The 55,178-nt window shown below is 67.6% G+C and carries 61 protein-coding genes (1 of these 61 running past the window's edge); 30 read left to right on the forward strand and 31 right to left on the reverse strand.

What is annotated here, in order from left to right:
- Positions 1-285: 285 nt before the first annotated feature.
- On the reverse strand, positions 286-705 hold the full coding sequence (locus tag NA8_RS20120) for a DUF5318 domain-containing protein (RefSeq protein WP_040871200.1): 420 nt from the start codon (positions 703-705) through the stop codon (positions 286-288).
- A gap of 113 nt (positions 706-818) precedes the next feature.
- On the opposite strand from NA8_RS20120, the gene NA8_RS34415 reads away from it, so the two are divergent.
- The 4 genes from NA8_RS34415 to NA8_RS20140 all read left to right on the forward strand — a co-directional run bounded on the left by NA8_RS34415 (position 819) and on the right by NA8_RS20140 (position 4,472).
- Positions 819-1,907, forward strand: coding sequence for a DUF1707 SHOCT-like domain-containing protein (locus tag NA8_RS34415; protein ID WP_063051922.1), 1,089 nt, complete (start codon positions 819-821; stop codon positions 1,905-1,907).
- A gap of 3 nt (positions 1,908-1,910) precedes the next feature.
- Positions 1,911-2,708 carry a DUF1707 SHOCT-like domain-containing protein gene (locus NA8_RS20130; RefSeq protein WP_063051923.1) on the forward strand — a complete coding sequence of 266 codons (798 nt, stop codon included), beginning with the start codon at positions 1,911-1,913 and terminating at the stop codon, positions 2,706-2,708.
- 113 nt (positions 2,709-2,821) lie between these two features.
- Positions 2,822-3,379 (forward strand): PadR family transcriptional regulator, encoded by a 558-nt coding sequence (locus NA8_RS20135; protein WP_063051924.1) that lies wholly within the window; start codon positions 2,822-2,824, stop codon positions 3,377-3,379.
- A complete protein-coding gene (locus NA8_RS20140) occupies positions 3,372-4,472 on the forward strand; it encodes an inositol-3-phosphate synthase (RefSeq protein WP_063051925.1) in 1,101 nt (366 codons plus the stop codon). Before NA8_RS20135 ends, NA8_RS20140 begins: the two co-directional genes overlap by 8 nt.
- Before the next feature lie 68 nt (positions 4,473-4,540).
- On the opposite strand, the gene NA8_RS20145 is transcribed toward NA8_RS20140, so the two are convergent.
- The 6 genes from NA8_RS20145 to NA8_RS20170 form a co-directional block, all read right to left on the reverse strand.
- Entirely contained in the window at positions 4,541-4,966 is a 426-nt protein-coding gene (locus NA8_RS20145) for a GyrI-like domain-containing protein (RefSeq protein WP_063051926.1), read from the reverse strand.
- 9 nt (positions 4,967-4,975) lie between these two features.
- Positions 4,976-5,434 (reverse strand): GyrI-like domain-containing protein, encoded by a 459-nt coding sequence (locus NA8_RS20150; RefSeq protein ID WP_063051927.1) that lies wholly within the window; start codon positions 5,432-5,434, stop codon positions 4,976-4,978.
- A gap of 250 nt (positions 5,435-5,684) precedes the next feature.
- On the reverse strand, positions 5,685-7,961 hold the full coding sequence (locus NA8_RS20155; RefSeq protein ID WP_084466943.1) for a transglycosylase domain-containing protein: 2,277 nt from the start codon (positions 7,959-7,961) through the stop codon (positions 5,685-5,687).
- A gap of 127 nt (positions 7,962-8,088) precedes the next feature.
- Entirely contained in the window at positions 8,089-8,982 is an 894-nt protein-coding gene (locus NA8_RS20160; RefSeq protein WP_174550110.1) for a carbohydrate ABC transporter permease, read from the reverse strand.
- Positions 8,982-10,010 (reverse strand): carbohydrate ABC transporter permease, encoded by a 1,029-nt coding sequence (locus NA8_RS20165; protein WP_084466944.1) that lies wholly within the window; start codon positions 10,008-10,010, stop codon positions 8,982-8,984. The genes NA8_RS20160 and NA8_RS20165 overlap by 1 nt, the downstream gene beginning before the upstream one ends.
- A gap of 44 nt (positions 10,011-10,054) precedes the next feature.
- Entirely contained in the window at positions 10,055-11,356 is a 1,302-nt protein-coding gene (locus NA8_RS20170; protein WP_063052007.1) for an ABC transporter substrate-binding protein, read from the reverse strand.
- Between the two features lie 453 nt (positions 11,357-11,809).
- Here NA8_RS20170 and NA8_RS20175 point away from each other — a divergent pair, with 453 nt between their 5' ends.
- From NA8_RS20175 to NA8_RS20190, 4 genes are all read left to right on the forward strand, one after another.
- A complete protein-coding gene (locus tag NA8_RS20175) occupies positions 11,810-12,262 on the forward strand; it encodes a hypothetical protein (RefSeq protein ID WP_157106798.1) in 453 nt (150 codons plus the stop codon).
- On the forward strand, positions 12,252-12,614 hold the full coding sequence (locus tag NA8_RS20180) for a hypothetical protein (protein WP_157106799.1): 363 nt from the start codon (positions 12,252-12,254) through the stop codon (positions 12,612-12,614). The genes NA8_RS20175 and NA8_RS20180 overlap by 11 nt, the downstream gene beginning before the upstream one ends.
- A gap of 89 nt (positions 12,615-12,703) precedes the next feature.
- On the forward strand, positions 12,704-13,549 hold the full coding sequence (locus tag NA8_RS20185) for a DUF2786 domain-containing protein (protein ID WP_245663919.1): 846 nt from the start codon (positions 12,704-12,706) through the stop codon (positions 13,547-13,549).
- Between the two features lie 103 nt (positions 13,550-13,652).
- Positions 13,653-14,165 carry a TIGR04338 family metallohydrolase gene (locus tag NA8_RS20190; protein ID WP_063051930.1) on the forward strand — a complete coding sequence of 171 codons (513 nt, stop codon included), beginning with the start codon at positions 13,653-13,655 and terminating at the stop codon, positions 14,163-14,165.
- Between the two features lie 53 nt (positions 14,166-14,218).
- Here the strand turns inward: NA8_RS20190 and NA8_RS20195 are convergent, their stop codons facing one another.
- A complete protein-coding gene (locus tag NA8_RS20195) occupies positions 14,219-15,202 on the reverse strand; it encodes an o-succinylbenzoate synthase (RefSeq protein WP_063051931.1) in 984 nt (327 codons plus the stop codon).
- Between the two features lie 105 nt (positions 15,203-15,307).
- Between NA8_RS20195 and NA8_RS20200 the strand changes: the two genes are divergently transcribed.
- The gene (locus tag NA8_RS20200) at positions 15,308-15,718 is read left to right on the forward strand and encodes a hypothetical protein (protein WP_063051932.1); all 411 of its coding nucleotides are present in this window, start codon (positions 15,308-15,310) and stop codon (positions 15,716-15,718) included.
- Positions 15,719-15,829: 111 nt separating this feature from the next.
- Here the strand turns inward: NA8_RS20200 and NA8_RS20205 are convergent, their stop codons facing one another.
- Genes NA8_RS20205 through NA8_RS20220 form a run of 4 tightly spaced genes read right to left on the reverse strand, consistent with a single transcriptional unit; the run spans position 15,830 to position 18,285 of the window.
- Positions 15,830-16,087, reverse strand: coding sequence for a hypothetical protein (locus tag NA8_RS20205; protein WP_063051933.1), 258 nt, complete (start codon positions 16,085-16,087; stop codon positions 15,830-15,832).
- 15 nt (positions 16,088-16,102) lie between these two features.
- Complete coding sequence (locus tag NA8_RS20210; protein ID WP_063051934.1) at positions 16,103-17,617, reverse strand: hypothetical protein; 1,515 nt, start codon at positions 17,615-17,617, stop codon at positions 16,103-16,105.
- Positions 17,614-17,922: a WXG100 family type VII secretion target gene (locus NA8_RS20215; protein WP_063051935.1), complete on the reverse strand. Its 309-nt coding sequence runs from the start codon at positions 17,920-17,922 to the stop codon at positions 17,614-17,616. The genes NA8_RS20210 and NA8_RS20215 overlap by 4 nt, the downstream gene beginning before the upstream one ends.
- 33 nt (positions 17,923-17,955) lie before the next feature.
- Complete coding sequence (locus NA8_RS20220; protein WP_063051936.1) at positions 17,956-18,285, reverse strand: WXG100 family type VII secretion target; 330 nt, start codon at positions 18,283-18,285, stop codon at positions 17,956-17,958.
- Between the two features lie 137 nt (positions 18,286-18,422).
- On the opposite strand from NA8_RS20220, the gene NA8_RS33880 reads away from it, so the two are divergent.
- Positions 18,423-18,593, forward strand: a complete 171-nt coding sequence (locus NA8_RS33880; protein ID WP_157106800.1) for a hypothetical protein — start codon at positions 18,423-18,425, stop codon at positions 18,591-18,593.
- Positions 18,594-18,637: 44 nt separating this feature from the next.
- Entirely contained in the window at positions 18,638-18,976 is a 339-nt protein-coding gene (locus tag NA8_RS20225) for a hypothetical protein (protein WP_063051937.1), read from the forward strand.
- A gap of 108 nt (positions 18,977-19,084) precedes the next feature.
- On the opposite strand, the gene NA8_RS20230 is transcribed toward NA8_RS20225, so the two are convergent.
- Positions 19,085-20,254: a thiolase family protein gene (locus tag NA8_RS20230; RefSeq protein WP_063051938.1), complete on the reverse strand. Its 1,170-nt coding sequence runs from the start codon at positions 20,252-20,254 to the stop codon at positions 19,085-19,087.
- A gap of 99 nt (positions 20,255-20,353) precedes the next feature.
- On the opposite strand from NA8_RS20230, the gene NA8_RS20235 reads away from it, so the two are divergent.
- Together NA8_RS20235 and NA8_RS33885 are read left to right on the forward strand one after the other, a co-directional pair.
- Positions 20,354-20,884 carry a winged helix-turn-helix transcriptional regulator gene (locus NA8_RS20235; protein ID WP_174550111.1) on the forward strand — a complete coding sequence of 177 codons (531 nt, stop codon included), beginning with the start codon at positions 20,354-20,356 and terminating at the stop codon, positions 20,882-20,884.
- A 23-nt stretch (positions 20,885-20,907) separates the two neighbouring features.
- A complete protein-coding gene (locus tag NA8_RS33885; RefSeq protein ID WP_157106801.1) occupies positions 20,908-21,054 on the forward strand; it encodes a hypothetical protein in 147 nt (48 codons plus the stop codon).
- An 8-nt stretch (positions 21,055-21,062) separates the two neighbouring features.
- On the opposite strand, the gene NA8_RS20240 is transcribed toward NA8_RS33885, so the two are convergent.
- From NA8_RS20240 to NA8_RS20250, 3 genes are all read right to left on the reverse strand, one after another.
- Positions 21,063-22,145 (reverse strand): ABC transporter ATP-binding protein, encoded by a 1,083-nt coding sequence (locus NA8_RS20240; RefSeq protein WP_063052010.1) that lies wholly within the window; start codon positions 22,143-22,145, stop codon positions 21,063-21,065.
- Positions 22,146-22,236: 91 nt separating this feature from the next.
- Positions 22,237-23,223: a phosphotriesterase family protein gene (locus NA8_RS20245; RefSeq protein ID WP_063051939.1), complete on the reverse strand. Its 987-nt coding sequence runs from the start codon at positions 23,221-23,223 to the stop codon at positions 22,237-22,239.
- 128 nt (positions 23,224-23,351) lie between these two features.
- Positions 23,352-24,611, reverse strand: a complete 1,260-nt coding sequence (locus NA8_RS20250) for a PucR family transcriptional regulator (protein WP_169810532.1) — start codon at positions 24,609-24,611, stop codon at positions 23,352-23,354.
- Between the two features lie 153 nt (positions 24,612-24,764).
- On the opposite strand from NA8_RS20250, the gene NA8_RS20255 reads away from it, so the two are divergent.
- From NA8_RS20255 to NA8_RS20280, 6 genes are all read left to right on the forward strand, one after another.
- Complete coding sequence (locus NA8_RS20255) at positions 24,765-25,559, forward strand: LLM class F420-dependent oxidoreductase (protein WP_063051941.1); 795 nt, start codon at positions 24,765-24,767, stop codon at positions 25,557-25,559.
- Positions 25,560-25,709: 150 nt separating this feature from the next.
- A complete protein-coding gene (locus tag NA8_RS20260; RefSeq protein WP_063051942.1) occupies positions 25,710-27,506 on the forward strand; it encodes an ABC transporter substrate-binding protein/permease in 1,797 nt (598 codons plus the stop codon).
- Positions 27,507-28,232, forward strand: a complete 726-nt coding sequence (locus NA8_RS20265; RefSeq protein ID WP_063051943.1) for an amino acid ABC transporter ATP-binding protein — start codon at positions 27,507-27,509, stop codon at positions 28,230-28,232.
- A 108-nt stretch (positions 28,233-28,340) separates the two neighbouring features.
- Positions 28,341-28,637 (forward strand): hypothetical protein, encoded by a 297-nt coding sequence (locus NA8_RS20270; protein ID WP_063051944.1) that lies wholly within the window; start codon positions 28,341-28,343, stop codon positions 28,635-28,637.
- A 32-nt stretch (positions 28,638-28,669) separates the two neighbouring features.
- Positions 28,670-29,509, forward strand: coding sequence for an alpha/beta fold hydrolase (locus NA8_RS20275; protein WP_063051945.1), 840 nt, complete (start codon positions 28,670-28,672; stop codon positions 29,507-29,509).
- 97 nt (positions 29,510-29,606) lie between these two features.
- Positions 29,607-30,011: a nitroreductase family deazaflavin-dependent oxidoreductase gene (locus NA8_RS20280; protein ID WP_063051946.1), complete on the forward strand. Its 405-nt coding sequence runs from the start codon at positions 29,607-29,609 to the stop codon at positions 30,009-30,011.
- Between the two features lie 23 nt (positions 30,012-30,034).
- On the opposite strand, the gene NA8_RS20285 is transcribed toward NA8_RS20280, so the two are convergent.
- The 5 genes from NA8_RS20285 to NA8_RS20305 all read right to left on the reverse strand — a co-directional run bounded on the left by NA8_RS20285 (position 30,035) and on the right by NA8_RS20305 (position 35,646).
- Positions 30,035-30,277, reverse strand: coding sequence for a hypothetical protein (locus NA8_RS20285; protein WP_063051947.1), 243 nt, complete (start codon positions 30,275-30,277; stop codon positions 30,035-30,037).
- A 219-nt stretch (positions 30,278-30,496) separates the two neighbouring features.
- Entirely contained in the window at positions 30,497-31,753 is a 1,257-nt protein-coding gene (locus NA8_RS20290) for a CHAT domain-containing protein (RefSeq protein ID WP_063051948.1), read from the reverse strand.
- Positions 31,750-33,276 carry a tetratricopeptide repeat protein gene (locus NA8_RS20295; RefSeq protein ID WP_063051949.1) on the reverse strand — a complete coding sequence of 509 codons (1,527 nt, stop codon included), beginning with the start codon at positions 33,274-33,276 and terminating at the stop codon, positions 31,750-31,752. Before NA8_RS20295 ends, NA8_RS20290 begins: the two co-directional genes overlap by 4 nt.
- A 1-nt stretch (position 33,277) precedes the next feature.
- Positions 33,278-34,297, reverse strand: coding sequence for a hypothetical protein (locus tag NA8_RS20300; RefSeq protein ID WP_063051950.1), 1,020 nt, complete (start codon positions 34,295-34,297; stop codon positions 33,278-33,280).
- Positions 34,297-35,646, reverse strand: a complete 1,350-nt coding sequence (locus NA8_RS20305; RefSeq protein WP_063051951.1) for a hypothetical protein — start codon at positions 35,644-35,646, stop codon at positions 34,297-34,299. Before NA8_RS20305 ends, NA8_RS20300 begins: the two co-directional genes overlap by 1 nt.
- 190 nt (positions 35,647-35,836) lie before the next feature.
- Between NA8_RS20305 and NA8_RS20310 the strand changes: the two genes are divergently transcribed.
- The 4 genes from NA8_RS20310 (at position 35,837) to NA8_RS20325 (ending at position 39,002) form a co-directional block, all read left to right on the forward strand.
- The gene (locus NA8_RS20310) at positions 35,837-36,442 is read left to right on the forward strand and encodes a DUF8020 domain-containing protein (protein ID WP_063051952.1); all 606 of its coding nucleotides are present in this window, start codon (positions 35,837-35,839) and stop codon (positions 36,440-36,442) included.
- A gap of 236 nt (positions 36,443-36,678) precedes the next feature.
- Positions 36,679-37,410, forward strand: a complete 732-nt coding sequence (locus NA8_RS20315; protein WP_063051953.1) for an alpha/beta hydrolase — start codon at positions 36,679-36,681, stop codon at positions 37,408-37,410.
- A gap of 256 nt (positions 37,411-37,666) precedes the next feature.
- Positions 37,667-38,203 (forward strand): VOC family protein, encoded by a 537-nt coding sequence (locus NA8_RS20320; RefSeq protein WP_063051954.1) that lies wholly within the window; start codon positions 37,667-37,669, stop codon positions 38,201-38,203.
- Positions 38,196-39,002 carry a MerR family transcriptional regulator gene (locus NA8_RS20325; protein WP_157106803.1) on the forward strand — a complete coding sequence of 269 codons (807 nt, stop codon included), beginning with the start codon at positions 38,196-38,198 and terminating at the stop codon, positions 39,000-39,002. The genes NA8_RS20320 and NA8_RS20325 overlap by 8 nt, the downstream gene beginning before the upstream one ends.
- Before the next feature lie 43 nt (positions 39,003-39,045).
- Here the strand turns inward: NA8_RS20325 and NA8_RS20330 are convergent, their stop codons facing one another.
- Positions 39,046-39,543 (reverse strand): MarR family winged helix-turn-helix transcriptional regulator, encoded by a 498-nt coding sequence (locus NA8_RS20330; protein WP_063051956.1) that lies wholly within the window; start codon positions 39,541-39,543, stop codon positions 39,046-39,048.
- Between the two features lie 118 nt (positions 39,544-39,661).
- On the opposite strand from NA8_RS20330, the gene NA8_RS20335 reads away from it, so the two are divergent.
- The gene (locus NA8_RS20335; RefSeq protein WP_063051957.1) at positions 39,662-40,606 is read left to right on the forward strand and encodes an NADP-dependent oxidoreductase; all 945 of its coding nucleotides are present in this window, start codon (positions 39,662-39,664) and stop codon (positions 40,604-40,606) included.
- Between the two features lie 105 nt (positions 40,607-40,711).
- Here the strand turns inward: NA8_RS20335 and NA8_RS20340 are convergent, their stop codons facing one another.
- The 5 genes from NA8_RS20340 to NA8_RS20360 all read right to left on the reverse strand — a co-directional run bounded on the left by NA8_RS20340 (position 40,712) and on the right by NA8_RS20360 (position 44,396).
- Entirely contained in the window at positions 40,712-41,443 is a 732-nt protein-coding gene (locus NA8_RS20340) for a MerR family transcriptional regulator (protein ID WP_063052011.1), read from the reverse strand.
- 40 nt (positions 41,444-41,483) lie between these two features.
- Positions 41,484-42,863, reverse strand: a complete 1,380-nt coding sequence (locus NA8_RS20345) for a serine hydrolase domain-containing protein (RefSeq protein WP_063051958.1) — start codon at positions 42,861-42,863, stop codon at positions 41,484-41,486.
- A gap of 252 nt (positions 42,864-43,115) precedes the next feature.
- The gene (locus tag NA8_RS20350; protein ID WP_063051959.1) at positions 43,116-43,628 is read right to left on the reverse strand and encodes a hypothetical protein; all 513 of its coding nucleotides are present in this window, start codon (positions 43,626-43,628) and stop codon (positions 43,116-43,118) included.
- A gap of 98 nt (positions 43,629-43,726) precedes the next feature.
- The gene (locus NA8_RS20355) at positions 43,727-43,963 is read right to left on the reverse strand and encodes a hypothetical protein (protein ID WP_063051960.1); all 237 of its coding nucleotides are present in this window, start codon (positions 43,961-43,963) and stop codon (positions 43,727-43,729) included.
- A complete protein-coding gene (locus tag NA8_RS20360) occupies positions 43,953-44,396 on the reverse strand; it encodes a DNA-directed RNA polymerase subunit beta (protein WP_245663920.1) in 444 nt (147 codons plus the stop codon). The genes NA8_RS20355 and NA8_RS20360 overlap by 11 nt, the downstream gene beginning before the upstream one ends.
- Before the next feature lie 293 nt (positions 44,397-44,689).
- Here NA8_RS20360 and NA8_RS20365 point away from each other — a divergent pair, with 293 nt between their 5' ends.
- Both NA8_RS20365 and NA8_RS20370 read left to right on the forward strand, forming a co-directional pair.
- The gene (locus NA8_RS20365; RefSeq protein ID WP_084466946.1) at positions 44,690-45,580 is read left to right on the forward strand and encodes a helix-turn-helix domain-containing protein; all 891 of its coding nucleotides are present in this window, start codon (positions 44,690-44,692) and stop codon (positions 45,578-45,580) included.
- The gene (locus tag NA8_RS20370) at positions 45,570-45,776 is read left to right on the forward strand and encodes a DUF397 domain-containing protein (RefSeq protein WP_084466947.1); all 207 of its coding nucleotides are present in this window, start codon (positions 45,570-45,572) and stop codon (positions 45,774-45,776) included. Before NA8_RS20365 ends, NA8_RS20370 begins: the two co-directional genes overlap by 11 nt.
- Positions 45,777-45,957: 181 nt before the next feature.
- Here the strand turns inward: NA8_RS20370 and NA8_RS20375 are convergent, their stop codons facing one another.
- The gene (locus tag NA8_RS20375) at positions 45,958-47,004 is read right to left on the reverse strand and encodes a fused (3R)-hydroxyacyl-ACP dehydratase subunits HadA/HadB (protein WP_063051963.1); all 1,047 of its coding nucleotides are present in this window, start codon (positions 47,002-47,004) and stop codon (positions 45,958-45,960) included.
- Between the two features lie 421 nt (positions 47,005-47,425).
- Here NA8_RS20375 and NA8_RS20380 point away from each other — a divergent pair, with 421 nt between their 5' ends.
- From NA8_RS20380 to NA8_RS20390, 3 genes are all read left to right on the forward strand, one after another.
- Positions 47,426-47,953, forward strand: a complete 528-nt coding sequence (locus tag NA8_RS20380) for a lipoprotein LpqH (protein ID WP_063051964.1) — start codon at positions 47,426-47,428, stop codon at positions 47,951-47,953.
- Positions 47,954-48,051: 98 nt separating this feature from the next.
- On the forward strand, positions 48,052-48,852 hold the full coding sequence (locus NA8_RS20385) for a hypothetical protein (RefSeq protein ID WP_063051965.1): 801 nt from the start codon (positions 48,052-48,054) through the stop codon (positions 48,850-48,852).
- Positions 48,853-49,084: 232 nt separating this feature from the next.
- Positions 49,085-51,148 carry a PhoX family protein gene (locus tag NA8_RS20390; protein ID WP_063051966.1) on the forward strand — a complete coding sequence of 688 codons (2,064 nt, stop codon included), beginning with the start codon at positions 49,085-49,087 and terminating at the stop codon, positions 51,146-51,148.
- Between the two features lie 104 nt (positions 51,149-51,252).
- Here NA8_RS20390 and NA8_RS20395 read toward each other — a convergent pair whose 3' ends face one another.
- Together NA8_RS20395 and ggh are read right to left on the reverse strand one after the other, a co-directional pair.
- Positions 51,253-51,990 carry a glycoside hydrolase family 25 protein gene (locus NA8_RS20395; protein ID WP_063051967.1) on the reverse strand — a complete coding sequence of 246 codons (738 nt, stop codon included), beginning with the start codon at positions 51,988-51,990 and terminating at the stop codon, positions 51,253-51,255.
- Positions 51,991-52,064: 74 nt separating this feature from the next.
- On the reverse strand, positions 52,065-53,402 hold the full coding sequence (gene ggh / locus NA8_RS20400) for a glucosylglycerate hydrolase (RefSeq protein WP_063051968.1): 1,338 nt from the start codon (positions 53,400-53,402) through the stop codon (positions 52,065-52,067).
- Positions 53,403-53,630: 228 nt separating this feature from the next.
- On the opposite strand from ggh, the gene NA8_RS20405 reads away from it, so the two are divergent.
- Entirely contained in the window at positions 53,631-54,320 is a 690-nt protein-coding gene (locus NA8_RS20405) for an SDR family oxidoreductase (protein ID WP_063051969.1), read from the forward strand.
- Between the two features lie 97 nt (positions 54,321-54,417).
- Here NA8_RS20405 and leuS read toward each other — a convergent pair whose 3' ends face one another.
- On the reverse strand, positions 54,418-55,178 hold the end of the coding sequence (gene leuS, locus NA8_RS20410; RefSeq protein WP_063051970.1) for a leucine--tRNA ligase. The gene runs 2,086 nt beyond the window's last position; the window shows 761 of its 2,847 coding nt (coding positions 2,087-2,847); its start codon lies beyond the right edge, outside the window; it ends in the stop codon at positions 54,418-54,420.

A 55,178-nucleotide genomic window follows, 5' to 3' on the forward strand; every position in this document is an offset into this window, starting at 1 on the left:
CCGCGCGGCTCACCGGGGATGGGACGCCCCCCGGGCGGCGGGACCGGCCGGGCGCCGGGCGGCGGGCCGGGACGGGGATTCTGGTACGGATTGGGACTTGGACGTGAACTCTGTGGAGGACGGCCGCCATGTGGCTCATCGCCGTAGGGGGAAGTCTCGTAGGGCGAATTCACTGACAAGATCTCCATAACTCGTAGCGGTCCAAGTGGCTATCAGCGGTAGTCGTCACCGCGGCGGACGCATGCCGACTCCGCGAGTCACCCGACGGGCGAATGACCTGGCACTTCATTCGGCGGCGGTGCGCCGGTTCGCGCGTGTCCCGGTGCGGCGGCGTGGCGGCGCAGGCGTGGAACCGAGCACATAGGACTGCACCAGATGATTCCAGCTGCAGGTCCTGCATACCTCGACGACATGGACCGAGAACTCCTCGCGCGTCTCGGCGAGGCGCACGAGTTCCTCGGGTGTGCGAGCCGATCCGGCGACCGGCCCGAGGCCGTCGCCGAAGACCCAGGATACGAGGGTCAGTTGTTCCTTCCGGCAGATGGGGCATGTGACCTCACTCCCCCGACCGTGGAACTTCGCCGCACGTAGGAGATAGGGATTCGCATCACACACCTCGGCGACATCGACTCTGCCCGCATAGACGTCAGCCAGCAGCGACCGGCGCCGGAGGGCGTAGTCGACAACTTGCCGCTGAATTCGCACGAGAACCAGAGTAGCGGTGTTGGAATCGGGCCGCCCCGGGCTGTGCGGATTGACCGGCTCCGGCGGGTGCCGGATCCGGCGCGTCGCGTCGTTATCCGGATTACGATCCGTCTGTGTCCACCGCAGCATCCGGGCGCACGCGAGCGCGTGACCTCGACCGCGCCACCGCGTCCAGCCTGCTGGATGCCGCCTACGCCGAAGGCCAGCTCGGCGCCGACGAGTATCACGACCGAATCGCGCAGGCCGCGGCGGCGAAAACGCTCGGCGAACTGGCCGCGCTCACCGCCGATCTGCAAACCCCCGCCGCTGCGCGCGGGTTCACCGCGCAGCGCTCGTCGGCCACGCGAAAAATCTTGCGCCGCTCGGCATCCGGGGGAAGTTATCCCGATCACACCCGGGCGCGCGATGCCGATCGCGCCACTACTCGCGACCTGCTCGACTCCGCCCGCGCCGACGGCCAGCTGTCGGAAGAGGAGCACGACACCCTCACCGAACTCGCCGCGGAGGCGCGCACCCTGGGGGATCTGAAGGATCTGGTCTCGGACTTGCAGCGGTCCCGCGATACCGCCCCCGCGCCGCGGCCGCCGCGTTCGCGTCGCCGTCAGTGGTACGTGGGTGCGGTGACCGTGGCCGCGGTGCTGGCCGCCTGCGCCGGATACCTCGCGGTCGCCCGGGAGGCGGAACCGCGACCGGCGGCGCAAGCGCTGCCCGTGCTGGACCAGGGGGCGGTGCAGCCTCTGGTGATCCCTACGCCGAGCCCGCACACCACCGAGGGAATCGCCACATTCCTGCGCAACTACCAGCGGAAATTCGGCGACCTCCAAGTCGACGAGCTGTATATGCACGAGGATTACGCCACGCTCGTCCGTGCGGTGCCGGGCCAGCAGAACCGGAAGGTCGCCTACGACTACCGCGGTGGGTTCGCCCAGTCCGGGAAAATCGAGACGCGCAAGGCCGACACGCCGTCGGTGGATCTGGGCACGTTGAACGCGGACGCGATCGGCCGGGCGCTCGCCGACGCGGCCACGATCACCCGCGTGCCGGGCGGCGCTGTGTCGCATTTCATGGTGAGTGCGAAGGGCGACAGGGGGTCTGTCGAACCAACCATCACCGTTCATGTGAACAACCCGGTCAGGGAGAACGGCTACTTCACGCTGACCCCGGCGGGCGAGATCCGCCTCGTCCGGCCGTTCGAGGGATAGGCGATGGCGACCACCCGATACAGCGGCATCCGCGCCCGCGACACCGACCGCGCCGATGTCTGCGGCCTGCTCGATGCCGCGCTGGCCGATGGCCAGCTCACCGCGGGCGAGCACGCCGCGCGGACCGCCGAGGCGATGCGCGCCAGGTCCTTCGGCGAGCTCGACGCGTTGATCGGCGATCTGCAGATTCCGGGTGAACTCGCGAACGCCCCGGTGGTCCGCGTGGACCGTCGGCGTCCACGGCGCTGGTTGGCGCCGGTCTACACGATCGCTGCCGCTCTGGTCGCGGGTGCGATGGTGGGCGCGATCAGCCGGTGCGGCATCGATCTGCCTGGGTCGTCGGAGAAGGTTCCCGATATGACCACCGGTGCGGGCCTGGCCTACTTTCTCGCGGAGTACCGGGCCGAGTTCGGCGACCTGATCGCCGACGACGTCACGCTGTACCCGAAGTACGTCATCGTGGACCGGCAGCAGCCCGGCAACGAGTCGCAGACCGGCGACTACTACTACAACGGCGACTTCCGCACCTCGCGGACCGCCGAGCGCAAAACGGGGACGCCCACCTTCGACCTCGCCGCCGTCGACGTGCCCGCCATCGCCCGGCTGCTGGCCGGCGCGCGGCAGACGGTGCGGTGCGCGGACGGCGAGATCAGCCACGTCGGCTTGGCGTTCGACACTCCTGGCGCGGTCGAGCGCGGTCCCGTGGCGAATATCTACGTGAAGTGCAAAGGCGGCGCGTCCGGGTACGCGAAGGTCACCTTCGCGGGCGAGCCGATCGCGGTCTTCCCCGCCTCTCGCTGAACCATTGCAACGCCGGTACCTAGGCCACCTCTGTGCACAGATGTATCGCTCCGATATAGTGGAAAGTCGCATCCATCGGTTAGGTCTGTACAACAGTCAGGGGGTGAAGCCCGGTGCTCGAACTGGCAATCCTCGGGCTGCTCCTCGAATCGCCCATGCACGGCTACGAACTGCGCAAGCGGTTGACCGGCCTGCTCGGGGCGTTTCGTGCCTTCTCCTACGGATCCCTCTACCCGACGCTGCGCCGCATGCAGGCGGACGGGTTGATCGCCGAGGAGATCCCCGCGGGCGCGACGACTCGCCGTGCGCGACGGGTTTACCAACTGACTCCGGCCGGGCGGGAGCGGTTCAGCGAGTTGCTCGCCGACACCGGACCGCAGAACTACACCGACGACGGCTTCGGCGTTCATCTGGCCTTCTTCAGCCGCACCCCCGCGGAAGCGCGGATGCGGATCCTGGAGGGCAGGCGGCGTCAGGTCGAGGAGCGCCGAGAGGGGCTCCGGGAGGCGATCAAGAAGGCCAGCGGTTCGCTGGATCGCTACACCCGGCAGCTCCATCAACTCGGACTCGAATCAAGCGAGCGCGAAGTGCGCTGGCTCAACGAGTTGATTGCGGCGGAGCAATCGACGAAGGCGGCACCACAGAAAGAGGGAAATACCGGCCATGAGTGACATCGAGAAAGCTGACAACGCCACAGAGGTTCGCGTCGCCATCGTAGGTGTGGGAAACTGCGCCTCTTCGCTGGTCCAGGGCGTGCAGTACTACCGGGACGCGGACGAGTCCGCGACCGTTCCCGGTCTGATGCACGTGCGGTTCGGGCCCTACCACGTCCGCGACGTCAAGTTCGTCGCCGCGTTCGATGTGGACGCGAAGAAGGTCGGCTTCGACCTGGCCGAGGCCATCTTCGCCAGCGAGAACAACACCATCAAGATCTCCGACGTGCCGCCGAGCGACGTCGTCGTGCAGCGCGGCCCGACCCTCGACGGCATCGGCAAGTATTACGCGGAGACCATCGAGCTGTCCGAGGCCGAGCCGGTCGACGTGGTGCAGGTGCTGAAGGACAACAACGTCGACGTGCTGGTGTCCTACCTGCCGGTGGGTTCGGAGGAAGCCGACAAGTTCTACGCGCAGTGCGCGATCGACGCGGGTGTCGCGTTCGTCAACGCGCTGCCGGTGTTCATCGCCTCCGACCCGGTCTGGGCGGAGAAGTTCACGAAGGCCGGTGTCCCGATCGTCGGTGACGACATCAAGAGCCAGGTCGGCGCGACCATCACCCACCGCGTGATGGCCAAGCTGTTCGAGGATCGCGGCGTGCAGCTCGACCGCACCATGCAGCTCAACGTCGGCGGCAACATGGACTTCAAGAACATGCTCGAGCGTGAGCGCCTGGAGTCGAAGAAGATCTCCAAGACCCAGGCCGTGACCAGCAACCTCAAGAAGGAACTCGGCGCCAACGACGTGCACATCGGCCCGTCCGATCACGTGGGCTGGCTCGACGACCGCAAGTGGGCCTACGTACGCCTGGAGGGCCGCGCCTTCGGTGACGTGCCGCTGAACCTGGAGTACAAGCTCGAGGTGTGGGACTCGCCGAACTCCGCGGGCATCATCATCGACGCGGTGCGCGCGGCGAAGATCGCCAAGGATCGCGGCATCGGCGGACCGGTCATCCCGGCCTCGGCCTACCTGATGAAGTCCCCCCCGCAGCAGCTGGCCGACGACATCGCGCGCACCCAGCTGGAAGCTTTCATCATCGGCGCGGAGTAATTCGGCAGACCGACGCAAGCCGGCCGGAGGCAATGCCTCCGGCCGGCTGCGTTGGTACGACGTCCGCGCTAGTCCAGGGAGACGTAGACCTCCACCGACGCCGGTCCGGTGTAGCGCTCTACCTCGGCGGTGTGAGAACGGGTGATGGTTCCCGCGTTCTCGGCCTTCGCCACCTGCGCCCAGGCGGTGCGCAGCAGGTCGTAGGGCTTGTCGGCGACGACGAATTTGGCGTAGCGGCCTTGCGGGATGAGGGTGAGCACATCGCCGGGGTCCAACTCGTCCATCCCAGCGATCTCGTAGCCGAGCACCGCGACGGCGTGATCGTTCTGGCCGATGTAGGCGGCCACCCGGGGCACGGTCTTCTCCCGCGCCAGATACCGGTCCCACGTGAAGTTCACCAGGTCGAGGTCACGCGCGGTCACCTCGCGGCCGGCCAGCGGCACGGTCAGGCCGGCGACCATGCTCTGCGGCAAAGTGACGATCTCGAAGTCCACTGTCTGTTCCTACCCGTTGCCCTGCTCGTCTGCCAATGCCACGAAGACTTCCACCGTTCGTGCGTCCGGATAGTGTTCCCAGTCGCCGGTATAGGCGCGCAGGAGCCGCCCCGCGGCCTCCGCGTCCCAGACCGCTCGCCAGATGCTCACGATGGTGTCGCCGAGATTGTCGCCGCTGGCGATGAACCGGGCGAAGCGCCCGGCGGGCACCCGGGCGAGCACGTCGCCGGGCTGCAGGTCGGCCAAGCTGTGGCAGCGGTAGCCGACGATATGGGTCAGGTACGAATTGATCTCCGGCGCGTGGTCGACGTACGCCGTGGTGGGCGGTCCGGGCAGCTTGCGGGCCAGGTTTCGCTTCCACGCCTCTTCGACTTTCGCGCGGCGCGGCCCCTCGACCGCGAGCGCGGGGCTGCGAAGCACTGTTCCCGCTACCAGCGTCTCGGGTTGGTCAACGACATTGAAATCCACCGGCGTAGCCCCTATGTCTCGTCTGTCTTCAATTGGCGTCGCTCCCGGTGCCCTCCATGGTGCGCAGGCTACCGCCTCCGGGCCCGCCGCTCGCGCCGCGCTGTCGTCGCTCGAGCGCATATCCTTCCGCATCGTTTCCGCGGTTTCGGCGTCGGCCCGTTCCGACGCACTCGCTGTTCGCTCTCACTCTGGCAAACGATGCTGCCATGTCATGCGTTCCGCCGGGCCACGGAAGGTCACAGCATCATCGCTATCCAGGAACCGGAATGCTCAGGCCCGGGAAAATCTCCACCTCTCTGGGCGGTTGGGGGCTAGACGGGATGATCACGACGGGTTCGCGCTGCGGTGACTGCTGCGGGGGATTGAGGATGTCGTAGGGGCCGCCCGAGGGCGGCTTGCTCTGATTCGGCCGGTCCGGGGCCTGCGTCCCCGGGAACTGTTCGATGGGTGTGCCGTCGAGCGCGTCGTCCATCACCTGTTTCCAGATGTCGGCGGGCAGGCCGGAGCCGTAGATGTCGGCGCCGCGCGCGGTGCGGATCGGCTGGGACTGCTCGGTTCCGATCCATACCGCCGTGGACAGCGACGGGGTGAACCCGATCATCCACGCGTCCTTGTTCAGGTCGCTCGTACCGAGTTGCGTGGTTCCGGTTTTGGCGGCCGAGGGACGGTTGTTCTTCAGCGCGTGCCCATTGGAGTAGGCCGCGATCGGGAGCATGGCCTCGGTGGTGTTCTCCGCGATCCTGCGGGGGATGCTCTGCCGCCCCTCGGGCAGTTGTTCACCGACCTGCTGGTCCGGGCCGCGATCCAGGAGCACCCGCCCATCACCGGTCACCACGCGCTGGACGAAATAGGGCCGGTGATAGACGCCTGACGCGCCGATCGTGGCGTATGCCGAGGCCATGTCGATGGGCCGGACCGAATACTGCCCGAGGACGATCCCGTTCAGCGGTCGCCCGCCGTCCTCGGTGAGGGTCTTGCCCGGCACGCCCGGCAGTTCCTCCGGGATGCCCGCCGCGTGCGCCGCGTCCGCGATCGCCTGCGGGCCGTCGAACATCGTCATGGTCAACCGGTAGAAGCTGGTGTTCAGCGAGCGCTTCAGCGCCTCCGCCATGGTGCACTTGCCGCACGATTCGCCGTCCACGTTGGTGATCCGGGTACCGCGGTCGGTCACGGGGGAGCTGTCCAGCACGCGAGACAGCGGGATGCTCTGCTGCTGCGCGGCGATCGCCGCGAAGACCTTGAACGCCGACCCGGTCTGCAACGGCGCCTGGGCGAAATCGAAGCCGATACCGTCGTAGCCGCCGAAGTACGCGCGCACCGCGCCGGAGCGCGGGTCGATCGACACCACGGCGGCGCGCAGTTCCGGTGGCTGCGCACCGAGCCGGTCGCGCACCGCGCCCAGCACCGCCTGCTGCGCCCTGGTGTCGATGGTCGTGGTGATCTGCAACGCGCCCTTGTTCAAGTCGCGCTCACTGATGCCGGAGTCGCGTAGTTCGCGCACCACCTGATTGCGGATCAGGCCCTCGGGGCCGCGGGTCACGTTGTCGTCCGGGATCTGGGTGAGCGGGATGATCGGCGGAAAGATGGTCGCGTCGCGATCGCCCGGCGCCAGCGCGCCCATCTCCACCATGCCGTCGAGCACGTAGCGCCAGCGCGCTTTGAGGTCCGCGAGGTGGGTTTCCGGGTCCAGGATCGAGGGTGTCCGGATCAGCGCCGCGAGCACCGCGCCCTCCGCGAGGGTCAGCTGATCGACCTGTTTGCCGAAGTAGACCTTGGCCGCCGCGGCGATGCCGTAGGACCCCCGGCCGTAGTAGATGGTGTTGAGGTACGCGGCGAGGATGTCGTCTTTACTCCACTGCCGCGCCATCTTCGCCGCGATGATCAGCTCGCGCATCTTGCGGGTGACGGTGCGCTCGGAGCCGAGGAACGCGTTCTTGACGTACTGCTGGGTGATCGTGGAGCCGCCGCCCGCATTGTCCTTGCCGAGCAGGTTGTCCCGTGCGGCACGCAGGAAGCCGGAAGTCGAATAACCGGGATTGGTGTAGAAATTGCGGTCCTCCGCCGACAGCACCGCGTCGCGTACCGGCCGCGGCACCTCGGACAACGGGACCGGCGTCCGGTTTCCGTCCGGCGGAACGATTTTCGCGAGCACGGTGCCGCCGTCGGAGGCGAAGATGGTCGCGATCTGATTCGTCTGCACCGCATTCGGATCCGGGATCTCGGCGCTCCAGTATGCCAGGACGGACAGCAGCGCGGGCACCACGCCGAAGAGGATGAACAAGGCCAGCAGCAGGCGACGGATACGTTCGGCTCTGCTGCGCGGCGGCCGATTCGGCTCCGCCGGACGCGGGATGGGCGGCCGTGATTTCCGGCGGGCCTCGACGCGTTCGCGCCGGTTCCGTGCGTCCCGCTTCGCCGCATCCGCCCGCTGCGTCCAGCCCGCGATCGAGGCATACGGTGCGGTCGGGGGAGCCCCCTTGGCGCCGCGTCCACGTCCTCGCGGTTTGCGGAACGAGCTCACGATCATCTCCTCCCGGAGCGCCGGACGAACTCACCTGCACGAACGAACGGAAAAGAGCGTCGAAAGCCAGAGTTTACCGTGTTCTCTCACAAGCGGCTTTCCACTTTCCGGCCGTTGCACACAGCCGATCGACTCAGCTCTTCACGCCGCCCGCGGTCAGGCCGGAGATGATGCGGCGCTGGAAGAGCAGGACCATGACGACCAGCGGGATGGTGACGATGGTGCCTGCCGCCATGATCGCCGCGTACGGCTGAACCAGCGGGTTGTTGCCGGAGAAGCGGGCGATCGCGACGGTGACCGGTTCGGTCTTGTCGCTGGAAAGCAAACGCGCGAGCAGGTATTCGTTGACCGCGGCGATGAACGCGAGGATCGCGGTGGTGAACACGGCGGGAGCGGCCAAGGGCAGCATCACCAGCCGGAACGCCTGCAACTTGGTGGCGCCGTCGATCCGGGCGGCTTCTTCTAGTTCCCACGGCAGTTCGGCGAAGAAGGACGCGAGGATGTAGACCGTCATCGGCAGCACGAACGAGATGTTCGGGATGATCATCGCCTGGTACTCGCCGATCCAGCCGAGGTTGGTGAACAGCTGGAACAGCGGGGTCACCAGCACGACCACCGGGAACATCGAGGCGCTGAGGATCAGGCCGGACACCACGTACTTGCCGTGGAAGGTGAGCCGTGCCAGCGCGTACGCGGCGAGCACGCCGATCACCAGCGCGATCGCCGTCGTGATGGAGCCGATGACGATGCTGTTGACCAGCGCCTTGCCGAAATTGTTGCCGCGGCTGGTATCGAACGCGTTGCGGAAGTTCTCCAGCGTCACGTGCGTCGGCCACGGAGTGTTGTCGAAGGTGTAGTCGGGGTCGCGGAACGCGGTGACCGCCATCCAGTAGAACGGCGCGAGACCCCAGACCAGCACGATCAGCGCGCCGAGGTACAGGCGTACCGAACCGAGTCGTTTGGTCCACGGAACCGGCCGCGCGGCGGAGGTGTCGGTTGCCGGTTTTTGCGCCGTCTGCACGGACATCAGTGCGCCTCCCGCTGTTCTTCCTGGGTGCGAACCGCGTTCGCGCCGAGGATCTTCACCAGCACGAACGCCACGGCGAAGATCAAAAGGAAGGTGATCGTGGACAACGCGGCCGCGCTGTTGGGGCCTTGCCGGACCTGATCGACCACCAGGATCGACACCGTGCGGGTGGACGGGTTGCCCAGCGTCATGATCGCGGGCAGGTCGTACATCCGCAGGGCGTCCATGGTCCGGAAGAGCACCGCGACCAGCAGGGCGGGCTTCAGCAGGGGCAGGGTGATCTGGGTGAACCGCTGCCAGGCCGACGCGCCGTCGACGCGAGCCGCCTCGTACACGTCGGCCGGAATCACTTGCAGTCCGGCCAGCAGCAGCAGCGCCATGAACGGCGTGGTCTTCCAGACGTCGGCCGCGATCACCGCGAACCGGGCGGGCCACGCGTCGGAGGTCCACAGGATGTGCGTGCCGAGTACGCGGTTCACCACGCCGTCGTACTGGAACATGAACTCCCACAACCGCGCGGTGACGGCGGTCGGGATGGCCCACGGAATCAGCACGGCCGCCCGCAGCAGCGCCCTGCCACGGAAGGTCTTGCCCATCACCATGGCCATGCCGAGACCGAGCGTCGCTTCGAGCGCGACGGTGACGACCGTGAAGAACAGGGTGACCCCGATGGCCACCCAGAATTGCGAGCCGAGGTTGCCGGTCGGGCAGGCCACCGTCTCGCCGGTGGCGACCTGGCACTGCTGCAGCAGCCAGTGCGTGTAGTTCGCGAACCCGGCGTTGCCGCCTTCGACGAACATGCCGGTCGCCGGGTCGAGGCCGGGGTCCTTCTGGAAGGACATCCACAGCGCCCGGATCACGGGATACCCGATGACGACCGCGAGCGCGATCAGCACGGGCGTGACGAACACCCAGGCTTTCCCGGATCGTCGCAATTCCAGGGCCGTCCTGGCGGCGAAGCCGCGCCCGGCCGGAACGAACTCGTCGTCTTTCGGCACGCTAGTCGCCGTTCCCGAAGGATCCGACACCGTTTCTCTCCTGCGGGTTCGTCGGGTCCGTTGCGCTCAACCGCTCACGATCCGGCGGTTTCGATGCCCTTTTGCATGCCGGTGATCGCGTCGTCGACGGACTTGGTTCCGTTCAACGCAGCATAAGCGTTGTCCTGGATGGCTTTGCTCACCGCGGGATAAAAGGGTGTCACCGGGCGCGGCACCGCGCTGGAGATGGAGTCCTTGAGCGCGGGCAGGTACGGCATCTTCGCGATCAGCGCCGGGTCGTCGTACATGGACGCGCGCACCGAGGGCAGCGCGCCCGCGGCGACGATGTGCTGCGCGTCCTCGCTGATCAGGAAGCGCAGGAAGTCCAGCGCGGTGGCCTTGTTCTTGGAGTAGGCGCTGATCGCCGCGTTGTAGCCGCCGAGGGTGGAGGCGCCGACGCCGTTCTCTCCTGGCAGCGGGGCCACCGCGAACTTGTCCTTCACGGCGGAGGCCTCGCCGCCGACGTCACCGAAGGTGGACGGCCACGAGCGCAGGAACATCAACTTGCCCTGTGCGAAGGCGTTGCTGGACTCGGGCTCCTTGAAGGTGATGGCCTCTTTGGGGATGTCACCGTTGTTGTACGCGTCGACCAGGACCTTCAGTCCGGCGCGGGATTGCGCGCTGTTCACGGTGGGGGTCTTGCCGTCGGCGCCGACGAAGCTGCCGCCATAGGCGTTGATCACCTCGGCCGCGTTCACGGTCAGGCCCTCGTAGGGCGCGAACTGGCCCGCGTAGCAACCGATGTTCTGCTGGCGCGCGATGGGACACTGGGCGAGCAGTTCGTTCCAGGTCTTGGGCGGATTCGGCACCAGGTCCTTGCGGTAGAACAGCAGGCCGCCGTTGGTGTTGCGCGGCGCGGCGTAGAGCGTGTTGTTGTAGGTCGCGCTGGCGACCGGCGGGGAGAGCAGCGCGCTGGTGTCGATGGTGAAGGAGTCCTTCAGCGGCTGGATCCAGCCCTTGGCGGCGAACTCGGCGGTCCACGGCACGTCCAAGGCGACCACGTCGTAGTTGGACTGCTTGGACCGCATGTGCTCGACCAGGTCGTCGTACTGCTGAGAGGCGTCGTTCGACTGTTCCTTGAACGTCACCGGCTCGTCCGGGTGCGCGGCGTTCCAGCGCTCGATCAGCTGCTTGACCGCGCCGGTCTCGGTGGTGTCCTTGCCCTCGACATAGGTGATCGGACCGCGACCGGTGAGGTTCTGGCCGGTCGGGCTGCCGCCGCTGTCGCTGGAGCAGGCGCTGGTGAACGTCGCGGTCAGCAGCCCGACCGAGGCGACCGCCACCGCGGCTCGCGGCACCAGCGACGAACGTAGGGACGACACCTTCTTCACAGCCATCGCAAACACTCCAGGATCATTCGTGAGCGGCAGCACACCCTGCCGGTGCACAAGGCAAGATACATGGTGTCGATCCGGAGTGCGGGACAGTGGCGGTAGGAGCAGCTCGTGGGGCCTGTTCCCAGGATGCGCTCGGCGGTACACGCGGTGGCCACAAGGTGGTTCCGGTGAAGCTGGGGCAATTCGTAATATCCTCCGCCACTCGATAATTCGGTGGTAGTCTCGTGCTACCGACGGGGGGTTCGTACGTTCGGTACATTCCCGACAGGCGTTCGAGGTTGCACTAACTGTCTCTGTGAGTGTGTCCCACTTGGATCTCGGTGATCCGGCTCGCGGGTGGGCGGCCGTCGTTCGGAAGTGCTCTTCTCGCGGAGGGGTGCCTACACATGCAGGCAGGCACTTGCAGTTGATGGGAGTTGAGTTCGCCGCGTTATCGCGGGGGGAGGAATTCGCGTGTCTATCGGAATTCGCGTGGCGTTATCTGCTGTGTGTGCCGGAATCACTGTTCTGGACAACGACGCAAAAGTAGTCAGAACCTTCTCGATCACTACCGGGCCTGTGGGAGGCAAGCCGGGCACGTTGCTGTGCGGGAACAGGGACAGTGGATTCCGTCATATCAAGGATCGCCACATGGCCGAATGGGAGGGCCTGGCGGCGATCGAGCGACGCAACTGGCGCGATATCGCCGATATGGCGATCGAGAAGGTCGATATGGCGATCGAGAAGTCACTGTCCTCGCCGGACAAGTTCACGACGCAAGACGGCGGGAAGTTTTGCCATACAGGCCAGATCTACCTGGTCAACAAAGCGAGCGGTCGGATTGCACAGACCGTTCAACCTACGGTGATCGTTACTGGCAGTGGAAAGATCATTACGGCTGTTCCAGGAGGTCGGTGTGCACGCTGATCCGACATCAGCCGAGCTGACCGAATCGGTGGCCCGCGCCGCGCGCGGGTTGGGACTTAACGTGGCGACCGATGAGAAGGGCGGGCTCAGGATCACGGCCCGGGGGGAGGTCGAGCTGGCGCCGCCGGTCGCGATCGAGTTCAGCGAAGACGCGATCAGCGACTATTACGCGCGGATCGCGTCGAGGGTTCCGGATGACGAACCCGACCATACGCCCCTGAGCTGGTGGTACATGCTGATGTCCACTCACCTGTACGAGGCGCTGTATGAGATGGATCGACTCGGTGTCCATTGCGACATCGTGATCGGGCCCAGCGGGCTCACCGCGGTAGCGAGCGATCGAACGAGGTAGTTCTCGTTGGGCGGTTATCCGGGCTTCGCTCGTGCCGAAGCCGCCTGCGGTCGGACTTCGACCGGCTTCGCCCACTAGGCTGGGGCGCGATGACTTCGCCGAACGCGGTTCCCGATCGGATGCTCACCCGCATCGGTGGACTGCTGCGCAAGGCCGAGGCCACCGACAACGAGCACGAGGCCGAAGCATTCCTCGCCGCGGCTCAGCGCCTGGCCACGAAGTCGTCCATCGACCTCGCTGTGGCGCGGGCGCACATCGCGGGACGCGAGCGCAGGCCCACGCCGGTGCAGCGGGTCATCCCGATCGGTGAGCCGGGCAAGCGCGGGTTGCGGACCTATGTCCAGTTGTTCGTCGCGATCGCGGCGGCGAACGACGTGCGCTGCGATGTCGCCCGTACGTCGACGCAGGTCTACGCGTACGGATTCGACTCCGACATCGATACCTGCGAGGCGCTCTACGCCAGCCTGCTCGTGCAGATGGTGCGCGCGTCCGACCAGTACATCAAGTCGGGCGCATACAAATCGGCCACCGTCGAGAAGATCGTGGTGGAGAAGCGATGGGGTCGTCCGGTCCGGCGCCGGGTGCAGGCGCCGGTCGCGGGTGTGACAGCGCGGCTGAACTTCCAGATGGCGTTCGCCGCGCGGATCGGGCGGCGATTGACGGAGGTGAAGGCCGAGGTCGAAGCGGAGGTGTTGCCACGGGAAGCCGAGGCCACCGGCACGGCGCTGGCATTGCGCGCCAAAGAGATCGAGCTCACAGACTTCTACGCCAAGACGTCGGAGGCACGGGGCACCTGGCGCGGCCCGCAGGCGTCGGCGGGGCATTCGGCGGCGGCGCGGGCGGCGGGGGATCGCGCGGGCCGGGCCGCACGGATCGGTACCTCGCCCGAACTCCCGGCTGCCCGGCGGAAGTTGAGCTCATCCGAGGGTGGTTGACCAGCGTGCACAACCTCGGGCGTGCGGGCGGGCGTGGCCGCGCGCCATCGGCGGGTTTCGGTAACCGGCTGGTGCCCGCTGTCGCGAGATCGGCTTCGCGACCATGACGGCGCGCGACAGCCAGCGCGCCAAGGTATACGACGCCGAGCAGTTGGTACGCGGGGTGTTCGATCGCGCCGACGAGCACGGTGCGCGCACCGTCGAACTCTACGGTTCGCAGCTCACCTTGCCGATCGAGCGACGCTTCGCCTCGGTGGAATCCGTGCAGAGCTATGCGGACAAGGTGCTGGCTCTCAATTGGGTACGGGCGCGGTGGGACCGGGCCGCCGTGGCGGTGCGCGTCCGCTCGCGGGCCGGGACCACCGCCGCGCATTACGAGGCGGCCGAGAACGTATTAGCGGTTCCGCTGCACACCGGCGGGAGCGCCTGGGCGCTGCGGGAACTGGTGATCTTGCATGAACTGGCGCATCACCTGGAGTCAGCCCCTGGGTCGGTGGCCGCGCACGGACCGGAGTTCTGTGACCGCTATGTGGAACTGGTCGACGGCGTTATCGGTCCTGAGGCGGCGTTGCTCTTGCGGACGACGATGCTGGGCTGTGGGGTACGGATCGGGTAAGGCCGCACGTTCAGCGGAAGACCACGCGCCAGGAGACAGGGGTTTTCGTGCGGTCATGTGGGCGGACCCTGTCGGACCAGGGCGCTGACACGAGAGAATCGCTCCTGCCACCACGCGGTGCGGTCGGCATCGGGTTGGCGATGGCTTTCCATCAGCTGCGGGTCCGGCTCGGGTGGGGTGCGGAGAACGGGGAGATAACCGTCCGAGGCTCGCAGCGCGCCCGGCGTGACATCGCCGGTGAGCAGGCTCAAAGTGCCGAGACCACAGGCGAAGTCGAGTTCCGGCAGCGCGCCGGCCAGCGCCAGCTGCGCGGCGAGGCCGACGCTGGTCTCGAGCGCGGAGGAGACCACACACGGCAGTCCCGCCGCCTCCGCCACTTGCAGGGCGCGCCGGACGCCGCCGAGCGGCGTGCATTTGAGGACGGCGATGTCGGCGGCCCCGGCGACCGCGACCCGCAGCGGGTCTTCGGCGCGGCGGATGGATTCGTCAGCGGCGATGCGGACGTCGACGCGGCGGCGCACCGCGGCGAGTTCCTCGATCGTCCGGCAGGGCTGTTCGACATATTCCAGACCCCCCGCGGCCTTATCGATTCGCTGGATGTGGCGCACGGCGGTGTCGACATCCCAGACCGCGTTCGCGTCGACCCGGATCGCGCCGTTGCGGCCGAGCGCGTCGCGTACCGCCTCCACCCTGGCCAGATCCTCGGCGAGCGAGTCGGGGTGGTCGGCCACTTTTACCTTGGCGGTGCGGCAGCCGGACCGGCCCACGATCGCGTGCGCCTGCTCCGGGTCCACGGCGGGCACGGTGCAATTGATCGGAATGCGATCGCGCACCGGCGCGGGCCAGCCCGTCGTGACCTGTTCCAGGGCGGTGGCCAGCCATGCGACGGCCTCCCGGTCGTCGTATTCGGGGAACGGACAGAACTCGCCCCACCCGAGCGGTCCGTGGATCAGCATTCCCTCGCGCACCGTGATGCCACGGAAACGGGTGCGCATCGGAATGGCGTAGACGATGTTCTGCGCTGCGGAGTCGCTCATCGCCGCCCAGCTTATTCGGCCGCCGCCGCGGCTCGGGGATTGCGCACGCGGACTCGAGTAGTTTCCCGGAGTCGCCCGGACGACCGACGCGGGATCGTTGGCGTCATGATCCAGACCGGTACCCCGCAGCCCTGGCCGCCGTACGGCATGCCGCCGGGGCCCGCGCGTCCGCCCGCCGGGCAGCGGGCGGTGCGGACCTGGGACGTCGTGCTCGCCGTCGTGCTGTACTGCGTCGCGGCGGTCCTCGGCCTCGCCGCGGCCTACTTCACCGTCTTCTTCGCCTTCGCCACCGACCCGTGCGGGCCCGACAACTGCCGCACCGACTACCTGGGCTGGGCCTTCCTGGTGTCCTGGGGCGGCACCGCGTTCGCGATCGTCGGCGTGACCGGGATGCTCATTCTGGCCGCGGTGAAGCGCTGGTACATGTGGTATTGGCCGGTGCTTGCGATCGTGCTGATCGTCGCCTCGTTCGGCGGCGGCCTCGCCCTGGCGTCCCAGGTCTACCCGGGAAACTGAGCCGCCGAGATGCTGGGTGGCGGTGCGCCGCTGCGCGCCACCTGTCGCTGTTGCATGTCCTTTCCTCCCCTCCCCCGGATGGTCAGTGGAGCTGTCGTTCGGGGTAGTCGGTCATCCCCAGTACTCGCCGCGCTTCTTTCGCTCCTCCACTTCGGCCAAGTACGCGGCTTCCTGGTCGGTGCCGAGCTTGTCTTCGTCGCCGAATCGGTCGCGCAAGTGGATTCGCTCGTTTTCCGGTACGGCGTCGCGGCGTGCGTTGAATGCCGCCCATCCCGCCTCGATCTTCGCCCGTTCCTCATCGGAGATATCGACGGGGTGCGGGTATTCACCGGGTGCGTAGAAAGTTTTCCCGTTGATTTCTTCCGGCATTTTCCTATGTCCTTTCTATGGCCGGGGAACTTCGCGCATTCGAATGATGATGCGCCCTGTATCCGGGTCGGGGAATTTGTTCTCAACATAGAACGGGGTGTCTGTCTTGAATACGACTTCAAGTTCTTCCGGCACGCTGGAATGATGGCCGATGTAGCGCCCGTCTGCCGACCATATCTGCATTTCCACCGGCCTATCCTTCGCGGCCGCCGAACTGGCCGACGCCGAGGTGAACGGCGCTTCGGTCACCGTTGATCCGGGCTCGTACCGTGCCAGGTCTTCGGGGGACAGCTCCACGCGCCGGGTCACCGGCCCTTCGTACTTGGGGCACTTGTCCAATGCGGCATTCATGGCATCACGCTCGGCTATCTGCGCGGGTGTCAGGTTGTCGCCGGATCGGATAGCAGTATTGAGTGGTGCGCTGTCGCCGGTGTAGCGGCCGATCGCGTCGATATCCGCGCGCGGCAGATCCGGTTTCGGGATGCCTTCGGGATGCTCGATCTTGGGTAGCTCGATCGGGTCCTTTTTCGGCGGCCCGACCGGATCGGGTTTGACCGGCAGGCGCCCGCCCGGCAGATTCTCCAGGTCCCGCACATGCCGGGCGATATCCTCGTCCATCTTCACGCCGGCCGCGATCCGGCGTTCGGTCTGCCATGTCTCGATGTAGAGCCGGATCGGGCGGGCGTAGCGTGCGCAGATCGCGGCGGCACCGGCCACCCCGACCGCTACGGAGGCACCGAAGGTGATCCAGCTGGACGCCACCGAAATAGCGACGTTGAGGGCCAGCTCCGCGAGCAAGGCGTCCCGGATCGCTTCGAGTTGGGTTTTGAGGTTGGCGCGCAGTTCGTCCAGCGCGACGCGGTGGTCGCGGCAGGACTGCGCAAGATCGTTCATCGCGGCAATCACCGACTCGGCGGACGCTTTGACCGTGCGCAGATCCTCATCGATGAACGCGACTTCGGGCGCGGTGAGTGAGTCGAACGCGACCGCGGCGGCTTCGAGAGCGGCCGGGAACGATGCCACCGTGTCGGAGGCGGCGGTTCGTGCCCACGTATCGGCCGCGTTGGAGATGGTCGTGGCGTTGCCGTCCGGCACGATGATGCCGATCATCTCGGCGAGCCCGATTCCCTCATCCGCCAACCCGTTTCCGGGACCGCCGGCCGAGGGCAACGGGATGCGGCACACCACCACCGGAGGCATGAACGGCGCAGGCTGGGCGGGCGGCGGCGCTGTCTCACCCATCGTCGCTTTGTGCTCGGCTACCTCGTGGTTGTATCCGATGGTCTGCAATATCGTGGCGTAGTCGTGCGCGGCGGTGGCGATTTTCGACACCATGCTCAGAATGGCAGCGGCCCGATTGTCATAGGACTCACCCCATTTTTTCGCATCCGAATACGAGCCCGCCATATTCGTGGCCTTCGCCATATTCGGCCACTCGCCGTCAATCGACATCCAGAATCGCGACGCGGCATCGGCGAGCTTTTGTGCGGTGTCGTAGTAGACCGGCACCGACACGTCGAGCACGGTCACCGCGCGGCCCCGACGCCACGGCCGAGTACGGCGAGATTGGCCGCTACGGCATCTTCGTATTCCTTACGCGCGGACACGGCAGCGGCTTTCATCTTCGCCAGCCCGTCACGAATTTTCGCGGCGGCAGCGGTCCACTCTGCGTGAGCCGTGGCGTGCGCGTCGGCCGCCTCGCCGCTCCAATTGCTCTGCACTGTCGCAACACGCTCATCGATCTCGCGCAACGAGTCCTCAACGAACCCGTTCAGCCCCTCTATGCGGGCGGTCACGGCTTCCAAGTGGGCCAGGTCTACTCGGTACTCGGTCATAAGTCGTTGCCTTCAGTGGATTCGGGTCGGTTGTCAGACCGGCGGCAGGCTCAATGAGCTGTATCGGTCGGCGGCCGCGGTGTCGGCGGCCGCACTGCGATCCACCACCACGCCTAGTAAGTCGGCCATGTCGGCCAGCGCTTCGAACACACCAAGTGCGGCGGTGTGTGTCTCGTCCCAGGCGACCGCGTAGGCGGTAGCCGCCGCGCCGCGCCAACTCGACATGAGTCCGTCGACTTCGGCGCTGGCCGAATGCAATCCGCTGATCAGTGCTTGTGCGGTCTGCTGCACATAGCGCCCGGCATCGGAGACGTGTTCAGGCACCACGGTGAAGGTGGTTGTGGCGGACGGATTGTGCGTCAACTTCTCTGCCCTCTCATCCCCCCACAGGATGGTTTCGAATAGTTGGACGTACCGCGTAGTCGTTCGGTTCCATCCGAATTGCAATCTCTCACATCGAGTCTGGATCTGCTGAACTACCTCCTGGCTGGGCCTTCCTGGTGTCCTGGGGCGGCACCGCGTTCGCGATCGTCGGCGTGACCGGGATGCTCATTCTGGCCGCGGTGAAGCGCTGGTACATGTGGTATTGGCCGGTGCTTGCGATCGTGCTGATCGTCGCCTCGTTCGGCGGCGGCCTCGCCCTGGCGTCCCAGGTCTACCCGGGAAACTGAGCCGCCGAGATGCCGGGTGGCGGTGCGCCGGTCATGCTGAAGGCATGGCGTGGCATTTCCGGCGGCGAACGACCGATGCGCTGCGCGTGGCGCTGGGTTCGGTGATCGTGCTCGGATTCGGCTGGCTGATGGCGTCTTTCGTCCCGCTCTACGATGTGCTCGCGCGCGACGGCGAGGCTGGTAGTGGAGCGGGGTATCTCCCGTGGGCGCAAGTGATCGCCTGGACCGGCATCGTGGCATCGGTGCTCGCGGCGGTGTTCTCGGCGCTGGAGAAAGTGCGCGACGGCAGGCCGATCGCGTGGACTCCGCTCATCGCGATCCCGTTGATTCTCGAATCCTGGTTGGTCGGTTTCCTGATCGCGGCAGTACTCGTCTCGTACTGATCGGCCGTGACATCGGCGCATGTGCGGTTCGGCGCGGCCGACCGCCGAACGCCCGCCACCGGCGTGCGTGTTCGCGCGACGAACACGCACCGCCGGTGGCGCGGCTGATCACAACCTTTCGACGATGGTGGCGTTGGCCAAACCGCCCGCCTCACACATGGTTTGCAGGCCGTAGCGGGCGCCGCGGTCCTGCATGGCGTGCACCAGCGTGGTCATCAGGCGCGCGCCGGACGCGCCGAGTGGGTGGCCGATGGCGATCGCGCCGCCGTTGACGTTGACCTTCGCCAGGTCCGCGCCGGTGTCGTGCGCCCAGGCCAGCACCACCGGCGAGAACGCCTCGTTGATCTCGACCAGATCGATGTCCGACAGCTGTAAACCGGCGCGCTGCAACACTTTCCGGGTCGCGGGGATCACCGCGGTGAGCATCAGTAGCGGGTCGTCACCGGCCACCGCGAAGCTGTGCAGCCGGGCGAGCGGTTTCAGCCCGAGTTCTTTCGCGCGCTCGCTGGTCATGATGAGTACCGCCGCGCTGCCGTCGCTGACCTGGCTCGCGGTCGCCGCCGTGATGGCCCAGCCGATCTGCGGGAAGCGGGCGGCCATGGCCGGGTCGTAGTAGGCGGGCCGAAGTGCGGCCAGCGTGTCCAGCGTGCTGCCGACCCGGATGCCCTCGTCGGCGGCGAGCCCGTTGATGGGCGCCAGTTCCCGGGCGAACAGGCCGTTCTTGGTGGCGAGCGCGGCCTTGTCGTGACTGGCGAGCGCGAACTCGTCCAGCTGGGTGCGGGTGAGTCCCCACTTCGCCGCGATCAGCTCGGCGCTGATGCCCTGCGACACCAGGCCCTCGGGGTAGCGCTCGGCGAAGCCGGCGCCGGAGATGTCGTCCGAACCGATCAGATTGGCGCCCATGGGAATCCGGCCCATCGACTCCACGCCCGCGGCGACCACGATGTCATATGCGCCCGCGATCACGCCTTGCGCGGCGAAATGAATCGCCTGCTGGCTGCTGCCGCACTGCCGGTCGACGGTGGTCGCCGGGACGGATTCGGGATATCCGGCGGCCAGCGCGGCGCGCCTGGTCATGTTCGCGCCCTGCTCGCCGAACTGGGTGACGACGCCGCCGATCACGTCGTCGATGAGTGCGGGATCGATGCCGCTGCGGTCCACCACCTCGCGCAGGCTGTGGGCCAGCAGATCCACCGCGTTGACATTGTGCAGTGCGCCGTTCGGCTTGCCTTTGCCGATCGGGGTGCGAACCGCTTCGACAATGACCGCGTCTCTCATGGTGCTTCCTTCCGGACCGAGAGCCGGGCCGCCATGCCTGGCTCTATCAACACATAGTCAGATTACCTCTGGCCATAGTTGAGGCAAGTCAGCTTCGATATGATGTTCGTCATGGCAGCAGTGATGGAAGGACCGTTGGCCGATCTCAGCGCGTGGAAGGCCGACGAATGCTCGATCGCGAAGGCGATGGACCTCATCGGCACCCGCTCGGCGGTGCTCATCCTGCGCGAGGCGTACTACGGGACGCGGCGGTTCGACGGGTTCGCCAGCCGGGTCGGCATCACCGACGCGGCGGCCGCCGCCCAGTTGCGCAAGCTCACCGAGGCGGGCTTGCTGGCGAAACGGCCGTATCGAGAGGAAGGCAAGCGCACCCGGCACGAATACGTGCTCACCCGGATGGGCCGGGATCTGCTGCCCGCCGTGCTGGCGCTCATGCAGTGGGGGGACGCCTACTTACAACCGGGACCGGCCCCGCTGCTCTTGGTCGAGGAAGCCACCGGCGACCCGGTGCGGGTGCAGGTGCGCAGCGAATCCGGCCGTGAGATCGAACTCGAGGAACTGGGGGTCCGGCTCAACGAGGAGTATGCCCGGCGGCGACGCGAACGCCGTCGATCGGACGCGACGGACTGAGCGCGCCACCCGCCCTCCAGTCGATGGTGTGCCAGCGTTCCGCGCAGTGGATGATGCCGCGGCTGGATCGCTGCCCGCCGGACGTGCGCACCGTGCTCACGGTGCCGGACGTGCGCACCGTGCTCGTGGTGTCGGATGTGCGCGCGGCGCAGCACCGGACGAGCGCGTGACGCAGTGCTCAGTTGAGCCGGGCGCCGTCGATGTCGAAGAAGTAGATGCGCTTCGGGTCGGTGGCCAGCCGCAGGCGGGTGCCCTTCACGGGTGGGTTGCGCCAATCGGCTCGGGCCACAATGGTTTCTCCGGCGCCGTCGGTCCCGCCCTCGGCACTGGTGCGGCCGTAGATGTAGGCGTCGGAGCCGAGTTCCTCCACCACGTCCACTTCCATCTCGATGCCGGAGCCGTTACCCAGCTCGAAGTGCTCCGGCCGGATGCCGACGGTGACGGTGGCCCCGGCGGCGTCCGCCACCGAGCGCGGCAACGCGAGCGCGTGCCCGCCCAGTTGGACTCGGCCGTCGGCGACCGGGAGCGTGAACAGGTTCATGGCCGGTGAGCCCATGAATCCCGCGACGAACACGTTGGCCGGATCGCGGTAGAGGTCGCGCGGCGTGGCGCACTGTTGCAGCAGGCCGTCCTTCAGCACGGCGACCCGGTCGCCCATGGTCATCGCCTCGACCTGGTCGTGCGTGACGTACACCGTGGTGGTGGCGAGCCTGCGCTGCAACTGCGCGATCTGGGTGCGGGTCTGCACCCGCAGCTTGGCGTCCAGGTTGGACAGCGGCTCGTCCATCAGGAACACCTGCGGCTGGCGCACGATCGCGCGGCCCATCGCGACCCGCTGGCGCTGGCCGCCGGACAGCGCCTTCGGCTTGCGATCCAGGAAGGGCTCCAGGTCCAGCAGCTTGGCCGCCTCCAGGACCCGCTTCTCCTTCTCCGCCTTGGCGACCTTGGCCAGCTTCAGCGCGAAGCCCATGTTCTCGGCCACGGTCATGTGCGGGTAGAGCGCGTAGTTCTGGAACACCATGGCGATGTCGCGTTCCTTCGGCTCGGCGTGCGTCACATCCCTGTCGCCGATCAGGATGCGGCCGCCGTTGACGTCCTCCAGCCCGGCGAGCATGCGCAGCGAGGTCGACTTCCCGCAGCCGGACGGGCCGACCAGGACCAAGAACTCACCGTCCTCGATCTCCAGATTCAGCCGATCCACCGCGGGTGTGGTGGACCCGGGGTAAAGCCGCGTCGCGTTGTCGAAGGTCACCGTGGCCATGACGAATTCACATCCCATCCCGGCAGGAACGTGCCGGACGATCCGAGTAAGGGTGCGGCGATCCTATCGGGCCGGTCGGCGATGAGCCATGTCAGCGTGTGCGCGCCTCGAAGAACGCGCGCGGGACGTCGACGAGCATCGCTCCGATCTGCTCTTCGGTGACGCCGTGGCCGAGCACGTAGGGAAAGACGTCCTCGAACAGGTGGGTGTAGTGCCACTGCGGCAGAGCGGCCAGGGCGGCCGGCTCGATCCAGTCGATGTAACAGCTGGCGTCCTGGGACAGCACCATCCGGTCGGTGTAGCCGCGGCGCACCATTTCGATCAGCGTGTCCGCGCGGGCTTCGAAGGTGGTGTCGAGGTTGATGCCGAAGCGGTCCATGCCGAGGACGAAGCCGGCGTCGGCCAAGTAGGCGAGGTGATCGCAGTCGGTGGTGTCGCCGCTGTGGCCGAGCACGATGCGGCAGGGATCGACGCCTTCCTCGTCGCACATCACGCGCTTCACGTCCAGACCGCTGCGTGACTCGGGATGGGTGTGCACCGTGATCGGTACACCGGTCTCGAGATGAGCCCGGGCGACCGCGCGCATCACCCGCTCCACGCCCGGGGTGAGTCCTTGCCGGTCGATCGCGCACTTGAGCATGGCCGCCTTCACACCGGTTCCCGCGATGCCGTCGCGGATGTCGCCGACGAACATGTCGACCATGGGGTCGGGGACCTGCGCGCCGACGATGTCGTTCAACGCGGGCCCGCGGTAGTGGAAGAAGAACGGGACATCGCCGTAGGTGTAGACACCGGTGGCGACCACCAGGTTCAGCGGCACTTGCTCGGCGATCCGCTGAATGCGCGGGATGTAGCGGCCCAGCCCGACCACCGTCGGATCGACGATCGTGCGCACACCGGCGTCGTAGGCGACTTGCAGCCTGCGCACCGCGTCGGCGATGCGTTCGTCCTCGGAGCCCCATTCGGCCGGATAGTTCTGCTGCATATCCCCGGTGAGCACGAAGACGTGCTCGTGCATCAATGTCACTCCGATATCGGCGGTATCGATCGGCCCGCGCACCGTTTCCAGCGTTGACATGGCAGTTTCTCCTCAGCTCAGCTGCGCACTCGGGGGAATGCTACGAACCGGTATGTGAGACGGACCATATTCGCCGACACCGAAACTTCGTACAACTTTCGTGCGGTGCGCACATAGAGGCGGCCGGCTCAGAGCGCCGGGCTCGGCCGCAGTACCGCCGGTCCGAGCCAGCGCGCGGCCTGCAGCGCCAGGTGCAGGTGCAGCGTGCGGTCGTGATCGTCGAAGACGTGGCCGATCAGCTCGACGGCCTGCCCCACCCGGTATTGGATGGTGTTGCGATGGACGGCCAACTCCTGCGCGGCCGCCGCGTAACTGCGGTTGTTGGCGAGGAAAACGCGCAGCGTTTCGCGCAGCCAGAGATTGCGCTGGTTGTCGATGGCGAGTTCACCGAGGCAGTCGGCCACGTATCGGCGTAGTTCCTCGATGTCATCACTCAGTAGGGCGATGGCCGCCACCTGCTCATGCGACACCGCCCGGGGCGCGCCGTGTCCGGCGAGCAGCACGAGTTCGCGTACCCGGTCGGCCTGGCGCAGGCTGCGACGGAATCCCGCGACACCGCCACCGCGCCCGCCGATCGCCACCCACACCGGCAACGACAGGGCCGCCAGCGCGCGCTGGATGGCGTCGATATCGATCGTCATGTCGCGGGAGACGGAGAACCACATCCGGACCTCGCGTTCGTCGGTCGGCACCAGCAGCGCCCGGCGCGGGTAGCCCAGCGGCGGCGCCAGCGCCGCGCGAACGGCATCGAGGACGTCCATCGCGGCCCGCGCCGAGAGCTGCGGCTCGGTCCAGGCGTTCACCGCGACGTGGTGGCCGGTCAGGGGATAGCGCAGCACTTGCTCGGCTCGGCCGATGTCGTCGGTCGAGCCGTCCAGTACCCGGGCCACCCACTCTTGGCGCAGGCCGCCGCGGCTGCCCACCCACCGGTCGCGTTCCTGTTCGTAGGCGATGCCGACGTGCTCGCACACCCGGTCGATGTACACGGCGGTGCGATTGACGATCCGGATGATGGCCGCCGCACTGTCCGGACCGCCCAGTTCCACGGCGTAGCGCATCGCGACATCGAGGAACCCGGCGTGCCCCACCCGGTAGGCGCGGATCAGCGCGGACAGCGGAACATCGCGCTGGGCGAGCGTGCGCGCGTACACCAGCGCCCGCGCCGGGGCGTGCACCTCGTGCTCGGCGGCGTCGTTCTGCACGAAGTCCAGGAGCGACATCAGGTTGTCGGTGGTGCCCGCTTCGAACAGGCCCCGCAGTCTGGTGTCCGAGTCGAGCGCCGCGACCTGCGCGCGCATGGACGCCGACAGCTCGGCGATCAACCGGTCACGATCACGCAGGATCGTCGAGACGACCGAGCGGACCACTTCGTCGTCGCCGTCGGTCACACCCGGCACCTCCCTCCGCCCGCTCGGCATCGCGTCCCCAACCTAGCTCGCGCCGGGCGTGTCGGCGCGCGCCGTGGACCGGTGGCTGCCTGCGGGAAGGCGACCGCGCCGGTAGCCTCGGGCGGGGGCGGGCCGAGCGACGAGGAGAGTGCCATGAGTCGTCCAGTTCGTATCGGAGTCCAGCTACAGCCGCAGCACGCGCCGGAGTACCGGCTCATCCGCGACGCCGTGTTGCGCTGCGAGGACGCGGGTGTCGACATCGTGTTCAACTGGGACCACTTCTATCCGCTCACCGGCGATCCCCAGGGCGCGCACTTCGAGTGCTGGACGATGCTGGGCGCGTTCGCCGAGCAGACCGAGCGAGTGGAGATCGGCGCGCTGGTCACCGGCGGCGGCTACCGCAATCCGGACCTGCTGGCCGATATGGCGCGCACCGTCGACCACATCAGCGGTGGCCGGCTCATTCTCGGCCTCGGCGCGGGCTGGTTCCAGAAGGACTACGACGAGTACGGCTACGAGTTCGGCACCCCGGGCAGCAGGCTGGAGCTGCTGAAGGAGACCCTGGCCCGGATCAGCGCCCGGCTGCCGAAACTGAATCCGCGCCCGACCCGCGACCTGCCGATCCTGATCGGCGGCGGTGGCGAGAAGAAGACCTTGCGGCTGGTCGCGCAGTACGCCGATATGTGGCACACCTTCGCCGACCTGGACGTGCTCGCACACAAGAACAAGGTGCTCGCCGAGCATTGCGCCGCCGTCGGCACCGACGAAGCGCGCATCGAGCGCTCGGTGCAGTGGCCGGGGCTGGAGAAGGCGGCCGCCTTCGTCGACGCGGGCGTGACGACCTTCACCATCGGGGTCAGCGGACCGGACTACGATCTGGACGCGGTCGCGGCCGCCGTCCGATGGCGTGACGAGGTCAACCCGGAACCGGTCAGCGGCCTGGCCTGAGGACGGATTGCCTGACGGCTGGCGCGGCGCCGCGTGGCGTTCGAATCAGCGTGATCGAAATCTCGGCAGCCGCGCGGGCATCGGCTTCCCCTCGCGCCGACCTCGGGGTAGCTGTGGAACAGCAGATTTTCACGGCTAGGGTTGTCCGTCATGGCTGTTGTGCCCGCTGTGCGGTCTCGTACGTTGATCGCCGTGCTATTGCTTGCCGTCGGTCTCAGCGCGACGGCGTGCGGTTCCGGCTCCGACGACGCGGCCACGGAGCGCAATCTCTGCGCGCCGCCCGGCGTGGCCGCGGCCTCCGCCGCGCCGACCAACCTGGCCTCAGCGGCCGCCGCGGGCAGCGACCGCTACACCACCGCGACCACCGTGCCGCTGAACTCCATCGACGTCTCGAAGCTCGGTTTGATCACGCCCGGCAAGCTCAGCGTCGGCACGCTGTCGGACGCCCCGCCGAGCATCTGCGTCGACCGGCAGGGCACGTTCACCGGCTTCGACAACGAACTGCTGAAGGCGATCGGCGCCAAGCTCGGCCTCCAGGTGGAGTTCTCCGGCACCGAGTTCGCCGGGTTGCTCGCCCAAGTGTCCGGCGGCCGTTTCGACGTGGGCTCGTCCAACATCACCACCACCGACGCGCGCCGCCAATTGGTCGGCTTCACCAACGGCTACGACTTCGGCTACTTCTCCCTGGTGACGCCGAACGGCAGCGCCATCAAAGGGTTTGCCGACCTGAACCGGAGCACTCGGATCGCCGTCGTGCAGGGCACCGTGCAGGACGAGTTCGTCGTGAATCAGCTGCGTCTGGACCCCGTGAAGTTCCCCGACTACAACACCGCCTACGCCAACCTGAAATCCGGCCAGGTGGACGCGTGGGTCGCTCCGTCCGCGCAAGCGGAGGGCGCGATCGCGCCGGGGGATGGAATATCGGTCTCGCAGAACACCTTCAGCCTGGACAACTTCGTCGGATACGCGGTCGCCAAGAACAACCAGCCGCTGATCGACGCGCTCAACAGCGGCTTGGACGCCGTGATCGCGGACGGCACGTACGCCGAGCTCTATACCGACTGGGTGCCCAGGCAGCTGCCCCCCGGTTGGAAGCCCGGCTCCAAAGCCGCGCCCGCACCGCAGCTGCCGGACTTCGCGGCGCTGGCCGCGGGCAAGCAAATGGGTGAGACGCAGCAGAACGCGCCGAAATCCACCGTGCAGCAGTTGAAGGACACGTTCTTCGACTGGTCGCTGTACCGCAAGGCTTTCCCCGACCTGTTCAAGACCGGTCTGCCCAACACCCTGATCCTCGCGGTGGTCTCGGGGGCGCTCGGCACCGTCCTCGGCATGCTGCTCGCGGTCGCCGGGATCTCGCGGACCCGCTGGTTGCGCTGGCCCGCCCGGGTGTACACCGACATCTTCCGCGGTTTGCCCGCCGTGGTGATCATCCTGCTGATCGGTCTCGGCGTCGGCCCGGTGGTGCGCAACCTCACCGGCAACAACCCGTACTGGCTCGGCGCGGTCGCGCTGGCGTTGCTCGCCTCGGCCTACATCGGCGAGATCTTCCGCTCCGGTATCCAATCGGTCGAGGCCGGGCAGCTGGAGGCGGCCCGCGCGATCGGGTTCGGCTACCGCCAGGCGATGACGCTGGTGGTGATCCCGCAAGGCGTGCGCCGGGTGCTGCCCGCGCTGATGAACCAGTTCATCGCCCTGATCAAGGACTCGTCGCTGATCTACTTCCTCGGCCTGCTCGCCACTCAGCGCGAGCTGTTCGCCGTCGGCCGCGACCTCAACGCGCAGACCGGGAACCTCTCGCCGCTGGTGGCCGCGGGCCTGGTCTATCTGATCCTCACCATCCCGCTCACCCACCTGGTCAACTACATCGACCGCCGGATGCGGACCGGCAGGCCCGACCGGCCGATCGACCAGGTCGAGGCGGCCACGATCACGGAAGGGCGCGGATAGATGAGTGCCTCCCTCACCGGTACCGGACTGCATCTGACGCTGGGGCACAACCATGTGCTGCGCGGGATCGACATCCACGTCGACGCGGGTAAGACCGCCACCGTCATCGGGCCGTCCGGGTCGGGCAAGTCGACCCTGCTGCGGGTGCTGAACCGGCTCTACGAGCCGGATCAGGGCGACGTGCTGCTGGACGGCGAGTCCGTGCTCACCGAGAACCCCGATCGCTTGCGGCAGCGCATCGGCATGGTGTTCCAGCAGTTCAACCTGTTCCCGCACAAGACGGTCGTGGAGAACGTCGCGCTCGGACCGCGCAAACTGCGCGGCTTGTCCAAGGATCAGGCGCGGGCGCTGGCCATCGAACAGCTGGAGATCGTCGGCCTCGCCGACAAGGCCGATACCCGCCCCGCCAACCTGTCCGGCGGGCAACAGCAGCGCGTCGCCATCGCGCGGGCGCTGGCGATGCGACCGGAACTAATGTTCTTCGACGAGGCCACCTCGGCGCTGGACCCGGAACTGGTGAAGGGCGTGCTCGCCCTGATGGCCGACCTCGCCTCCGGCGGCATGTCGATGGTCGTGGTGACCCACGAGATGGGCTTCGCCCGCAGCGTCTCCGACACCGTGGTGTTCATGGACCAAGGGCAGGTCGTGGAGACCGGCACGCCGGACGCCTTGTTCGACGACGCGCAGACGCCGCGATTGCGGAGATTCCTCGCTCAGGTGCTCTGAGTAGGCACACCGTTCCAGCACTCGCGAGGCAATCTCTATTGATGCATGCCTGCTAATGTATTGGTCATCACGATTCCAGCTATCCGCGCCAGGAAAGAGGGAAATTCGATGACCACAGCACACGCGCAGCACACCGGCCACGACCATGTGCACGGCCCGGACTGCGGGCACACCGCGTTCCAGCACGGCGATCACATCGACTACGCCCACGATGGTCATCTGCATCGCGAACACCAGGGGCACTACGACGAATGCGAGCGGTCGGAGCACACCGAGTGCGCCCAGCATCCGCATCAGCACGGTCCGAACTGCGGCCACGAGGCCGTCCAGCACGGGGACCACGTCGACTACGTGCACGACGGCCACCGCCACGCCGCCCACGACGGTCACTTCGACGAGCACTGACCGCGTCGGTATCCGGTTCTAGAGTCGGGCAGGTGATCGAAGAACTCGAGATTCGCACCGGAGCGGGAACCTTCGACGTACTGGCCGCCGGCTCTCCCGGCGACCGGGAGGTGCTGCTGCTGCACGGGTTTCCGCAGGGCGCGCGCGAGTGGGAGTTCCAGCTCGGCGTGCTGGGCGGAGGCGGGTGCCGTGCAGTGGCGCCCGACCAGCGCGGCTATTCCCCGGGTGTGCGGCCGGAGCGAGCCGCCGAATACCGGCTCGAGGAGTTGGTCGGCGACGTGGTGACCATCGCCGACGCGCTGGGCTGGGAGCGCTTCGACCTGATCGGGCACGACTGCGGCGCGCAGGTCGGGTGGGCGGTGGCGGCGGAGCTGCCGCAGCGGGTTCGCACGTTCAGCGCTGTGTCGCAGCCGCATCCCGCCGCGCTCCAGCAGGCGATGGCCGAGGACGAGGACCAAGCGCAGCGGTCGCACCACCTGACCACGCTGCGACAGCCGCGAACCGCGGAGCGGACCTTGCTCGCCGACGACTGCGTCGCACTGCGCCGGATCTTCGAGTGGAAGATCCCGGAGGAACGCGTGGAGCAGTACGTGCGCAGGCTGGCGCGGCCCGGCGCGCTCACCGCGGCGCTGAACTGGTATCGCGCCATGGATCAGGCGGGTCCGATCGGCCCGGCGAGCGTGCCCACCCTGTACGTGTGGGGCACCGAGGACGCCACCATCGGATCCACGGCGGCGCTGGCCACCCGGAAATACGTTTCCGGTCCATACCGATTCGAGATGCTCGAGGACGTCTCGCATTGGATTCCGGAGGAGGCGCCCGAGGCGCTGACCCGGCTGCTGATCCAGCACCTGCTCGCCCATCGCGCCTGAATGCGCTGGGGACGCGGTCGATCCCGGCGTTTCCCGGACAGGGCGCGCGACCAGACGGAAGGCTGAGCTCGTCGACCACAATCAAGGGAGGTGAACCGTGGACGTCAAGGAAATCAATCGGCGAACCATCGCTGCGTTCCGAGCGGGCGGCGAGATCGACGGCATGCAGCGCGACCGTCTGATCTTGCTGACCACCACCGGCCGCAGGACCGGCGCCCCGTACACCACCCCGTTGATGTACCACCGCGACGGTGGCCGCCTGCTGATCGTCGCGTCCAACGTCGGTGCGCCGAAGCATCCCGACTGGTATTCCAACCTGCGGAAAGACCCGAACGTCACCGTCGAGGTGGGCCAGGAGAGTTATCCCGCGCTGGCCACCCCGCTGAGCGGCGACGACCGCGCGCGCACCTGGGCGATGCTGAAGAACGCCTATCCGTTCTTCGCCGAACACGAGATGGGCACGTCCCGGGTCATCCCCGTGGTCGCACTCACGCGGGTGTGACGACGCGGCGAAGTGTGTGCTGCTCAGCGGTGGGCAGGCGCGTCGGCGTGGGAAGACGTCGCATCGGCTCGACGAGCCGCGACCAGGTCTAGCAGAGCGGTCAGGTTGTCCGGGTCGGCGGGATCGACGACGCCCTCCGGTAGTGCCAGTTCGGTGAGCCGTTGTCCCCGATGGAAGGCGGCGGGGCGCAGCGGCGGTGCGTCGTCGGGTTGTCCGAGGATGGTGGCGATGTTCCCGTCGTTGTCGTAGACGGCGTAGTAACGCATTGATGGGCTCCTCAGAGGCCGGTCGAGGCGGTCATCCGACTGGTGTTGCGACTTCTCCTGATCAGGAATCGTGATGGCTGACGGCGTTGAAGCTTATCCACACGTTCGATGCTGAGTGTCGGTTTGCGCAGGAGTAGCGTTACCCGTTTTCGTTCGAATCTCACGGCATCGCCGCACGTAGATCGGTATATGGAGACCGTTGGGCATGGTTTGCCCGAATCAGGCGCACACGGTAGCGAAGGCCGCCCAGAGCACCGGGGAATGCTCGATCCGGCCGGTGTCGCGCCAAGCGGTCGAGCGGTCGCGCTGCCACGCGGCGAGGGCGGTCACCGGGTCGGGTTGTTCGTGCGCCTCGTCGATGGCGCAGATGGCCTCTTGGAGCGGGAGGGCTTGGGCCGGTGCGCCCGCGACGCGCTGGAAGGCGAAATCGGTGGGCAGCGCCCACCGGCTCGCGGTGACCAGTTCCGCGCCGCCGGTGATCATCGCGGCGGTCAAGCCGAGCGCCTCGCTGAACCGCAGGTCGCCGCCGCTCTCACAGGCGATCAGCGCGATCCGGCTCGGCATCGGCCACAGCTGCGGTCCGGCAACGGGATCCGGATGGATGGTGTGCGTGCCGAGCAGCAGGTCCTTGGCGGAGAGCGGCCGGTGCGTGCGAGATGGTTCGGCGAAGCCGACGGCATCGGCGGTGCAGGCGAGGTGCAATTCGGCGTCCTCGCTGCGGCCGGATTCGGGCGCGGCGGCGGTGACATGACCGACGTAGATCAAGCGGCTCGCGCCGGCGCGCAGGGCGGCGCCGAGCCATTCGCGATCGACGTCGGTGCGCCGGAAAGCGTCTGCCGGGCGCGGTACCTCGGGCCGCAATCGGTCCTCCGCGAGGTGACGCGCCATCCGCCGCGCGAGCGGAGCTTCGGGGGTCATCCGGCCCAGCACCGAACCGAGCGTCGAATCGGCGCGGAAGCCGGGGATGCGTGGGTCCAGCACCGCGACGATCGGATGTGCGGCGGTCTCGGTCCAGGCGCGCGCGATCCGCCCGGGCGCTTGCACGACGCTCGCCGGGGCGAGCAGGCTGACGTCGGCGATGTCGATCAGCCGGACGTCGCGGTCCGGCGCGATGAGTTCCCACGGCACCTGGGCGACCCGTGGTGAGGGTTGCAGCCGGATATGCGGGCGCACGCCGCGCTGCCACAGCTCGTAGAGTTGCGCGGCCAGGCCGTAGGGCAACAAAGCTCGAGAGAGCGCCTGTGCCACGGCGTATTCCCGCTCGTAGTCGGCGAACGCGCCGGTGGTGAGGGCCTGCTCGAGCCCGCCGGGTTCGGCGGGCCGGGGCAGCGCGTCGGCGAGCAGTCCGACCGCTCGCATCGCCGCGTCTTCCGGAAGCACCCCCGCGCCGCGGGGCGCGCTGTCCTCGACCCACCGCCACGACACGTAGATGTCTCCCGCGTCCGCCATCCGGACGAGCACCGTCGGTCGCGTCATACCGTCAGCACCCGATCGTCGCGGATCACCCGGCCGTAGCGCTGCTCGGCGGCGGCGATGAACGGCGCGAGTGCGATCCTTCCTTCGGCGGCCAGTGCCAGGCGTGGCGGCGGCGCGACCGGCAGGCCCGCCCCGGCCGCGACGTCGGCCAGGGCGGCGCCCAGTTGCAGGGCGGCGCTGCCGGGATGATCGGTGAAGTCCTCCGGCGGATCGAGCAATTCGAGCGGAAGCCTGGTGGGAGCTTCCCGCTCGACCCGATCGAGCGCCAACGTCGTCCCCGCGCACTGTGTTTCGACCAGGTCGGCGACGAGGACGCCATTGCCGGAAAGGTAGGCGAAGCGGAACGCCAACCGCATCGCCGGGTCGGCGATCTGCCGGTTCCATTGCTCGCGCTGCGTGCCGTTCGGCAAGGTGTGGCGAACGGCGTCGATGGCCAGTGCGGCGGGAACGGCGATTCCGACGGCACGCGCGAGCATCTCCGCCTGCGGCGATTCGGTCGCGCCGATCGCGCCTTCCAGGAGGGTCGCGTGCCAGAAATCGAGCTGGGCGCAGTGCAGGCCGAGGCCGCGCTCGGCATAGATCGTGAACGCCGTGGCGAGCAGCTCCTCGCACTCGCCAACCCGCCCGGAGCGGAACGCCACGGTGGCCGAGCGAATACGCACGTCCGCGGCGTCGAGCACGGCTTCGGACGCGACGAAGTACGCCAGGCTCCGCTCGTAGAACTCCCGCGCGCTCGCCAGGTCACCGCGGCCCTCGGCGAGAAATCCCATGGTCTTGAGGCCGACCCCGGCTCGGTGCCCGAGCCCGGCCTGCTCGAAATATTCCTGGCTGGATCGCAGCGGCGCTTCCGCCTCGTCGTACCGCTCGACGCGGACGAGCATGGTGGCGAGGTTCTGTTCGGTCTCGGCGACCGCGTTGCGATCACCCGCCGCCTCGAACGCGGCGAGCGCCTGCCGCGCGAAATCGACGGCCAAGTCGCGGCGGCCGGTCTCGAAGTAGGTGGCGGCGAGATTCATCAGCGGGTGGCCGGCCAGCTGCGGCGCGAAGCGCCGGGCCGCCTCCAGCGATTCGGTGGCCAGTTCGGCGGCGTAGGCCCAGTTCTGCCGGTGCACAGCGACGGCGGTCAGGGAGAGCAGGCAGGCCACGCGCAGTACACCCAGGTCGGTGTCGGTGTTGTCGGCGAGCAAGGCCCGCGCCTGCTCCAGCGCCGCCTGCGCCGCGTCCAGCTCGCCGAGATGCTGGAGCGCCTGCGACATGTTGACCAGCGCGTTCGGGCGCAATCGCGGTGCGTGCTCTGGCATCTCGGCCAGCGCCGAGCGGTACAGGGCGAGCGAGGCGGCGTGGTCGCCGAGCTCGTCGGCCATGCTCGCGGCGTTGATGATCGCGCCGAGCCTGATGTCGCCGGTGGTTCGTTCGGCGGCGTCCTCGAAGAGGCGCTTGGCCTCGGCCGGGTCCCCGCGGGTGTACGCCGCCGCGCCCGCGGCGAGCAGTTCGCGGCCGTCGTCCGGAGTCTGCTCGGCCATGTCAGAAGTCCGAATCCGACGCGGCGGCAGCGATTTCCGCCAGCAAGAGGGAATCGGCGGGGTTGCCGGACGCGTCGTCCGCGCGGTGCAGCCGCGCCGTGACCAGGTCGCGGATCAACGCGCGGCGGGTCGGGGCGTCCGGCTCCTGCTCGTCCACGCCGACGCCGGGAACGTAGACGTGCACGGTCACGCCCGCTTCCGCACCGGCCGGGGCCGTGGTCTCGGCCCGCCACAGTTCGCCCGCGCGCAACAGCGGCACGTCGGCGGCGTCGGTCGCGGTGCGAATCCCGGCGCGGGGATGCAGGTGCGCCGGTACGTCAGTGGGCGAGAGGGGGGCGGCGACCGCGCTCACCCGCACGATCGTGATCCCGGCCTCGCGCACCACTTCCCAGGACACGGCGCGTTCGGAGGCGTCGAGCAGGCCCGGTGGGCAGCGCTGCCAGTCCCAGCCCACGGTGCCCCTGGCCAAGACGAGCGCGCCGGGCGCGACGGTCGCGGCCGGTCCGGCGGCCAGCGCGTAGTCCTCCGCGCGGCCGAGCGCGGCGGTTGCCGTGCGCTGTTCGGTGACCGCGTCGGAGCCGTCGACGATCAGGTCGCATTCCTCGCTCAGAGCGGTTATCTCGTCCTCGAGCAGGCCCTCGTCCAGCGGGGCGATGCCGTCCAGGATCGACGCGGGCCACCAGCGTGCCGCCCAGCGCGCGTAGCCGAGCCGCCAGGCGCGCGCGGCGAGGTCCGGCAGCGCGGGCTCGGCCGGGTATTCTCCTTCGCCGCTGGCTTCCGCGAGGGCGAGGGACACCTCCGGGCCGTACACCGCCCAGATCCACTCCTGCGCGAGGTCGAGGTCGTCGAGGACCGCCGCCGGGGTCACCTGCCCGCTGAGCAGGCTCCAGGTCAGGTGCCCGCCCGCCACCTCGAGCACGAGCACGTCCACCCCGGCCCGGTCGTCCACGACGGTCGGGGCATCGTCCGGCGCGATGATCCACAGGTCGTCGCGGCGGCGGATGCGTACGGTCGTGCTCATCAGCTCGCCACCGATTCCGCCGCGTCCGTCTCCTCCGCGTTCACCCGCACACTCAGCGCCCGCTTGACCCGCGTGCGATGGTCCAGGATGACCGAACGCGCCACACCGTCGAGCAGATCCCACAGCTCGTCCGGCTCGTGGATCGCGAACTCCCGAACGTCCCTGCCGTGCAGGCGGACCCACAATCGCCGCAGGTAAGGCTGCCATGGCGTGATGAGTTCGGCGGCGATGGCGGCCAGTGGGCCGGTGGGCGGCTCGGCGGACACCACCAACCGCCGAGCCTGCAACACATAGGCTTCGCGCTGCCAGCGGCTGTTGACTACCTGATGCGCCGTGGATCCTGTTGTGCCCGCAGCTTTGTCGGCCAGACGCAAACGCGGTCGGCCTGTCGACGGTTCGCGGCGGTGCTCGATGGGCGCCAATCCGGTCGCCAGCGCGGTTCCCGCCGTCGCCGCCACGCGCAGCGACTCGTCCAGCAGCGCCCACGGTGCGCAACTCCGGGCGATCTCGGCGTCGACCAGCTCGGGGATCGGCGGCAGCTCCGCGCGCTCGGTGGACGCCTGCAAAACGGTGAACACCCGCTCGTACACGGTGCGATCGAACGGACGCCCGAGGGTCGATTTCGAGGCCGAAGAGCCGATCGCGGGGCGCAGCGGCACCGGATGCGCGGTCAGTCCCAGTTCTCGAGCGGATGCGTCCTGCCACAGCCGGATACCCGTGTGCGTACCGGCATGGGCCGCGACCAGCCGGTCCAGGGTCCGCTGCCCGTCGGCGTCTTCGCCGAGCCGGGCCGCCGCACAGGCTTCCAGCAGCTCGTCCACCTCCGCGTCGTGGTCACCGCCCGCCGGGCCGGTGAGCGGACGCCGCCGCCAGGCCAGCTCGAGCAGCCCGGCCAGCTCCCGTTCCCGGGTGTGGTCGGTGAGGTACTCCTTCAGCGCCTGCGTGGTGCGTCCCGCGGTGTACTCGTGGATCTCGCGCAGTGCGTCCTGCGCGACCGCGCGAGCCCCTGCCGGATCCGGCATGCCCGCGGTGGTCGCCAGCTCGAAACAGCGCTGGAAGTACAGATCCTGCGGGTGCCCCTCGGTGATCCGCAGCGTCCGCCGCACCTGCTTGAGCACCGTGAACCACGCCGCCGTCGCGCGCAGCGCATCGGCCGCCGCCTGAATGCGCGCCTCCAGCAGCACCGCTCCGTCGGCCGTCAGGATCGGCCCCGCGCACAACGGATGCTGCACGGGCCGGATCACCAACGGGTCGAGCACAAGCTTCACCGTCCGGCGCAGCGGACCCCCGTGCGGACCGCTCAGCGGTTCGACCCCATCGAGCCTGCGCCACACCTCGTCGAGCACCATGGCGCGCGGTCGTCGCATGCGAGCAGTGTATTTGCCGCGACCTCGTCCCGGCGTGTTCACGGCCCGCGCAGGGAAACCGGAGTGCGGTTACTTCGAACTGTGTGTGTGGCGTACCACACACCGTCGAATTCGACGCCTAAGGTCTGACTCGGTCCGCCCATCAGGGGCAGCTGAGTGGAGGGATTCGAAGATGAAGTTCGAGAAGATCACCGCTGCCGTTTTCCTGGCCGTCTCGGCCTTGGGTATCACCGCGGCGACCGCCCATGCGGAGCCGGCTGTGACGGAGCGGCCGACTGCGGAGGTCACGACCTCCGGTGTCGATCACGGGATCGACTACCAGATCACCATTTCGCCACTCGACAGAGTCGTTACCGCCACCGTCGAGAACGGCAAGTTCGAACTCGCGCAGAACGGTGCGGTCGTGCTCGAGTCCGGCGACGGAGCAGTGGTGACCGAAGTGCCGCAACGGTTCGCCGTGGACGGCCGTTCGATCGCGGCTGCGCCCCACATCGCTGCGGACGGCCGCACCCTGACGCTGACCCCGACCGCCGAAGATGTCGCGCAGCTGAAGGACATCAGCTCCTACGACCGGCTCAAGGAGCAGATCAACAAGAACCTGCCCGGCGTCGTCGCCGGCGCCATCGTGGGCGGTCTCCTCGGGGCGTGTGTGATCCTGGTATGGGGGGTAAGCATCCCCATGGGTGCGCTGATCGGTGCAACCGTCGGCGGCTACGCCATGGGTGGCCCGGAGTTCCTCGACGCCGTACAGGCATTCGTCGCCAACCAGGGCAGGTGAGAGAGCGGGCACGTCTCGGTGCGCAGCCTCGGGAAGTGCGCCCGCCCACGGAGCCTTCGGGAAAAACCTGTTGGCGGACCACGGCGACCACTGCTAGCTTTCCGGAAGCCGTGCCAGAGAACGAGGAGGTGGTACCCGTGAACGCAGTATCTACATGGGTGCTCCCCCCTGGGGTCACGGTCGGGCGATAGGTCGTCCGGGAGCGCCGCTCGAGAGCACTCCCGAAAGGCACGACCATGCAATTCATTTCCGAACAGCGCTTCGACGACGGCGTCCTCGAACGCGAATTCACCCTCGGCGAGATCCCCGGCATCCTGTGGACGCCCGGGTCCGCTTCCGCACCGGCCCCTCTGATCCTGATCGGCCACCCCGGCGGACTACGCCAGATGTACCCCCGCCTGGTGGGCCGGGCTCGGCACTCCGCCGCGGAGGGCTTCGCCGCGGCCACCATCGAGCTCCCCGGCAGCGGTGACCGGCCCCGTTCGGCCGCCGCCGAACAGGCCCGCGCCGACCTGCGCCGGGCGGTGACGGCCGGCGAGCCGGTCGATGACGAGATCGTCGACCGGCTCGTCCTGCCGCTGGTCGAAAACGCGGTTCCGGAATGGCGGGCCACCCTGGACGCCCTCCTTTCACTGCCCGAGATCGGCGGACCGGTCGGGTACTCGGGAGGGGTGATCTCCATCGGCGTCCGGTTGGCGGTGGTCGAGCCGCGTATCTCGGCCGCCCTTCTGTTCGCCGGGAGTTACGTGCCCCGCGCCATCTTCGAGGAGGCCCGGCAGGTCACTATTCCGCTGCATGTCCTGCTGCAATGGGACGATGAAGGAAACGACCGGCAGATGGCCCTGGATCTGTTCGACGCCTTCGGCTCAAAGGAGAAGACGCTGCACGCCAATATGGGCGGGCACACCGGCGTCCCGCAATTCGCGGGGGAGGAGGGGAACCGGTTCTTCGTCCGGCATCTGAAGTAAAGCCGGGCCGTCACGTCGGCAGCAGACGATAGGAGCTGCCTGCCGGGACGCCGCTCATCGAGGACGGGCCCGGCCCTCTTCGATGGCGGTGATCGGCAGATGCACAACCGCCCCGAACCGGCCATCGGCGATACCGGCCGGTCGGGGCGGCGCTCGGCCATCAGCGCCCACCCACGTTCGTCGCCGCGCGCCTCGGACAGCGCCCGGAGGAACCAGCCTTGACCCTCACGCCGCGTGAGGCTGGAGGGTGGGGTGCATGAGTGACCACTACAACGCGTTCGAGATGAGTCCCGTGCCCGCTCCCGGCCCGGATGCGGTTGTGCCGGAGCTGTTCCGTGGCATCTATGGAATGCCCGCGTTCGTGACGATCGCCACGAGCGATTTGGCGGCGTCGGTAGATTTCTGGATTCGTGGGCTCGGGTTCTTCGAGCTGTTCAGTATCCCCGGCAGGGTTGTGCATCTGCGCCGGTGGGCGTTTCAGGACGTACTCCTCGTCCCGGCGGCGAGCGTTCCGGAGCAGACGCCAGCGGTGAGCTTCAGTTTCGCGTGCGTGCTCAGCCAGGTCGATTCCCTTGTCGAAGCCTGTCGCGCGTTGCGCCCGAACTCGGTCGATGGCCCACGGGATACCCCCTGGAACACCCGTGATGTGGAGGTGATCACCCCCGAGAACGCACGGATCGTTTTCACTGCGGCGAAGCCCTTCGATCCGGCCAGTGAGGAGGCGCGTAACCTCGCGGCCGTCGGGATCACCCCACCGGGCGTCGGCCGTGGCGACAATGATGAGCATGCCTGATGTCACCGACGCCGATGGCCTGACCGTCGGTCAAGCCTCGAAGTGTCTGAGCGTGACAGTCCGCGCGCTGCACCACTGGGATGAGATCGGTCTGGCGCGACCGTCGCTGCGCACGGTTGCCGGATACCGGCTCTACACCGCTGGCGATCTGGAACGCCTGAACCGCATTGTCGTCTACCGTGAACTCGGTCTCGGCCTGGACAGTATCGGGGCCATCTTGGACGGCTCAGCCGCAGACGTGCCCGGCGCACTGCGCGCGCAGCGCACCCAGGTCGCCGAACGGATCGACCGCCTCCAGCAACTCAGCGCCGGTCTGGATCGGATGATCGACGTCCACGAACGCGGCCTGCTGCTGACCGTCGAGCAGCAGGCCGCGATCTTCGGTCCCCTGTGGAACCCGGACTGGCCCGCCCAAGCCCGTCAGCGCTACGCAGACACGGAGCAATGGCAGCAGTACGCCGAACGCTCAGCCTCTCGCGGTCCGGAGGAATGGCAGGCCATCGCCGACGCCATCGCCGACCTCGACCGCGCCTTCAAGGATGCGATGGACGCCGGCGTCACACCCGGTAGCCCAGAAGCGAATCGACTCGTCGAGCGGCACCGCGAGATTTTCGCCTCTTCGTACTTTCCCCTCACCAGGCAGATGCAGGTCTGTCTCGGCCGGATGTACGAGGCCGACCCGGGATTCGCCGCCCACTACGACGGCATCCGCACCGGCCTTGCCACGTGGTTGCGTCGAATCATCGATGCCAACGCTCGCGCCCACAGCATCGACCCCGATACCGCGACTTGGCAGTAGAGCGGGGTGAGGAAGCTCGCATGCGTGCGGGCTTCCGATGCCCTTATCGCCTCCGGCGCGGCGCTGCCGAACGGGGTGGCGCTGAACGCATGTGGTCGCGCACCGGCGACAGCAGGTCGGCCAGAGCCTTGGTGTCCTTGCGCGACAGTGGTGCAAAGAGCTGCTGGCTGAGGACCTCGGTATGGCCGGGAAGCACCTTCGCGAGCAGCGCCCGCCCGGCATCGGTGATCGTGACCGTAACGCCCCGCTCGTCATCCGCGGAGGGCGTCCGCCTGACCAGGCCCGCCTTTTCGAGCAGACCTGCCTGATAGGTCAACCCGCTGCGGCTGTAGACGACGCCGTCGGCCAGGTCGGTCATGCGTTCACTGCCGGTCGGCGAGTCGAGGCCGAGGCGCGCCAAAAGCTGGAACTGCACGTAGCTCAGATCGCCGGCTTCGCGCAGCTGCTGCTCGACCGCGTGCCGAAGCAGGCCCGCCACCTCCATGAGGGCGAAGTACGCGCCCAGTTGGACGTCGTCAAGGGGCCGCGGTGTGTCAGGCATGGCACGTACTTTACCCATTGCTTCATATTCGAAGCTCTTGCTTCGAGTTCAAAGCACTGCTACGTTGGTCATGTGCTTCGAGTTCGAAGCACATGACCCTCGAGAGTGAGGCACCACGATGAAGACGGTTCGATTCCACGAGTACGGCGCCCCCGATGTCCTTCGCTACGAGGACGTCGACGAGCCCGTCCCCGGTGCCGGACAGGTCCGAGTGCGCGTCGCCGCGACGACGTTCAACGGCGTCGACGGCAACATCCGCGCAGGTTTCATGCAGGGCCCGATGCCGCTGACCTTGCCGCATACCCCCGGCGTGGATGTCGCGGGAACCATCGACGCACTCGGCGAGGGCGTCGACGGCCTCGACATCGGTGACCAGGTCGTCGGCTTCCTGCCGTTCGTCGATGACGGTGCTTCGGCGGAGTACGTCCTCGCGCCCGCGGAGAGCCTGGCGGCGGCGCCGACGAGCATCCCGCTCGCTGACGCGGCCGCGCTGCCCGTGGTCGGTCTCACCGCGTGGCAGGCTCTGTTCGACCACGCCGAGCTGAAGACCGGGCAGCGGATTCTGATCAGCGGCGCCGGCGGAGCTGTGGGCGGCTACGCGGTACAGCTGGCCAAGGCCACCGGCGCCTATGTGATCGCGACCGGTAGCCCCCGCAGTGGCGAGCACGTCAAGGCAGCGGGAGCCGATGAGGTCATCGACCACACCAGCACCGAGGTGACCATCGCGGTGACCGAGCCGGTCGACGTCCTGCTCAACCTCGCGCCGATCAGCCCTGCCGAGTTCACAGCGCTGGCCGGCCTGGTCCGCGATGGCGGCGTCGTGGTCAGCACCACCGTGTGGATGCCCGCTCCGGCAGACGAGGAACGCGGCGTGCGCGCCATCGACGTCTTCGTCCGCAGCGACGCGAAGCAACTGTCGGAATTGGTGGCGCGCGTGGACCGTGGCGAGCTGATCGTCGACGTCACCGAGCGTGTCCCGCTGACAGACCTGGCGTCGGTCCACGCCCGGGCGGCCGCGGGGACGCTGTCGGGCAAGGTCATCGTCCTGCCGGCCACCGCCTGACCCACCCGTCTGCCAGACGACGACAACACAGGATTGAGCGCCCGACACAATCCGGATCGGCGATTGACGGATATCAGGGCGGGATCCGGTGTGGAAACGAGAGTATTACCCGATGGTCGCCTTCTGTGCGATCTGCGCCAGCCGCGCCCAGGCGGGCGAGGTGATTCCGACTGATTCGATCATCAGGCGGATCAACTTCCGATCCAGTGTCGGGGTTGTCCGGCCCGCTCCGGTGCGTCTGCCGGTCAACCACCGTCGGGTGCGGTCGGCGAGGTCCACAAGGCGCGGGTCGTCGGGAGACCAGTCGAATGCCGCGTCGTAGTCGAGGTAGATCGCCTGGAATTGGGGGTCGTCGATGGCGTCGAGCTTGTCGGTGGCCCAGGCCGACGCCTGTTCCGGGGCGACCGATCGCATCAGAATCCAGATGTCGCGTTCCATCCGGACTGCCCGGTCGCTCATCCCGAGTCGCTGCAGGCGGGCGAGGTACTCGGCGACTTCAGTGGACACGAACAGGCGGTCGCCGGAGCTCAATTCGGCGATCTGCTCGCGGGTCCGGCGGATCTCCTCAGCGCGTTCGGCGAGTGTGCGGTCGATCTGGGCGATCGCTGCCGCGAACTCCTCGGAGTTCGCGGTGAGCAATTCCTTGACACGCGCCAAGGGCACACCTGCCTGCGTCAGTGTCTTGATCTTGACCAGCTCGATGGCATCTTCGGCGCGGTAGCGGCGATAGCCGGAGGAGTCGCGCGCCGCTTCGGGGAGCAGACCGCGCTCGTGGTAGACGCGCACGGCCTTGATCGTCACGCCCGCATACCGTGCGAGCTGTCCGATCGTGATCATGCGCGGCTCCTTTCGGTGATGTGTCATCCACCCGTGGCCGTTATCGCACCCGGGCGAACAATCGACCGGCGAGGTCGATCCCGGTCACGGCGCCGGATTCGTCACGGGTGAAGAACCCGCGTTGTCCTTGCAGACCACCCTCGGTGACGATGTATTCGTCCGCCTCACCGGGCAGCAGGCCGAGGGTAGCCGGTGGCAGGTCGGGCGGCAGTTCGGTGTCTCCGGCGGCCCGGATCTCCGGTTTGATCGCGCATTCGATCGTCATCCCGGCCCCGTCCGTATCGAGGGTGAGCCGCATAATCTCGTTCTCGTAATCCCCGACGATCTCCGCTGCCCGCCCCCCGTCGTAGGGCATCGGTTCCGGGTCACGTTCGACCACGCCGAGATAGTCCTCCAGCACCCGATTCACTACAGCACGGTTGAACGCGAGGCCGGCGTCCGGGCCCGCGTTCGACGTCACGGCTACGGCGAAATTCCGCTCCGGCACGATGAGCAGGTCCGCGAACTGGCCATTGCCCGATCCGCCGTGTCCGATGGTCGCGACACCGTCCACCTCGCGCAGGAACCAACAGATGCCGAAGGCGTCACCCAATGTGCTCCCGCGTAGTTCCACCGTCGGCTGCCGCATCCGGTGCAGCAGTTCGGTGGGCAGGAGGCGTTCACCGCCGTCGATCCGGCCGTCGCCGAGATGGAACCGCGCCCAGCGCAGCAGGTCACTCACCGACGTCACCACGCCGCCGCCGGGGTTGTTGGAGCGGTTGTCCTTCCACTGCCGGGCAACCGCGAGCACACCGTCGGCATCGACGTTGTGTCCCACCGCGAACCGCCGCGTCATGACGTCGTTGACCGCGTAGCGGCTGTGAGCCAGTCCGAGCGGTTCGAACAACAGCGACGCGACGGCCCCTTCGAAGGTCGATCCGGTGACGTTCTCGATGATCCGGCCGGCCAGATTGAATCCCGCCTGGCTGTAGGACGCCCGCGTTCCCGGTGGCGCGATCAGCGGCGATTCGGCGAGTGTCACCGCGTGCCGCGCCAAGGCGTCGTCTCCTTCACCGGGGTCGACGCGGAGCTTCCACTCCAGCCCCGCCGTATGGTTGAGCAGCCGTAACACGGTGATCTCGTCCGCCGCCGCATCCGTGGGGACGAATTCCGGGGCATACCGCCGCACCGGCGCGTCCAGCTCCACCCGGCCCTCGGCGACCAGCCGCATGAGCGCGGTCGCGGTGAAGGTCTTGCTCACGGATCCGACCACGAACATCGTGTCCCGGTCCACCGGAAGCGGATTGTCCACGCTCGTCACCCCATGGCATGCGAAATCTTCTCGACCACCGGCCAACACCCCGACGGCCACACCCGGTACACCCAACTTCTCAGCCGAGGCCGCTACGAATTCCGACAATTCCTGTGTTGTCTCGTTCATGCCACCATGCTCGAACCCTGCCCCTGGGGCAAGGTCAAGTCAGCGGCTCGGCCCCGGCAGGTGCAGCTGGCCCAGGCGATGTACGACGAGGTCGATGAGCCGCTGCACCGTGGACGAGATCGCTGATCGAGGGAATGGTCTTGCGCCGTCCGCACCCCGTACCCGACGCTGTCCGTGCCGTTCCCGGATGTCGCATTCGGGGAGCACCCCACTCGTGAACCCCCCGGCGACGCATTGTGGCCCCGCCAATGGTCACGGCCCGTCGTACAGTCTTTCGTTCGGCAACCGGCGTAGACCGGTCGTGTCGCCAGGGATTACCTCCACGGAGTCGACGAACTGCCCCCGGTGCTGTTCCTGGAGGAACCATATTGCGGAGGTGAGGCAGGCGGCGTAGTGCAGCCGGTGTCCGTCGATCACCACCGCCAGGTGTACGTCCGGCTGCTCCGGGTGCGGTGACACCGGCTCTCCGGTGTGGTCGAGGGCCGGTTGGTGTTTGCGCCGCACGACAGATTCCGTGCGGGCGGCTTGCGTGATCACAGGCCCGGCGCCCTGCGACTTCCTGATTTTGTACAGCGCCGCTATGAAGGTGGCGCAGGTCATGGGTGGGCAATCTTGGTGATGGTGGTAGGCCGTGCGTGCGGCCTCGTAGCTTTGCATCGGCCAGTGCGGGTTGTTGTGGTCCAACCATGAAAGCCTCCGGGCGAGGACGGCGGTGTCGTAGCACGGCCCGCTCGAGTCGGCCTCGGCATCGCCGTTGGCGGCCATTTGTTCGAACACCTCCCACGGAACGGCGGCGCGGAGCCGCGATGGAACTTCGGAGTTATGTGCGTTTCGCCGCCCCGCTTCAGGTGGAGGGGCAGCGGTTACGCCGGAATCAGCTCCGCGTGCACCCACGGATCGCGGCGCGGTTCGGTGAGGTCACACAGATGCTCGATATCGGCGTCGGATGGAAGCGATCGGCTCGTGGCCAGCTCCAGATAGCGCCTTTCCGTACAGGTGACGCGGTACTCGAGAATCGCCGTGCTCACGAAGAAACAGATCGCGAGCCATGACACGACCCCGAAGGCGACGAGCGCAGGCATCATCGCGTTACCGGCCATAGAGCGGAGCCGTAGCAGTCTGCGCCACTTCGGACCATGCGCGTACGGCATCGACGACATCGCGGCCGGACGGAAGAAAAGCGCTCCGAGCCGGGAGAACCCATTGCCGGATGGAGCCGTTCGGGCTAGGGGAGGGCAGTGCGATGACGGCTCCCTCCCGCGCGATGCTCACGTCCCTGCGGAACATCTCGGCGAACAGCTTCACGTCGTCGTCTTCGATGTCGGGACGGATGAGGAACGTCCAGCGATCTGAACGTGGATGTCCGACAATGGGTCCGAGCGCGACGCCTCTGCTCTGCATATGCGCTTTCACCGCTCGGCCCAACCTGCTGGGCATCGTCACCGCCCACACGGATCCGGCGCGCATCACGATCCGGCCTAGTTCCGGCGGATCGATCACGGCGTTGAATCCGCAACTCCTGCGATAGAACATGCAGCGGGACCGTGGTGTGTCCCCGAACGCTCCTTCATCCATCGGTACCTCAACTCACATCGAAGGTGGGTAGGTGTGCCCGGCCCCGGCTATCCCTGCTGGGAGGTGAACCGGGGTCGGGAACGTGAGCGGAAGATCGCCGTCACCTGCTCACGCCGCCGGGCGCACTCCAAGGAGACACCCAAAACCTGCGTCGCCATGACGGTTTCGACGCAAACGTTTCCAAAAATCCAGCGCTGTTTTAGTTGTTGCTGCATCCTTGTTTGAGTTGCAACGCATTCCGAAAGGTCGAGATGGCAACAGATTCCACAATCGCCCGGCGCATACTGGGCATGCAGCTGGAGACGCTGCGCGAGCGGGCCGATATCACGAGGGAGGCCGCAGCTACCGCGATCGCCTCAGCACGATCGACGATCTGGAAGATGGAGACCGGTCAACCCGTCCGCTTCAACCCGGTCCTGATCGAGCGACTGTGTCAGCTCTACAACGCCACCGAGAAGGAAACCCAGGTCGTCCTGGAACTGGTGAAGGAAACCAAGGGCGCAAAAGGCTGGTGGCAGGCATTTACCGACGACACGATCCCGAAAGACTTCAACCTGTTCGTCGGTCTAGAAGACGCCGCCAACCGGATCACCTCGTACCAGACGACGTTCTTGCCGGGCTTGCTGCACACCGAGGAGTACAAGCGGGCGCTGATCTGGACCGAGTTCCCGAACAAGCCTGCCGAGGATGCCGAACGCATGTTGCAGGTCGGACTCAAACGCCGATCGCGGCTCACCGACGAATCGAATCCCCTCACCTTGAACGCCCTCGTTGATGAGTCTGTGCTTCGACGCACGACAGGAAACGCCGAAATCATGACTGCCCAGCTCCGACACTTGTTGGAGGTCGGACAGTTGCCGAACGTATCGATCCGCGTTGTACCGGCGACAGTTGGCGCGTACCGCGCTCTTCTGGTCGGCATGTTCGTGCTGTTGGAGTTTCCGCGCCACCCGACCGCAGATTTGACGGTGCCACCCGTGGTCTATGTGCAAGGTTTCCTGGGCGACTTGTACCTTGAGAGCGCAGACGAGGTCCGGCAGTACCGTCAAGCCTGCGCCGAACTGGACCGTCTGGCGCTGGATGAGGCAGGCAGTCGAACTCTCATCTTCAAGATTGCAAAGGAGTATGACAGTGAGCGTTGACCTATCCGGTGCGAAGTGGTTCAAGAGTCGCCGCAGCAGCGGGTCAAAGGATTGTGTCGAGGTCGCACACCTCGACGGCGGCATGGTCGGCGTGCGAGACTCGAAGAATTCGACCGGCCCTGCGCTGGTGTTCACCCCCAGCGAGTGGGACGCGTTCACCGCTGGTGTGAACGACGACAAGTTCAAGCGCCCGTAGCAGCAGCGCAACACATCACGGCCCGGCCCGCGGTCCTCGAATGGACAGGGATCGGGCCGTTTTCGTCGTGATCCGCGCACCGCTATGCGGCGGTGTTTTTCGCGCTGTTACGCGGCGTTGAGGATCCGGAAGGTGTGCGGCCGGTAAAGCCCTGCGCCGTGTCGAGTTTGCGTTCCGGCGACTACGCGAGGCGGACATCCGCGGTGGCGAGGCCGAAGATCTTGCGTCCTGCGGACTTGGCGACGATGACGATGACGGCGGTCCTGGTGTCCGGGTCTACCGACTTTATGCGCCCGGTGAACTCGACGCTTCCGGCCGAGGCGGCTTCCACGATCGTGTAGTTCGAGAGCCGGACCGCGTACCTGGTCATCGCGCCCGGGTCACCGAGCCACTCGGTGACAAAGCCTGCCCCCAGGCCCATCGTGAGCATGCCGTGCGCTATCACGTCAGGAAGGCCCGCGAGCGCTGCGATGTCGTCGTGCCAGTGGATCGGGTTGGCGTCACCGGCGACGCCGGCGTAGTTCACCAGGTCGCCCCGCGTCAGCTGCGCGATCCGGGTGGGGAGCACGTCGCCGACCGCGATGTCCTCGAAGCGAATTCCGGTGCGCGGGGCTCGCGTCCGGGCGGTCGTGGACTGGTGTGTGCGGGCCTTCGAAGCCGGATGCGTCTCAGTTCGCCTATCCGACGCTGCGTGGTCTGCGGTGGCGGTTCGAGAGGGCACGTCGATACCGTGCATGACCACGCGCTCGATCGCGCCGCTGATGCCGGCGTCGACGTCCTCGCCGGTGATGCCGACGACGGTCGTGTGCATGACCTGCGCAATCTGGCCTGTCTGGTTGGTGAACGTGTTCTTGACGGTGAGCAGATCCTTGCCTGCTACGCGGCGAACCGAAGCGAGTTCGACATCGCTGACCAGCCGGTCACCGGCCACCACCGGGTGGTGCATCTCGAAGACCTGGTCGGTTTGCACGAACACGTCGTAGCCGGTGATGACACTCTCGAAAAGCTTGCGGTTGGCCAGCATCGCGGCGATCGAGATGAATGTGGTCGGCGCGACCAACCCCGCGTACCCGAGCTCGTCGGCAGCATCCTCGCTCCAGTGCGCGGGGTGGAAATCCTGCACGGCTCGCGCGTACTCGCGGATCTTCTCCCGACCCACCTCGTAATAGTCATCTACGCGATAGTGATGCCCCACCTGCCCAGCCACATCGAATGTCGCTTCCACCAAGCCGCTCCTCGTTTCAGATTCCTACAGGCCGCACAACCGGGTATCCGCAGAACCCGACTCAACGAATGGACACCACTCTCTTACACGACGCAGTGCCCTGTCCGATAGAACAAGCGAACGTCCGCGAGACACTCGCGGTATAGCGCTGATCCGCTGATGGCGCTTCCGCCGCCTCTGCGTCTACCAGATATCGAGGATCTCTCCAGCCACGTGAGCGGCCTGGGCCAAGTGTCTGTCGAGTGGACTCAAGAGAGGCGGGTCCGGGCCGATCCCGTTGAGTCGCACGTCATCTACCAGCGCAAATGCGGAAAACCTGGGATCGGTAGGGGGCGAATCGTTCCTACCTTTTACTCAACGGCCCCACAGGGGGCCGGAGAACAGGACCAGGGGCCCCGCCCCTCGAACGACAAGGACACACACCATGAACGCCACTTCGCTCCGCATCGCCGCCGCCGCTTTCGCCGCCACCGCCGCCGTCGCGGTTCTCACCGGATGCGGTGACAGCAAGGGCAGCTCCCCGGCCGCGCCCGCGCCGTCCTCGGCCCAGCCCGCCCCGGCGGGTAAGTCGGTCGCTTCGGTCGACGGCAAGGCCTTCGACGCCAAGTTCACCACCACCTGCGCGAAGCAGGGCGGCACCCTGGCGCTGGCGCTGACCGATACCGAGAACTCCGCTTACGGCAATCTCTCGGTGAGCGCGACCATCACCGACGCGAACACCGTGCAGGCGGTCGGGATCGCTGGCAGCAAGGGCGGCGACAACGGCCTGCCTTACGCGGTGGGCTTCGGCAACGGCATGCCGGGCGGCTCCGCCACGGTCGTGAAGGACGGCAACACCTACAAGGTCACCGGCGAGGGCGTGGGCGCGCCCGACCTGACCAACCCGCTGGCCGCGCCGAAGACCTCGAAGTTCGACATCACCTTCGCCTGCTCGTCCATCGTCGGCGCCTGATCGCCGCATGCCCCCGATCCGCCCCCGTCATCCCGGCCGACCCGCCGGGATGACGGGGCGGGCGAACCCCGAAAACTTCGCACCTCGAAGGAAATGTCATGAAGAAGATCCGTCTGATCGCCCTCGCCCTCGCCGCCGCCGCGATCGGCTACTACGTCTATCACGCCGTCACCTACGTCCCCACCAGCGAATGGGAGCCCTCCGGAATGGGCTGGCTCGGCTTCGAGATGGCGCTGCCGATCATCGCGCTCACCCTGGTCCCCATGGTCTTCGCGTTCACCGGCGAAGGCATCATGACCGCGCTGACCGGTCGCAACAGCGCGGAGTTCCGCGACGGGCTCACCGGCCTCGGCACCGTCCGTTCGGTGCGGCAGACCGGCGTCACCGTCAACGACCAACCGCAGGTCCACGTCGAGTTCAGCGTCGAAGGCGCGGACGGCAAGACCTTCCATTCCTCCGCGAAGATGATCGTGCCGTTCACCGAACTGGCCCTGCTGCGCGCCGGTGTGGTGCTCCCGGTGCGCTACTTGCCCGGCCGGACCGACCGGGTCGAGGTCGACCTGTCCGGCGACGCGTCCGCCGCGCAGCGCGCCATGAACGAGTCCCTGATCCGCAAGGGCATGACCACCCGGCACAAGCTCGACATCGCCGAGCGCGGCATCGCCACCCAGGCGGTGGTGCAGTCGCTGTCGGTCACCGGCACGATCCGTGAGGGGCACTCCGAGGTCGAGCTCGGCCTGGTGGTCACCCGGCCGGACGGGTCGAGCTTCGCCACCCGGGTGACGAAGTTCCTCGCACCCGCCAGCGTCGCCCATGTGCAGGTGGGCCGCATCCTGCGGGCGCACTACCTGCCCGAGAACGAGAGCGAGGTCGTCATCGCCCTGCCGGTCAACGTCTGATGGGCGAGCCGGACGAACTTCGCGCCGGGCCGACCGAGAACGAGGCAGCCGCCCGCAGACACGAATGCCGCGTCGATTCGAGACCATCGAGTCGGCGCGGCATTCGTTGTTCCCATGTCTGGTGGTCGCGCAATTTCAGGGTTACCTAATTGGGCGGCTGTTCACTTTGTCGTCCCTTCCGGATCGTCCAAATGGTTTACCGTGCGGCCGTCGGCCCAACCCAGGAGTCACCGTGAGTCTTCAGCCACTCGCCCTTTTCGTGAAGCACGACGGACAGTCGTCGCGCGCCGCCGTGACCTGTGAGTACAAGTGCGCCAACGCGTGCTTCCACGAGGCGCCGAACACCTCCCCGGGCGCGTACTTCGGTGACATCGTCAGCTCGCTGAACCGGCGCGGGCTGATCAAGGGCGGTGCGGCCGCCGTGCTCGCGGTCGGCGCGGGCAGCGGCCTCGCGGCCTGCGGTGACGAGGAGCCGAAGCCCGTGGTGTCGGCCTCGCCCGCCGGTCCGCCCGGGACCGGCACCGACTTCACCGCGGTCGCGCCGAACAAGGAAGACGCCGTGGTGATCCCGGACGGCTACGAGCAGTCCGTTGTGATCCGCTGGGGCGATCCGCTGTTCCCCGACGCGCCCGCCTTCGACTTCGACAAACAGACCGCCGCCGCGCAGGCCAAGCAGTTCGGCTACAACAACGACTTCGCCGCCCTGTTGCCGATCGAGGGACAGGCCAACGGCTACCTGCTGGTGGTCAATCACGAGTACACCACCAGCCCGCACATGTTCCGTGGCTACGACAAGGCCGCGCCGACCGGCGAGCAGATCGCGGTCACCATGGCCGCCCACGGACTGACCGTGGTCGAGGTTCATGGCGAATCCGGTTCGGGCAAGCTGGTTCCCGCCTTCGGCAAGTACAACCGCAGGATCACCGCCACCACCGAGTTCAAGCTGACCGGGCCCGCCGCGGGCAGCGACTTCGTGAAGACTTCGGCCGATCCCACCGGCACCAAGGTGCTCGGCACGTTCGCCAACTGCTCCGGCGGCCTGACCCCGTGGGGCACCGTACTGTCGGGCGAGGAGAACTTCCACGGCTACTTCGCCAACGCGGACAAGGTGACCGAGCCGGCCGCCGCGGCGCGGCTGAAGCGCTACGGTTTCGCCGCGGGCAAGACCGCCAACCTGTGGGAGCGTGCGGACAAGCGCTTCGATCTGGCGCAGGATCCCAACGAGGCCAACCGATTCGGGTACGTCATCGAGGTCGACCCGTGGGATCCGAACTCGACGCCGATCAAGCACACCGCGATGGGCCGGGTGAAGCACGAGGCCGCCACCATCTATGTCACGAAGAACGGCGACGTCGTCTCCTACACAGGGGACGACGAAAAGTTCGAGTACATGTACAAGTTCGTGTCCTCGCGCAAGATTCAGCCGGGCACCGGCGCGGCCAGCATGCGGCACAACCTGACCATCCTGGACGCGGGCACGCTGTATGTCGCCAAGCTCACCGGCGACCACGCGGACAAGATCGACGGCACCGGTGCCAAGCCGTCGGACAAGGGCTTCACCGGCACCGGCCAGTGGATCCCGCTGCTGGAAACCGGCGCGGACGGCAAGGGCAAGTCGCTGGTCGATGGCATGAGTGCGGAAGAGGTTGCGGTCTTCACCCGCCTGGCCGCCGACAAGGTGGGCGCCACCAAGATGGACCGCCCGGAGGACTTCGAGGCCAACCCCTACACCGGCAAGGTGTACGTGGCGCTGACCAACAACGACAACCGCGGCGCGGAAGGCAAGCAGGGACCGGACGAGGCGAACCCGCGCAAGCTCAACAAGAACGGTCAGATCCTGGAGATCGACGACAACCACACCGGCACCGACTTCACCTGGTCGCTGCTGCTGGTCTGCGGCGATCCCGCCGCGGCCGACACCTACTTCGCCGGATACGACAAATCCAAGGTCAGCCCGATCTCGTGCCCGGACAACCTGGCCTTCGACCCGTACGGCAACCTGTGGATCGCCACCGACGGCAACGCGTCGAAGTCGAACGACGGCTTGTTCGCCGTTGTGCTCGACGGCCCGAATCGCGGCCAGACCAAGCAGTTCCTGACCGTCCCGCGCGGTGCGGAGACCTGCGGTCCGGTAGTCGGCGAGGCACGGGTCATGGTGTGCGTGCAGCATCCAGGCGAGGCCGACGACGCCACTCCGGAGAACCCGTTGTCGCACTGGCCCGACGGCGGCACCTCCCAGCCTCGTCCCTCGGTCGTGGCGGTCTGGAAGAAGGCCGGCGGCCGCATCGGAGTCTGAGACCACAGCCGCGGCACCGGCCCCTGCGACCACGGCCGATCACCATCCGCGGCTTTTCCCACGGGTGGAGCCGCTACTCGACTGGGCGAGTAGCGGCTCCGCTCTCAGCTACTGCCGGTGCCGCTTATGTTGGCGTAACCGGCGAAATCACCCTGGGCGCCGCTGTAGACGTTGAGGTCGACGCGGCCCGCTATGCCGGGAATGGCGCCGCTGTCGGTGGTCTGCCAAAACGTCCAGGTAGACCAACCGCCGGGCACCTCGGGTTGGGTGTTGCCGCGATAGTCGGCGATCCACAGCGGGTAATCGGCGAACTCGGCGGTGTCGGCCATCGCGGTACGCCAGAAGTTGGGATAGGTGTAGAGGATCGGGACGCGGCCGGTGAGCGTTTCCACGGTGTTCAGGTAGCGGCGGGTCCAGTCGATCAAAGCCGCAGGGCCGAGACCGCCGGAGTCCTCCAAGTCCAGCACGGGCGGCAGGTCGAGCGGTCCGTTCTGTCCGAGCACCACCGCCGCGTACAGCGCGGCCTGCGGTTCGGGGGGCAGGTTGGGGCGGGCGTAGTGGTAGGTGCCCCGGGCCAGGCCCGCAGCGCGCATCAGCAGGCTGTCGGGCACGAAGTACGGGTTGATGTAACCGAGCCCCTCGGTGGCCTTGACCATGGCGAAGTTGTGGCCGGAACGCTTGACCGCGAACCAGTCGATCGGGCTGCCGCCGGTGTGCTGCCACGAGGAGACATCCGGACCGGTCGGTGTCGCGGTCGCGGAGTGCGTGGCGACGAGGATGCCGGACAGTGCGAGCAGCGACAGCGCTGTGCCGCGGCGAGTGGTCGACCTCCAGATACCCATGCCGCACGACGATAGCCATTCGCTCTGGTCGTTACCAGTGTGACGAATGGGGTGTCAGAACTGTTCTGTGGCTTTCACCCCAACCAATCCAGGACCGAGGCCGCCGTCCACGACTGCTGCATGCTGCCGAGCGGTTCGCCGGTGAACGGTTCGTAGTACTCGGCGAAGCTGCCGTCACTGGCCTGCCGCAAGCCCTCGGCGCGCAACATGAACGAACGCTCGGCCCAGCCGCGCCTGGCGAAGACCCAGGAGAACAGCCAGCTCATCACCGGCCACACCGGGCCGCGCCAGTACTCGCGGGAACGGAAGTCCTTGGACACCGGCGAGGTCGAGGGCGGCAGCGCGTAGCGCAGATCCGGGTGTCCGCAGAAGCGCGGACCCTCGAACACGCGCAGCAAGCTGCGCTCGGTGTCGCGGGGGAGGCCGCCACACAGCAGCGGCGCGAACATCGAGAGCGTCTCGGTGTTGATCCACCGCTGCAATCGCACGTCGAAGTCGCGGGCCGCGCCGGTGCGGGCATCGGTCGTCGCGACGACACCCGCGCGGAAACGGTCGGCCCAGGCGTAGAGATCGCGCACGTCGGCGTGCGGCTGCTTGTACTCCTCGCCGATATTGGCCAGCACCTCGCAGGCCAGCGCGAAGATCCCGGTGACGAACACGTCCTCGACGGCGAAGCTCATGGTCGAGGCGAGCTGATAGTCGTCGTAGCCCGCGCGGCGCATCTGCTCCACCAGCCACAGGTAGCGGTCGTACTCGCGGTCGGTGGGCCGCTGGGTCGGATCGGACACCACCAGCACGTCCTCGCGGCGGTAGGGCGGCAGGTCGCCGGGGACCACGTGCTCGTAGGCGCGATCCCAGCGCGGCGAGTTGTCCATACCGGACTCCCAGCCGTGATACAGGGTGATGCGGCCGGTCTCCTTGGGATCGCGGGCGTGCGCCAGCCAGCGATGCCAGCGCACCAGATCCGGCCAGCGCCGGTTGAGGAACTCCTCGGCCACGGACCTGGTACTGCGGCCGTGCCTGCGCGAGTGATCCAGGATCCGCTGCACCGCGATGGCGTGCACGGGCGGTTGGGTGATCCCGGAGGTGTCCAGGTCGTCCGGGGCGTTGGCCGCCAGTTTGCGGCACTCCCAGCGGGCCGGGCCGGGAAAATATCCGTCCACGCCGTTGGCGAAGACGATGTGCGGGATCATGCCGTTCTTCCACTGCGCCGAGAGCAGGGTGTCCAGTTCGATCACCGCCCGCTCCACGCTCAGCGGCGCGAGGCCGACCGCGACGAATGCCGCGTCCCAGCTCCACATGTGCGGGTACAGGCGTGGCGCCGCGCTGGTCATCGTGCCCAGATCGTTGCCGCGCAGCAGGTAGGCAGCGCGGGCCGCGAGCTGGGTAGGGGTGAAGCCCGGATGTGCCATCCCCCTATTCTGCGATGTCACCCGCAGATATGCCCGCTCAGCGGTGTCCGTTTCGTCCCCGTCCCCTGGGCCCGTGGCCGGTTGGTGTTCGGCGGTTCTCACTTTCGCATGCCCCGTCCGTGATTCGCTGCTCGAGATTGTCGCCTCGATTCGGTGTGCAGCGCTAGTCGTTCGTCCAGTGCTACGCGTTTCTACGCCTTCTTCACCCGGCCGGTTACGGTGGGGCCCATGACTTCCGCCGCGCCCGCGAAACCGACCGCGTTGATCACCGGCGCCAGCCGTGGCCTGGGCGCCGCGATCGCCCGCGAACTCGCACCCACGCACGACCTGCTGCTGGGCGCCCGATCCGCGGAGTCGCTACGCGGCATCCTGGCGGAGCTGCCCGCCGCTCAGGGCTGGCCGGTCGAGTTGACCGACTATGCCGCCCTCGCCGAAGCGGTCGCGCCGATCCGGAGCCTGAACGTACTGGTGCACAACGCGGGCATCGCCGATCTCGGCACGATCGCCGGGTCCACCGTCGAACAGTGGCGGAACACGTTGGAGGCCAATCTGATCGCGGTTGCCGAGCTCACCCGGCTGCTGCTGCCCGCGCTGCGGGCGGGCAAGGGGCATGTGGTGCTGATCAACTCGGGCGCGGGGCTGCGCGCCAACGCGGGCTGGGCCTCCTACGCGGCGAGCAAGTTCGGACTGCGCGCTTTCGGTGACGCGTTGCGGCAGGAGGAGCCGCAACTGCGGGTGACCTCGATCCACCCGGGGCGTATCGACACCGATATGCAGCGAGAGATCATCGCGGGCGAGGGGCGCGAGTACCGGGCCGAGGATTTCCTGACCCCCGAGACGGTGGCATACACGGTGCGTTCCGCCATCGATACCCCGCGCGACGCACACCCGACCGAGGTCGTGCTCCGGCCCTACTGACAGCGCCTCGGGGCGCTTTCCGGCGGCAGCGACCGGCGTATTCACCCTTTCCCCGGTCACGCTCGACGACGTGCTGCTCCCGCCGCGCCGACCCGCCTCAGGCGACGATGTTCACCAGGCGTCCGGGCACCACGATCAGCTTGCGCGGCGCCGCTCCGTTGAGCAGCGCGGCGATCTTCTCGTCGGCCAGCGCGGCCGCCTCGATCGCCGCGTTGTCCGCGTCGGCCGCCACCTGAATCCGGCTGCGCACCTTGCCGTTCACCTGAATCGGGTACTCCACCGACTCCTCGACCAGCAGGGCGGGATCGGCGACCGGGAACGGGCCGTGCGCCAGGGACGTGGTGTGGCCCAGTCGCTCCCACAGCTCCTCGGCGACGTGCGGGGCCAGCGGCGCCAGCATCAGCACCAGCGGCTCCACCACCGAGCGCGGCGCGCCGTCCGGGTAGCTCTTGGTCAGGTGGTTGGTCAGCTCGATCAGCTTGGCGCCCGCCGTGTTGTCGCGCAACGCGGCGAAATCCTCGTCCACGCCCGCGATCGTCTTGTGCAGCAGGCGCAGCGTCTCGCCGGTCGGCTCGGCGTCGGTGACCCGCAGCGCGCCGGACTCCTCGTTCACCACCAGGCGCCAGGCCCGTTGCAGGAACCGGTGCGCGCCGACGACGTCTTTGGTGGCCCACGGCCGCGAGGTGTCCAGCGGACCCATGGCCATCTCGTAGAAGCGGAAGGTGTCGGCGCCGTACAGATCGCACATCTCGTCCGGGGAGATGGCGTTCTTCAGCGACTTGCCGATCTTGCCGTACTCCTGGAACACCCTGATCTCGGTGCCGGTGGCGTCGGTCCAGAAGAACTGGCCGTCGCGTT

Origin of the sequence: Nocardia arthritidis NBRC 100137 (assembly GCF_001612765.1) — a bacterium.
Classification (GTDB): Bacteria; Actinomycetota; Actinomycetes; order Mycobacteriales; family Mycobacteriaceae; genus Nocardia; species Nocardia arthritidis.

Coding starts and splice junctions, on each gene's coding strand:
- NA8_RS20130 (WP_063051923.1), top strand. CDS start 1,911: ATGGCGACCACCCGATACAGCGGCATCCGCGCCCGCGACACCGACCGC.
- NA8_RS20140 (WP_063051925.1), top strand. CDS start 3,372: ATGAGTGACATCGAGAAAGCTGACAACGCCACAGAGGTTCGCGTCGCC.
- NA8_RS20155 (WP_084466943.1), bottom strand. CDS start 7,961: ATGATCGTGAGCTCGTTCCGCAAACCGCGAGGACGTGGACGCGGCGCC.
- NA8_RS20160 (WP_174550110.1), bottom strand. CDS start 8,982: ATGTCCGTGCAGACGGCGCAAAAACCGGCAACCGACACCTCCGCCGCG.
- NA8_RS20170 (WP_063052007.1), bottom strand. CDS start 11,356: ATGGCTGTGAAGAAGGTGTCGTCCCTACGTTCGTCGCTGGTGCCGCGA.
- NA8_RS20185 (WP_245663919.1), top strand. CDS start 12,704: ATGACTTCGCCGAACGCGGTTCCCGATCGGATGCTCACCCGCATCGGT.
- NA8_RS20190 (WP_063051930.1), top strand. CDS start 13,653: ATGACGGCGCGCGACAGCCAGCGCGCCAAGGTATACGACGCCGAGCAG.
- NA8_RS20195 (WP_063051931.1), bottom strand. CDS start 15,202: ATGAGCGACTCCGCAGCGCAGAACATCGTCTACGCCATTCCGATGCGC.
- NA8_RS20200 (WP_063051932.1), top strand. CDS start 15,308: ATGATCCAGACCGGTACCCCGCAGCCCTGGCCGCCGTACGGCATGCCG.
- NA8_RS20205 (WP_063051933.1), bottom strand. CDS start 16,087: ATGCCGGAAGAAATCAACGGGAAAACTTTCTACGCACCCGGTGAATAC.
- NA8_RS20215 (WP_063051935.1), bottom strand. CDS start 17,922: ATGACCGAGTACCGAGTAGACCTGGCCCACTTGGAAGCCGTGACCGCC.
- NA8_RS20225 (WP_063051937.1), top strand. CDS start 18,638: ATGGCGTGGCATTTCCGGCGGCGAACGACCGATGCGCTGCGCGTGGCG.
- NA8_RS20230 (WP_063051938.1), bottom strand. CDS start 20,254: ATGAGAGACGCGGTCATTGTCGAAGCGGTTCGCACCCCGATCGGCAAA.
- NA8_RS20235 (WP_174550111.1), top strand. CDS start 20,354: ATGATGTTCGTCATGGCAGCAGTGATGGAAGGACCGTTGGCCGATCTC.
- NA8_RS33885 (WP_157106801.1), top strand. CDS start 20,908: ATGGTGTGCCAGCGTTCCGCGCAGTGGATGATGCCGCGGCTGGATCGC.
- NA8_RS20240 (WP_063052010.1), bottom strand. CDS start 22,145: ATGGCCACGGTGACCTTCGACAACGCGACGCGGCTTTACCCCGGGTCC.
- NA8_RS20245 (WP_063051939.1), bottom strand. CDS start 23,223: ATGTCAACGCTGGAAACGGTGCGCGGGCCGATCGATACCGCCGATATC.
- NA8_RS20255 (WP_063051941.1), top strand. CDS start 24,765: ATGAGTCGTCCAGTTCGTATCGGAGTCCAGCTACAGCCGCAGCACGCG.
- NA8_RS20260 (WP_063051942.1), top strand. CDS start 25,710: ATGGCTGTTGTGCCCGCTGTGCGGTCTCGTACGTTGATCGCCGTGCTA.
- NA8_RS20265 (WP_063051943.1), top strand. CDS start 27,507: ATGAGTGCCTCCCTCACCGGTACCGGACTGCATCTGACGCTGGGGCAC.
- NA8_RS20270 (WP_063051944.1), top strand. CDS start 28,341: ATGACCACAGCACACGCGCAGCACACCGGCCACGACCATGTGCACGGC.
- NA8_RS20285 (WP_063051947.1), bottom strand. CDS start 30,277: ATGCGTTACTACGCCGTCTACGACAACGACGGGAACATCGCCACCATC.
- NA8_RS20290 (WP_063051948.1), bottom strand. CDS start 31,753: ATGACGCGACCGACGGTGCTCGTCCGGATGGCGGACGCGGGAGACATC.
- NA8_RS20295 (WP_063051949.1), bottom strand. CDS start 33,276: ATGGCCGAGCAGACTCCGGACGACGGCCGCGAACTGCTCGCCGCGGGC.
- NA8_RS20300 (WP_063051950.1), bottom strand. CDS start 34,297: ATGAGCACGACCGTACGCATCCGCCGCCGCGACGACCTGTGGATCATC.
- NA8_RS20305 (WP_063051951.1), bottom strand. CDS start 35,646: ATGGTGCTCGACGAGGTGTGGCGCAGGCTCGATGGGGTCGAACCGCTG.
- NA8_RS20310 (WP_063051952.1), top strand. CDS start 35,837: ATGAAGTTCGAGAAGATCACCGCTGCCGTTTTCCTGGCCGTCTCGGCC.
- NA8_RS20315 (WP_063051953.1), top strand. CDS start 36,679: ATGCAATTCATTTCCGAACAGCGCTTCGACGACGGCGTCCTCGAACGC.
- NA8_RS20320 (WP_063051954.1), top strand. CDS start 37,667: ATGAGTGACCACTACAACGCGTTCGAGATGAGTCCCGTGCCCGCTCCC.
- NA8_RS20325 (WP_157106803.1), top strand. CDS start 38,196: ATGCCTGATGTCACCGACGCCGATGGCCTGACCGTCGGTCAAGCCTCG.
- NA8_RS20330 (WP_063051956.1), bottom strand. CDS start 39,543: ATGCCTGACACACCGCGGCCCCTTGACGACGTCCAACTGGGCGCGTAC.
- NA8_RS20335 (WP_063051957.1), top strand. CDS start 39,662: ATGAAGACGGTTCGATTCCACGAGTACGGCGCCCCCGATGTCCTTCGC.
- NA8_RS20340 (WP_063052011.1), bottom strand. CDS start 41,443: ATGATCACGATCGGACAGCTCGCACGGTATGCGGGCGTGACGATCAAG.
- NA8_RS20345 (WP_063051958.1), bottom strand. CDS start 42,863: ATGAACGAGACAACACAGGAATTGTCGGAATTCGTAGCGGCCTCGGCT.
- NA8_RS20350 (WP_063051959.1), bottom strand. CDS start 43,628: ATGGCCGCCAACGGCGATGCCGAGGCCGACTCGAGCGGGCCGTGCTAC.
- NA8_RS20355 (WP_063051960.1), bottom strand. CDS start 43,963: ATGGCCGGTAACGCGATGATGCCTGCGCTCGTCGCCTTCGGGGTCGTG.
- NA8_RS20360 (WP_245663920.1), bottom strand. CDS start 44,396: ATGTTCTATCGCAGGAGTTGCGGATTCAACGCCGTGATCGATCCGCCG.
- NA8_RS20365 (WP_084466946.1), top strand. CDS start 44,690: ATGGCAACAGATTCCACAATCGCCCGGCGCATACTGGGCATGCAGCTG.
- NA8_RS20380 (WP_063051964.1), top strand. CDS start 47,426: ATGAACGCCACTTCGCTCCGCATCGCCGCCGCCGCTTTCGCCGCCACC.
- NA8_RS20385 (WP_063051965.1), top strand. CDS start 48,052: ATGAAGAAGATCCGTCTGATCGCCCTCGCCCTCGCCGCCGCCGCGATC.
- NA8_RS20395 (WP_063051967.1), bottom strand. CDS start 51,990: ATGGGTATCTGGAGGTCGACCACTCGCCGCGGCACAGCGCTGTCGCTG.
- ggh (WP_063051968.1), bottom strand. CDS start 53,402: ATGGCACATCCGGGCTTCACCCCTACCCAGCTCGCGGCCCGCGCTGCC.
- NA8_RS20405 (WP_063051969.1), top strand. CDS start 53,631: ATGACTTCCGCCGCGCCCGCGAAACCGACCGCGTTGATCACCGGCGCC.